At 33.5% G+C, this 57,671-nt stretch carries 54 protein-coding genes (1 of these 54 only partly in view); 18 read left to right on the top strand and 36 right to left on the bottom strand.

Annotation, left to right across the window (positions count from 1 at the left end; all coding sequences use genetic code 11):
* The 4 genes from NCC77_RS11815 to aspA all read right to left on the bottom strand — a co-directional run.
* Nucleotides 1-862 carry the 5' portion of a HAMP domain-containing sensor histidine kinase gene (locus tag NCC77_RS11815; RefSeq protein ID WP_250835740.1) on the bottom strand. The gene continues 521 nt to the left of window position 1, outside the view, so only the first 862 of its 1,383 coding nucleotides appear in the window; the start codon lies at nt 860-862; its stop codon lies beyond the left edge, outside the window.
* A 1-nt stretch (nt 863) separates the two neighbouring features.
* Nucleotides 864-1,538 carry a response regulator transcription factor gene (locus NCC77_RS11810; protein ID WP_250835739.1) on the bottom strand — a complete coding sequence of 225 codons (675 nt, stop codon included), beginning with the start codon at nt 1,536-1,538 and terminating at the stop codon, nt 864-866.
* 164 nt (nt 1,539-1,702) lie between these two features.
* Nucleotides 1,703-2,989, bottom strand: a complete 1,287-nt coding sequence (locus NCC77_RS11805; protein WP_250835738.1) for a BamA/TamA family outer membrane protein — start codon at nt 2,987-2,989, stop codon at nt 1,703-1,705.
* Nucleotides 2,990-3,146: 157 nt separating this feature from the next.
* Nucleotides 3,147-4,556, bottom strand: coding sequence for an aspartate ammonia-lyase (gene aspA, locus NCC77_RS11800; RefSeq protein ID WP_250835737.1), 1,410 nt, complete (start codon nt 4,554-4,556; stop codon nt 3,147-3,149).
* Between the two features lie 157 nt (nt 4,557-4,713).
* Here aspA and NCC77_RS11795 point away from each other — a divergent pair, with 157 nt between their 5' ends.
* Nucleotides 4,714-5,292 carry a pentapeptide repeat-containing protein gene (locus NCC77_RS11795; protein ID WP_250835736.1) on the top strand — a complete coding sequence of 193 codons (579 nt, stop codon included), beginning with the start codon at nt 4,714-4,716 and terminating at the stop codon, nt 5,290-5,292.
* Between the two features lie 22 nt (nt 5,293-5,314).
* Here NCC77_RS11795 and NCC77_RS11790 read toward each other — a convergent pair whose 3' ends face one another.
* The 6 genes from NCC77_RS11790 to glyA all read right to left on the bottom strand — a co-directional run bounded on the left by NCC77_RS11790 (nt 5,315) and on the right by glyA (nt 11,252).
* Entirely contained in the window at nt 5,315-6,721 is a 1,407-nt protein-coding gene (locus tag NCC77_RS11790; RefSeq protein ID WP_250835735.1) for an MFS transporter, read from the bottom strand.
* 39 nt (nt 6,722-6,760) lie between these two features.
* Nucleotides 6,761-7,327 carry a TetR/AcrR family transcriptional regulator gene (locus NCC77_RS11785; RefSeq protein ID WP_250835734.1) on the bottom strand — a complete coding sequence of 189 codons (567 nt, stop codon included), beginning with the start codon at nt 7,325-7,327 and terminating at the stop codon, nt 6,761-6,763.
* 106 nt (nt 7,328-7,433) lie between these two features.
* Nucleotides 7,434-7,931, bottom strand: coding sequence for a GNAT family N-acetyltransferase (locus NCC77_RS11780; RefSeq protein ID WP_250835733.1), 498 nt, complete (start codon nt 7,929-7,931; stop codon nt 7,434-7,436).
* Nucleotides 7,932-7,933: 2 nt separating this feature from the next.
* Complete coding sequence (locus tag NCC77_RS11775) at nt 7,934-8,974, bottom strand: GMP reductase (protein ID WP_250835732.1); 1,041 nt, start codon at nt 8,972-8,974, stop codon at nt 7,934-7,936.
* 272 nt (nt 8,975-9,246) lie between these two features.
* Nucleotides 9,247-9,840, bottom strand: a complete 594-nt coding sequence (locus tag NCC77_RS11770) for a MiaE family protein (protein WP_250835731.1) — start codon at nt 9,838-9,840, stop codon at nt 9,247-9,249.
* A gap of 137 nt (nt 9,841-9,977) precedes the next feature.
* Entirely contained in the window at nt 9,978-11,252 is a 1,275-nt protein-coding gene (gene glyA / locus NCC77_RS11765) for a serine hydroxymethyltransferase (RefSeq protein ID WP_248726427.1), read from the bottom strand.
* A gap of 109 nt (nt 11,253-11,361) precedes the next feature.
* Between glyA and fahA the strand changes: the two genes are divergently transcribed.
* Entirely contained in the window at nt 11,362-12,648 is a 1,287-nt protein-coding gene (fahA, locus tag NCC77_RS11760) for a fumarylacetoacetase (RefSeq protein WP_095927644.1), read from the top strand.
* A 101-nt stretch (nt 12,649-12,749) separates the two neighbouring features.
* Here the strand turns inward: fahA and NCC77_RS11755 are convergent, their stop codons facing one another.
* Together NCC77_RS11755 and NCC77_RS11750 are read right to left on the bottom strand one after the other, a co-directional pair.
* Nucleotides 12,750-13,934 (bottom strand): endonuclease/exonuclease/phosphatase family protein, encoded by a 1,185-nt coding sequence (locus NCC77_RS11755; protein ID WP_250835730.1) that lies wholly within the window; start codon nt 13,932-13,934, stop codon nt 12,750-12,752.
* Nucleotides 13,935-14,147: 213 nt separating this feature from the next.
* Entirely contained in the window at nt 14,148-15,188 is a 1,041-nt protein-coding gene (locus tag NCC77_RS11750) for an agmatine deiminase family protein (protein ID WP_250835729.1), read from the bottom strand.
* Between the two features lie 184 nt (nt 15,189-15,372).
* On the opposite strand from NCC77_RS11750, the gene NCC77_RS11745 reads away from it, so the two are divergent.
* Nucleotides 15,373-16,890 carry a choice-of-anchor I family protein gene (locus NCC77_RS11745; protein ID WP_250835728.1) on the top strand — a complete coding sequence of 506 codons (1,518 nt, stop codon included), beginning with the start codon at nt 15,373-15,375 and terminating at the stop codon, nt 16,888-16,890.
* Nucleotides 16,891-17,092: 202 nt separating this feature from the next.
* Nucleotides 17,093-18,352, top strand: coding sequence for an OmpA family protein (locus NCC77_RS11740; RefSeq protein ID WP_250835727.1), 1,260 nt, complete (start codon nt 17,093-17,095; stop codon nt 18,350-18,352).
* 287 nt (nt 18,353-18,639) lie between these two features.
* Here NCC77_RS11740 and NCC77_RS11735 read toward each other — a convergent pair whose 3' ends face one another.
* From NCC77_RS11735 to clpB, 7 genes are all read right to left on the bottom strand, one after another.
* Nucleotides 18,640-19,530: a carbon-nitrogen hydrolase gene (locus tag NCC77_RS11735; RefSeq protein WP_095927649.1), complete on the bottom strand. Its 891-nt coding sequence runs from the start codon at nt 19,528-19,530 to the stop codon at nt 18,640-18,642.
* 77 nt (nt 19,531-19,607) lie between these two features.
* Entirely contained in the window at nt 19,608-20,081 is a 474-nt protein-coding gene (locus tag NCC77_RS11730; protein ID WP_250835726.1) for a DUF6169 family protein, read from the bottom strand.
* A gap of 319 nt (nt 20,082-20,400) precedes the next feature.
* Nucleotides 20,401-20,811, bottom strand: coding sequence for a hypothetical protein (locus NCC77_RS11725; protein ID WP_250835725.1), 411 nt, complete (start codon nt 20,809-20,811; stop codon nt 20,401-20,403).
* 355 nt (nt 20,812-21,166) lie between these two features.
* Nucleotides 21,167-22,051 (bottom strand): DUF808 domain-containing protein, encoded by an 885-nt coding sequence (locus NCC77_RS11720; RefSeq protein ID WP_250835724.1) that lies wholly within the window; start codon nt 22,049-22,051, stop codon nt 21,167-21,169.
* A gap of 395 nt (nt 22,052-22,446) precedes the next feature.
* Nucleotides 22,447-23,487, bottom strand: coding sequence for a hypothetical protein (locus tag NCC77_RS11715; RefSeq protein ID WP_250835723.1), 1,041 nt, complete (start codon nt 23,485-23,487; stop codon nt 22,447-22,449).
* Between the two features lie 23 nt (nt 23,488-23,510).
* On the bottom strand, nt 23,511-24,002 hold the full coding sequence (locus NCC77_RS11710; RefSeq protein ID WP_250835722.1) for a T9SS type A sorting domain-containing protein: 492 nt from the start codon (nt 24,000-24,002) through the stop codon (nt 23,511-23,513).
* Nucleotides 24,003-24,144: 142 nt separating this feature from the next.
* Nucleotides 24,145-26,742 (bottom strand): ATP-dependent chaperone ClpB, encoded by a 2,598-nt coding sequence (gene clpB, locus NCC77_RS11705; RefSeq protein WP_250835721.1) that lies wholly within the window; start codon nt 26,740-26,742, stop codon nt 24,145-24,147.
* Nucleotides 26,743-26,945: 203 nt separating this feature from the next.
* Here clpB and ytxJ point away from each other — a divergent pair, with 203 nt between their 5' ends.
* Complete coding sequence (gene ytxJ, locus NCC77_RS11700; RefSeq protein ID WP_250835720.1) at nt 26,946-27,335, top strand: bacillithiol system redox-active protein YtxJ; 390 nt, start codon at nt 26,946-26,948, stop codon at nt 27,333-27,335.
* Between the two features lie 144 nt (nt 27,336-27,479).
* Here ytxJ and NCC77_RS11695 read toward each other — a convergent pair whose 3' ends face one another.
* Together NCC77_RS11695 and NCC77_RS11690 are read right to left on the bottom strand one after the other, a co-directional pair.
* Nucleotides 27,480-28,643, bottom strand: coding sequence for a hypothetical protein (locus NCC77_RS11695; RefSeq protein WP_250835719.1), 1,164 nt, complete (start codon nt 28,641-28,643; stop codon nt 27,480-27,482).
* Nucleotides 28,640-29,641, bottom strand: a complete 1,002-nt coding sequence (locus NCC77_RS11690) for a DUF2157 domain-containing protein (RefSeq protein WP_250835718.1) — start codon at nt 29,639-29,641, stop codon at nt 28,640-28,642. The genes NCC77_RS11695 and NCC77_RS11690 overlap by 4 nt, the downstream gene beginning before the upstream one ends.
* Nucleotides 29,642-29,898: 257 nt before the next feature.
* Here NCC77_RS11690 and NCC77_RS11685 point away from each other — a divergent pair, with 257 nt between their 5' ends.
* A complete protein-coding gene (locus NCC77_RS11685) occupies nt 29,899-31,215 on the top strand; it encodes a T9SS type A sorting domain-containing protein (RefSeq protein WP_250835717.1) in 1,317 nt (438 codons plus the stop codon).
* A 74-nt stretch (nt 31,216-31,289) separates the two neighbouring features.
* On the opposite strand, the gene argH is transcribed toward NCC77_RS11685, so the two are convergent.
* The 12 genes from argH to NCC77_RS11625 form a co-directional block, all read right to left on the bottom strand.
* Entirely contained in the window at nt 31,290-32,570 is a 1,281-nt protein-coding gene (gene argH, locus NCC77_RS11680) for an argininosuccinate lyase (protein ID WP_250835716.1), read from the bottom strand.
* 139 nt (nt 32,571-32,709) lie between these two features.
* Complete coding sequence (locus NCC77_RS11675; RefSeq protein WP_250835715.1) at nt 32,710-33,780, bottom strand: M20 family metallo-hydrolase; 1,071 nt, start codon at nt 33,778-33,780, stop codon at nt 32,710-32,712.
* Between the two features lie 276 nt (nt 33,781-34,056).
* Nucleotides 34,057-34,830 (bottom strand): acetylglutamate kinase, encoded by a 774-nt coding sequence (argB, locus tag NCC77_RS11670; protein WP_250835714.1) that lies wholly within the window; start codon nt 34,828-34,830, stop codon nt 34,057-34,059.
* A gap of 102 nt (nt 34,831-34,932) precedes the next feature.
* Complete coding sequence (locus NCC77_RS11665; protein ID WP_250835713.1) at nt 34,933-35,886, bottom strand: N-acetylornithine carbamoyltransferase; 954 nt, start codon at nt 35,884-35,886, stop codon at nt 34,933-34,935.
* A 99-nt stretch (nt 35,887-35,985) separates the two neighbouring features.
* Nucleotides 35,986-36,375: a GxxExxY protein gene (locus NCC77_RS11660; RefSeq protein ID WP_250835712.1), complete on the bottom strand. Its 390-nt coding sequence runs from the start codon at nt 36,373-36,375 to the stop codon at nt 35,986-35,988.
* A gap of 105 nt (nt 36,376-36,480) precedes the next feature.
* Entirely contained in the window at nt 36,481-37,242 is a 762-nt protein-coding gene (gene proB / locus NCC77_RS11655) for a glutamate 5-kinase (protein ID WP_250835711.1), read from the bottom strand.
* A gap of 189 nt (nt 37,243-37,431) precedes the next feature.
* On the bottom strand, nt 37,432-38,625 hold the full coding sequence (locus tag NCC77_RS11650; protein ID WP_250835710.1) for a glutamate-5-semialdehyde dehydrogenase: 1,194 nt from the start codon (nt 38,623-38,625) through the stop codon (nt 37,432-37,434).
* 149 nt (nt 38,626-38,774) lie between these two features.
* Nucleotides 38,775-39,914, bottom strand: coding sequence for an aspartate aminotransferase family protein (locus NCC77_RS11645; protein WP_250835709.1), 1,140 nt, complete (start codon nt 39,912-39,914; stop codon nt 38,775-38,777).
* An 89-nt stretch (nt 39,915-40,003) separates the two neighbouring features.
* Nucleotides 40,004-40,981 carry an N-acetyl-gamma-glutamyl-phosphate reductase gene (gene argC, locus NCC77_RS11640; RefSeq protein WP_250835708.1) on the bottom strand — a complete coding sequence of 326 codons (978 nt, stop codon included), beginning with the start codon at nt 40,979-40,981 and terminating at the stop codon, nt 40,004-40,006.
* Complete coding sequence (locus tag NCC77_RS11635; protein ID WP_250835707.1) at nt 40,974-42,167, bottom strand: argininosuccinate synthase; 1,194 nt, start codon at nt 42,165-42,167, stop codon at nt 40,974-40,976. Before NCC77_RS11635 ends, argC begins: the two co-directional genes overlap by 8 nt.
* 55 nt (nt 42,168-42,222) lie before the next feature.
* Nucleotides 42,223-42,870, bottom strand: coding sequence for a GNAT family N-acetyltransferase (locus tag NCC77_RS11630; RefSeq protein WP_250835706.1), 648 nt, complete (start codon nt 42,868-42,870; stop codon nt 42,223-42,225).
* Nucleotides 42,871-43,341: 471 nt separating this feature from the next.
* The gene (locus NCC77_RS11625) at nt 43,342-45,612 is read right to left on the bottom strand and encodes a M1 family metallopeptidase (protein WP_250835705.1); all 2,271 of its coding nucleotides are present in this window, start codon (nt 45,610-45,612) and stop codon (nt 43,342-43,344) included.
* Nucleotides 45,613-45,797: 185 nt separating this feature from the next.
* Here NCC77_RS11625 and NCC77_RS11620 point away from each other — a divergent pair, with 185 nt between their 5' ends.
* The 3 genes from NCC77_RS11620 to NCC77_RS11610 all read left to right on the top strand — a co-directional run bounded on the left by NCC77_RS11620 (nt 45,798) and on the right by NCC77_RS11610 (nt 47,870).
* On the top strand, nt 45,798-46,649 hold the full coding sequence (locus NCC77_RS11620) for an aldose 1-epimerase family protein (protein WP_250835704.1): 852 nt from the start codon (nt 45,798-45,800) through the stop codon (nt 46,647-46,649).
* An 8-nt stretch (nt 46,650-46,657) separates the two neighbouring features.
* Nucleotides 46,658-47,206 carry a GNAT family N-acetyltransferase gene (locus NCC77_RS11615; protein ID WP_250835703.1) on the top strand — a complete coding sequence of 183 codons (549 nt, stop codon included), beginning with the start codon at nt 46,658-46,660 and terminating at the stop codon, nt 47,204-47,206.
* Between the two features lie 109 nt (nt 47,207-47,315).
* Nucleotides 47,316-47,870, top strand: coding sequence for a DUF3575 domain-containing protein (locus NCC77_RS11610; protein ID WP_250835702.1), 555 nt, complete (start codon nt 47,316-47,318; stop codon nt 47,868-47,870).
* A 3-nt stretch (nt 47,871-47,873) separates the two neighbouring features.
* Here NCC77_RS11610 and NCC77_RS11605 read toward each other — a convergent pair whose 3' ends face one another.
* Nucleotides 47,874-48,098, bottom strand: a complete 225-nt coding sequence (locus tag NCC77_RS11605; protein ID WP_250835701.1) for a VF530 family protein — start codon at nt 48,096-48,098, stop codon at nt 47,874-47,876.
* A gap of 111 nt (nt 48,099-48,209) precedes the next feature.
* Nucleotides 48,210-48,848 (bottom strand): porin family protein, encoded by a 639-nt coding sequence (locus NCC77_RS11600; protein ID WP_250835700.1) that lies wholly within the window; start codon nt 48,846-48,848, stop codon nt 48,210-48,212.
* A gap of 141 nt (nt 48,849-48,989) precedes the next feature.
* Here NCC77_RS11600 and smpB point away from each other — a divergent pair, with 141 nt between their 5' ends.
* From smpB to NCC77_RS11585, 3 genes are all read left to right on the top strand, one after another.
* Entirely contained in the window at nt 48,990-49,445 is a 456-nt protein-coding gene (gene smpB, locus NCC77_RS11595) for an SsrA-binding protein SmpB (RefSeq protein ID WP_095927676.1), read from the top strand.
* Between the two features lie 82 nt (nt 49,446-49,527).
* Nucleotides 49,528-50,166 (top strand): putative periplasmic lipoprotein, encoded by a 639-nt coding sequence (locus NCC77_RS11590; RefSeq protein WP_250835699.1) that lies wholly within the window; start codon nt 49,528-49,530, stop codon nt 50,164-50,166.
* Between the two features lie 85 nt (nt 50,167-50,251).
* A complete protein-coding gene (locus NCC77_RS11585; RefSeq protein WP_250835698.1) occupies nt 50,252-51,301 on the top strand; it encodes a Fic family protein in 1,050 nt (349 codons plus the stop codon).
* A 28-nt stretch (nt 51,302-51,329) separates the two neighbouring features.
* Here the strand turns inward: NCC77_RS11585 and NCC77_RS11580 are convergent, their stop codons facing one another.
* Nucleotides 51,330-51,971 (bottom strand): protein-L-isoaspartate(D-aspartate) O-methyltransferase, encoded by a 642-nt coding sequence (locus NCC77_RS11580; protein ID WP_250835697.1) that lies wholly within the window; start codon nt 51,969-51,971, stop codon nt 51,330-51,332.
* Nucleotides 51,972-52,217: 246 nt separating this feature from the next.
* Here NCC77_RS11580 and NCC77_RS11575 point away from each other — a divergent pair, with 246 nt between their 5' ends.
* The 6 genes from NCC77_RS11575 (at nt 52,218) to NCC77_RS11550 (ending at nt 57,655) form a co-directional block, all read left to right on the top strand.
* Nucleotides 52,218-53,183 (top strand): Gfo/Idh/MocA family protein, encoded by a 966-nt coding sequence (locus NCC77_RS11575; RefSeq protein ID WP_095927680.1) that lies wholly within the window; start codon nt 52,218-52,220, stop codon nt 53,181-53,183.
* A 94-nt stretch (nt 53,184-53,277) separates the two neighbouring features.
* Nucleotides 53,278-54,165, top strand: a complete 888-nt coding sequence (locus NCC77_RS11570) for a 3-hydroxyacyl-CoA dehydrogenase family protein (RefSeq protein WP_095927681.1) — start codon at nt 53,278-53,280, stop codon at nt 54,163-54,165.
* A gap of 15 nt (nt 54,166-54,180) precedes the next feature.
* Nucleotides 54,181-54,675, top strand: a complete 495-nt coding sequence (locus NCC77_RS11565) for a hypothetical protein (protein ID WP_250835696.1) — start codon at nt 54,181-54,183, stop codon at nt 54,673-54,675.
* Between the two features lie 6 nt (nt 54,676-54,681).
* Nucleotides 54,682-55,341: a YggS family pyridoxal phosphate-dependent enzyme gene (locus tag NCC77_RS11560; protein ID WP_250835695.1), complete on the top strand. Its 660-nt coding sequence runs from the start codon at nt 54,682-54,684 to the stop codon at nt 55,339-55,341.
* Between the two features lie 82 nt (nt 55,342-55,423).
* The gene (locus NCC77_RS11555; RefSeq protein WP_250835694.1) at nt 55,424-56,785 is read left to right on the top strand and encodes an exonuclease domain-containing protein; all 1,362 of its coding nucleotides are present in this window, start codon (nt 55,424-55,426) and stop codon (nt 56,783-56,785) included.
* Between the two features lie 30 nt (nt 56,786-56,815).
* Nucleotides 56,816-57,655, top strand: a complete 840-nt coding sequence (locus NCC77_RS11550) for an ion transporter (RefSeq protein ID WP_250835693.1) — start codon at nt 56,816-56,818, stop codon at nt 57,653-57,655.
* The last annotated feature ends 16 nt before the right edge of the window (nt 57,656-57,671 follow it).

Raw genomic sequence — 57,671 nt, 5'->3', positions numbered from 1 at the left:
GCAAGCTTTCCGTTAAGTTTCCTAATCTTGAAGCCTGACTGTAGATGTTTTGCAGCGACTCTATATATTCTTGTTGCTCTCTTTCTTTCAGCAGCATGATTTCTGCTTCGGCAATAATAGTTGTAATTGGCGTTTTTAATTCGTGAGAGGCATTATTAATAAAGTTGGCTTGGATCTCGAAAGACGTTTCCAAACGATCCAGCATGTTATTAAAAGTATTAGTCAAATCTGAAATTTCATCAGAATTTTTAACCTCAGGCAAACGATTATGAAGATTAGAAGCACTAATTCTTTTTACTTCTTTCGTAATCCTTGCCACTGGATCGACAACACGTTTTGCTAAAAATCGCCCTAAAAGAAAAGCCAGAATCACAAAACCGATTCCGCCAAAAAGCATAATTTTAACAATATAAACGGTCGTATCTTTTCCTTTTCGATCTCTCGCACCAACAATTACAATATATTTTTGATTGTTTTCTTGAAAAATCTGTCCCAAATAATATTTGTTATCTCTTTCAAAAGAATCTTTTCCTGTTCTTAAAATATTGGTATAAAAAGAATTTGGAAGATTTAGATTGGTATTGTAATCAAAACTGTTGTGGCTGTTGATTTTCAATACATATTCTTCTTCCTCGATCAATTCTTCAAGACCATTCTTTTTAAGGTTCTTGTAATATTTGATCTTTTCTGGGTCTTTTTGAAAATGAATAGAAGAAACAATTTTTGCTCTATCATCCAGACGCTTCAAAAAATGATATCGATTGTTTTCTCTAAACAAGAAAAACACGATGATACACAATAGCGAAGTACTGAAGGTAGAAAGGGCAACGTAATTAAAAGTAATTTTTTTTCTAATATCCATATTATGGTTTTATAACATACCCCAAACCTTTCATAGTATGAATAAGTTTAGACGAATAAGGCTTATCTATCTTTCTTCTTAAGTATGTAATATAGACATCAACAACGTTGGTATTCATATCAAAATTAATATCCCAAACATTATCCAAAATCTGATCGCGCGATACGATTCTACCTGTGTTTTTAGCCAAATAATATAAAAGTTTGAATTCTTTGGCTGTTAAAATGATGTTTTCTCCATCTCTTTTAACGGTTTTGGCGCGTCCGTTTATTTCTAAATCAGCAATTGTGATGGTATCTATTTTTTCTGTTTCCTGTTGCGATCTTCTGTACAGCGCATTTACTCTGGCATCTAATTCGCCAAATTTAAAAGGCTTAACCAAATAATCGTCGGCACCAGCATTTAATCCTGTTACAATGTTTTCTGAAGTCCCTAAAGCCGTTAAAAGTAAAATTGGCACAAAGTTTTTTGCTGCGCGAAGTCTTCTGCAAATTTCAATTCCATTAACATCCGGAAGCATAACATCCAAAATCACTACATCGAAGGTATAATTATGAATCATCTCCATAGCCGTTTTACCGTCCATTGCAACGCTTACTTCATTATTATTTTCTGCAAATCCTTTTCTTAATATTGATAATAGATTTGGTTCGTCTTCAACTATAAGTAATTTCATCTTAAGAAGTTTGTATATACAACAAAAATAAGAATACAATTTAACATAATTTGGCACATCAATACAAATTATGATTTAATTATGAAGAATCAAAAAAGCAGACACGATAGCCTACTTTTTGATATTATTTCGCACTTAAAGTTTCTGATTCCTAATTTTTGAGATTAAAAAGTCTCTCCAGCATTCAAATAGAATCCTTTAGAATTGTTACCCCAAGCATAATCCAAAATCAGATTTGTTTTGGAAGCTTTATCAATTAAGATTCTCAAACCAACTCCGGCTGCTGGTTGTATTGATTTGAATAATTTTAAATCATTATCAGAATTACTGGCTGTCACAAAATTGGTAAAAACCGTACCGCTTAACAATTGATTGCATGTAATGGGAAACCTAAATTCTGTAGACAAATAAACCAACCCATTTCCTCTAAATAATCCCTGCGTATACCCTTCTCCGCTCCTACTGCGCTGATCCCAGCCAATTGCAGGAAGATTTAAATACGGAACTTTTCCTCTAGTCACAAATTGCCCGTACGTCCAAATAGCTAAAATATAATGCGGATTTTTATGAGAAACAGGAATAAAATGACGGTATTCTGCAAATAGAACATTGCTATAATCCTGATTATTAAATAGAACAGGATTAAATCTATAATTTATGTTGGCAAACCAACCTTTTGACGCATTGACTTGATTATCACGAGAATCGTGAACCAGATTCAGGCTAACTCCATTTAAAAAATATTCAGAATTATCAAATCCGTATTTTTGGCTGTAATTGTAATGATAAGTATATTTTCCGTTTGCAACATCCAATTCCTCATCTTGTATCCTTGAGTACCAGTCAATATTTATACCCCCTCCGACATAGTAATTTTCTTTAACCTCAAAAGAAACCGTTTGATGGAACTTCAAATAATTATAATCCATTGCCTGAGCAAGAGAATCTACACTAAAACCTGGAGGGCGGTCACGTCTTGGCGGAATAATATCGGTTCCTAAACCATAATTAGGCTGCGAAAACAAATACAATCGATAATCTCCACTCAAAAAGATTTTATTATTTTTCAGCAGAATATTGTTTTTAATGTTAACCAGCCACTGATTTTTTACCGTATAAGTAATTCCTACGTTGGCAATTGAATATTTGTCTTTTTCTTCTTTTCCTTTAAAGGTGTACTGAGCCACAGCACCAAAAAAGAAACCTGTTGCAGGCTGTGAACCAATTGCGGGAATTAATAAAAAGAAATTGTTCTTTGTGGGTTTAACAACCAAAGCATCGTCGTCTTTCTTAAAAAGATCAAATAATGTTTTAGGAGGACAGATTGTTGGAGTTTCGATTTCAGGATTTTTAATTTCCTGTTGAGCAGATAAATTAAAAGAAATAAGAAGTAATAATCCTAAGATTTTAGACTTGTATTGACCGGCATTATTTTTTAAAAAAATCACCATTACAAAGTTTTGTTTTAGGAATCGAGATTCAATACTCTTGTAAATATAAGTCTTATTTTCAACATCTTACAAACTAAAACTAATTAATTCAAAAATATTTTAACAAAAAAAGCCGTCAAAAATAAATTTGACGGCTTAGAGATATTATCTCAAAATACTATTTAGTAATAAACTTTGGGTGAATTAAGTTCTCTAGAGAATAAATTTCATCCCATTTTTCTTGAGTGATTAGTTTTCGCTCCAAAACAGCAATTTGATGCACGCTTTTACCTGTTTTTAAGGCTTCTCCAGCAATACTTGCACTTTCTTCGTAACCAATAATCGGATTCAATTGCGTTACGATTCCGATACTATTCATAACCATATTATAGCAATGGTCAACATTTGCAGTGATTCCGTTGATGCATTTATCAATTAAAGTCTGAATCGCATTTGAAAGATAATCTAACGAAGTAAACATCGCAAAAGCAATAACAGGCTCCATTACATTCAATTGCAATTGTCCTGCTTCTGCTGCCATTGTAACCGTTAAATCTTGCCCAATTACATAAAAACAAGTTTGATTTACCACTTCTGGAATTACTGGATTTACTTTTCCTGGCATAATAGACGAACCAGGTTGGCGTGCAGGAAGATTAATCTCATTTAAACCTGTTCTTGGTCCAGAACTCAATAAACGTAAATCATTACAGATTTTAGAAATCTTAACCGCAGAACGCTTTAAGGTTCCCATAATCTGAACGTAAGCTCCTGTATCTACCGTTGCTTCAATCAAATCTGGCGAAAGCGTTAAAGGAATTCCAACCTCATCTGCCAGATATTTTACGCAGATTTCTGGATAACCTTCTGGAGCATTTACTTTTGTTCCAATCGCTGTTGCGCCCATATTAATTTCCAACAATAATTCCTGAGCATTTTTCAAACGTTGAATATCTTCGCCAATTGTTGTCGCATAAGCTTTAAATTCTTGTCCCAAAGTCATAGGAACAGCATCTTGCAATTGCGTTCTTCCCATTTTTAAAACTTCTTTAAACTCCTCGCCTTTTTTAGCAAAAGCAATTTCTAAACCAGCTAAAGTTTTAATAAAGTTTTCCATTTTTAAATACAACGCAATTCTAAAAGCTGATGGATAAGCATCGTTTGTTGACTGAGAACAGTTTACATGATTGTTGGGATGAAGGAAATTGTATTCTCCTTTTTTATGACCTAAATATTCTAGTCCGATATTGGCAATAACTTCGTTTGCATTCATGTTTACAGAAGTTCCCGCGCCACCCTGAATTAAATCACTCACAAATTCCTGATCAAATTTACCCGCAATAACTTGATCGCTTCCATAACAGATTGCTTCGGCAATTTTAGGATCAATTGCGCCACAGTCTTTATTGGCTAAAGCTGCAGCCTTTTTTACATATCCCAAAGCTTTTATAAATAAAGGTTCTTTTGAAATCGGAATTCCTGTGATGTTGAAATTCTCCACAGCTCTAAAAGTCTGGATTCCGTAGTATAAATGATTTGGAATTTCTAATTCTCCTAAAAAATCATGTTCCTTTCTTGTTGGTTCCATATAATAAAAATTGATATGTTTTAACTTAAAAAATAAGTGTAAAGCTACAGCATTTTATGGATTAAAAATGAGAATGGAATCAAAATCATTTATAATTTGTTCCCATTATTTTATCATAAATTATTACCTTTTCACCTTAAAATAATTATCGAAAAGGTTGAAAAAAGAAAGCGAATATTTTCTTGATAAAGAGTACAATACGATTGTTTACGCCAAAGATGACTTAAATTTTAAAGACTTCGAATGCTGTGTTTTTAACAATTGTAACTTTTCTGCCTGCACTTTTTTGGCCGTTACTTTTATCGATTGTGTTTTTAATGATTGCATTTTCAGTGAAGCAAAAATTAATTATGTTGCTTTTAGAACCGTAACATTTAATCGATGTGAAATTAAAGAAGTGAATTTTGCCATGTGCGACAAGCTCATTTTTGAAGTTCGCTTTAATAATTGTATTTTGGATTTCTCTAAATTTTATACTTTAAAATTAAAAGGAACTCCGTTTACCAATTGCAGTTTAATAGCGGTAGATTTCATGGCCGCAGATTTAACCAGCGTAATTTTCGATAATTGCGATTTATACCGTTCTGAATTCAACAAAGCTATCGCCAACAAAGCCGATTTTAAAACAAGTTATAATTATACTATTGATCCGTCTAAAACGAAATTGAAAAAAGCTGTTTTTTCTTTGAATGAATTGAAAGGATTATTATTTACACATGACGTGATTGTCAGTTAATCATAACCCTATTTATTTTTCACTATTCTTTTCTTTTTTTTGGAAGAACCGACTTTGGCAGCAAAAATAAAATCAGCAGTACACTTATTAAACAAAACAAATGAATAAATGTGCCATAGAAAAAAGCGTTATAAAAATGCTTGAAATCTGTATTTCCTTTTACAAAATAATAGAATACACTTCCTGTTAATGTAATTCCCAATGCACCAAACAATTGTTGTACCGTAGAATAAACTCCTGATGCATTTCCAATCAGATTTTGAGGGAGATTTTTCAAGGCAACATTAGCAAATGAAGGTAAAACCAGCGCTACGCCAATACCATGCAGAAACATTATTAAATATCCTCTAAAATCAACTATTGGATAATAAAAAAGAAAAAGCTGCAAAATGATTGCTGAAATGAGAAGCAGCACACCAAAAATCAATACCGATTTACCAAAACGCAGTACTAGTCTAGCTGATAAAAATGACGCCAGAATAAATCCGCTTCCCTGAAATACAATAAAATATCCTGCCTGCATGGGAGAAAGCTGAATCCCTTCTTGTAAAAAAACAGCAAGTAAAAAAAAGTAGGCATCAAGCATTAACATAAAAAGAGCAGACGCTGAAACCGCCATATTGAAATTCCGGTTCTTAAACAGCTCAAGGTTTAATAAAGGTTCTCTTTTACTTGATTTACTTTTTATCTGCCTGAATATAAAAACACAAATAAATACGAGTGATACTGGCAATGTAATTTTAACGAGACCGTTTTGTTCTAAACCAACAGCCATGGAAAAAACCAATAATGCGAGCCCAATACATAATATAAAAGCACTCCAGTAATCCATTTGTAAAGAAGAATAATCTCGGGACGGATTGAGATAACGAATGGCCAGCAAAATCCCTGAAGCACAAATAGGAATATTAATAAGAAATATATACCTCCAGGATTGATCAATTAAAAACGGTTTGAGTTCTACCAGAAAACCACCTAGAAACTGCCCCAGCATAGTGCCAATTCCAATCGCAATTCCATACCAACCCATCGCATAAGTGCGCTCTTTATGATCTTTAAAAAGAACTTGTATATAAGACAAAACCTGAGGAGACATGAATCCTGCGCTTATTCCCTGAAAAAACCTCAAAATAATAAGCTGGTCAGTTGAATCTGCAAAACCACAGCCTGCAGAGCTAATCATAAATAAGAGCATTCCTAAAACAAAAATTCTCTTTCTGCCGAAATAATCTCCAGTCTTACCACCAATTATAAGGAAAGAAGCAAATCCAACCATATACATGGCTACAACTAACTGAATTTTTCCATTACTTGAACCAAGCCCACGTTGAATTGACGGAATAGCAACGTTTACAATAAATATATCTAAAATAGTAAGCAAATGTGCAAGCAGCAATATAAGGAGCGAAATGTATTTTTTATTTTTCATAATATATAGAATAGTCTATCTATTTTTAATTAAAAAAAATCAGAAAAACTGATTTATACTTTTTTTTACGGCTTTAAGATCATTCGTATTTCCGTTGATACCTGCTGAAACAACAGCTCCTTCTATCATTAAAAAAATACTGTTTTGCAGTGCATTTTTTTCTATTAAAAGCGTTTTTACTGTACTGATTTCATCCACTAATCCATTAATATACTCACGCTGGCGCTCTTTATGTGCCAGAACAAACTGTTCTATTTTTTTATCTTCTCTACCTATTTCAGCATTTATTTTTATGAAATGGCATCCGGAAAAATTTGATTCCTCCTGAAGTTTAATACGATAATCAATTAATTTAAGAAGCTTTTTTAACGGCTGCTTCTCGTCTTTCAAATAGTCATCTAGATTGGCAAAATATTCTGTTTCCTGCTGCTCCAAATAATGGTATAATAAATCACTTTTAGATTGATAATGCTTATAGAGCGAACCAATAGCAATATCTGCCTCAGCAATAATCTGGTTAATTCCTGTACTATTAAATCCCTGATGATAAAACAGACGAGACGCTGTATCAAGTATTCGTTCTTTTACACTACTTTTCTGTTTCATTTTTTTTGTCAAAGATAAAATAAAAATATATAGAGTTATCTATTTTATTTCAAAATAAAAAAAATCACAAAAGTTGTGATTTTAAATTTCATTGATTTGGAATTATTTACAGAGCTTTCCCCATAACATAATCCTCCATCAAATATCCATTCCCAATTTCTATATCAACCGTTTCTTTGATATCAAAACCTAGCTTTTTATAGAAATTTAATGCGGTATTAAAGCGATTTACGTTTAATAAAAGCTCTTTTGAATTATTCTCTAAAGCCATTTTTGCAATTTCTTCAAAAACAATTTTACCATAACCTTTTCCTTGCGTTTCTGGCAAAAGGTAAATTTTATGAATTTTGGTAATCGCTTCGCTTTTATAATGATGCTCAATTCCAATAAATCCGATTACAGCATTAGAATCTGAAATCAAATAAAACAACTGTTCTTTATTTTGAATTTGTTTTGAAAGTGCTTCATCAGAATAAATCAAATCCAACATATAATCCAGCTGCTCTTTTGTTAAAATTTCGCCATACGTAATCGGCCAAGTTATGTGCGCTATTTCTTGAATTTTAGCAATATCTTCAACAAATGCTTCGGTAATTTTAATCATATTTATTTTGTAAAAACTTGATTTTCTTGCTCGCTTACGCGGATGAAAGTCGTTCGTTTAGTCAATTCTTTTAATCTTGAAGCTCCTACATAAGTGCAAGTGCTTCTTATTCCGCCTAATATATCTAAAACAGTTTGAATCACGTCTCCTTTAAACGGAACCTGAACTGTTTTTCCTTCGCTTGCTCTGTATTCTGCAACGCCTCCAGAATGTTTATCCATGGCAGTTTTAGAACTCATTCCGTAAAATTGTTTGAATTTTTCGCCCTTTACTTCTATCAGTTCTCCACCACTTTCTGTATGTCCAGCGAGCATTCCGCCCAACATTACAAAATCGGCTCCGGCGCCAAAAGCTTTGGCAACATCGCCTGGAGTTGTGCAACCGCCATCGCTGATAATATGTCCACCTAACCCGTGAGCTGCATCGGCACATTCGATAATAGCCGATAATTGCGGATAACCAACGCCTGTTTTAACGCGAGTTGTACAAACAGAACCAGGACCAATTCCAACTTTTACAATATCAGCACCAGCTAATAAAAGTTCTTCGGTCATTTCGCCAGTAACTACGTTTCCTGCAATAATGATTTTGTCTGGATATTGTTTTCGGGTTTTCTTTAAAAATTGAACAAAATGTTCCGAATAACCATTTGCAACATCAATACAAATAAATTTCAGTAATGGATTTGCAGAAATTATTGCACCTATTTTATCAAAATCCTCTTTTCCTGTTCCTGTGCTTACAGCAATATAATCGTAAAAATCAAGAGTTACGTTCTTTAGAAATGCATTCCATTCTTCTAAAGTGTAATGTTTATGAATGGCCGTAAAGAGTTTTTCTTTTGCTAAAACTTTTGCTATTTCAAAAGTTCCAACCGTATCCATATTGGCAGCCATTATCGGAATTCCCGTCCAACTTGCTGTACTGTGCAAAAATTTGAAATTTTGTTCTAGTGAAACTTCAGATCTGCTCTTGAGCGTTGATCTCTTAGGTCTAAACATTACATCTTTAAATCCTAATTTCAAGTCCATTTCTATTCTCATAGTTCGAGATTTTGGTTACTCTCAAATGTAAGGAATTTTAGATTGTAGACTTTAGATTTTAGATTAACAAAAACTTGAACTTGTGAACAATTACTGACTTGCGTTTGAGAAAGCTCTTTTTAATTCCACAAAGATTCACAAAGATATCACGGAGATTCACAAAGTTTCTAATTGGAGCGCGTTTCGACTTCGCTCAACGTGACAAACGTAAAAACTGAGATCTCAGACTGCGACTGAACACTAAAAAACCTGAACACTGAACACTAAAAAAACTACCCGTGTATCGTCTCTCCTTTTCCGTAATTCGTAATTATAGATTCTTCAAAAGCCAACCATTCTCTCCAACGCTTTTCAACATCTATTCCAGTTCCGTATTTACGTGCGTAGGTAATGAATGTTGTATAATGCCCTGCTTCACTTTCCATTAATTCTCTGTAGAAAACAGCTAATTCTTCATCTTTAATATTCTCAGAAAGCACTTTAAAGCGTTCACAGCTTCTAGCTTCGATCATTGCGGAGAACAATAATCTTTCTACAAGTCCAGAAACACGGCTTCCGTCACCGCTTTTTTTCATGTATTGATATAGTTCGTTTACATAATCATCTTTACGCTCACGTCCTAGTTTTAGTCCTCTTTTGATGATGATATTATGAACTTGTTCAAAATGATCTATTTCTTCTTTGGCTAAAGCCAATAAATCTTTCACTAAATCCTGATGTTCAGAATTATTTGTAATGATCGTAATCGCATTTGTTGCCGCTTTCTGTTCGCACCAAGCGTGATCCGTTAGAATTTCTTCAATGTTTTTCTCAACAATATTTACCCATCTTGGGTCGGTTGGCAATTGTAATCTTAATACGCCCATGTCTTTTAATTTTTTTCAGGTTTATTTTGTTTCAGGTTTCAAGTTTCTTTTCTAAACGAAAAAAAGTTTAAAGTTTCATAATACGTTTATTTACGCATTACAAAACTTTAAACTTGAAACCTTAAACTTTAAACTAATTAATACGCAAAAATTGGTCTTTCGCTCATTAATTCGTTTACTTCTTCAGCAACTTCTTCAATAACGTCTTCGTTTGTATGATCAGTAAGAACTTTATCGATTAAAGCTACGATAGTTTCCATATCTTTTTCAACTAAACCACGAGTTGTGATTGCAGCTGTTCCAACACGAATTCCAGAAGTGATAAATGGAGATTTATCATCAAAAGGAACCATGTTTTTGTTTACTGTAATTTCAGCTTTTACTAATGCGTTTTCAGCTTCTTTACCCGAAATATTTTTATTTCTTAAGTCAATAAGCATCATATGGTTATCTGTTCCGCCAGAGATAATGTTGTAACCTCTTTTTACGAAAGCGTCAGCCATTGCATTTGCATTTTTTTGTAATTGCATTGCATAAGTAAAGAACTCATCTTTAAGAGCTTCACCAAAAGCAACCGCTTTAGCAGCGATAATGTGCATTAAAGGTCCACCTTGATTTCCTGGGAAAACAGCTAGATCTAATAATGAAGACATCATTCTGATTTCTCCTTTTGGAGTTGTTAATCCTTGTGGATTTGGGAAATCTTTCCCCATTAAAATAAGACCTCCACGTGGTCCTCTTAATGTTTTGTGAGTTGTTGTAGAAACAATATGACAATGTGGAATTGGATCGTTTAATAATCCTTTTGCGATAAGACCTGCTGGGTGAGAAATATCAGCAAATAAGATTGCTCCTACGCTGTCAGCAATTTGTCTGAAACGAGCAAAATCCATATCACGAGAATAAGCCGAAGCTCCAGCGATGATTAATTTTGGCTGTTCTTTAGTTGCAATTTCTTGAATTTTATCATAATCTAAACGACCAGTTTCAGCATCTACACCATAGAAAACTGGACGGTATAAACGTCCTGAGAAGTTTACTGGAGAACCATGAGTTAAGTGACCACCATGAGATAAGTCAAAACCTAAAATCGTATCACCAGGATTCAAACAAGCATGATAAACAGCTGTGTTTGCTTGAGAACCTGAGTGAGGCTGTACGTTTGCATATTCAGCGCCAAATAATTCTTTAGCTCTGTCAATAGCAATTTGCTCAATAACGTCAACTACTTCGCAACCGCCGTAGTATCTTTTGCCAGGATAACCTTCAGCATATTTATTAGTTAAAACAGACCCTGCTGCTGCCATTACTTCATCACTTACAAAATTCTCAGAAGCAATAAGCTCTAGTCCGTGAATTTGTCTTTCTTTCTCCTCTTGGATAAGATCAAAAATTTGTTCGTCGCGTTGCATTTTTTTGTTTTTCGTTAATTTCACGCAAAAATACAAAAAAACGTTTGTCAAACTGCTAGATTATGATATATTTGACAAGTAATTTTTCAACAAATAATTAACATTAAACATGCCAATAACTGCCAACGATACCAGTAGAAAATCATGGTTAGAAGTGCCAGAAAATAGCGACTTCCCCATTCAGAATATTCCTTTCGGTGTATTTCTTACTAAAGAAAATGTCGTTACCGTAGGAACGCGAATTGGCGATTACGCCATAGATTTAGGGGCTTTACAGCAATTAAACTATTTTGAAGGAATAGAATTAACCGATGATATGTTTATGCAGGATACGCTAAATGATTTTATTTCTGACGGAAAAAAAACATGGCGTTTAGTTCGAAATCGTATTGCAGATATATTCGACGAGACTAATCCACAATTAAGAGATTCAACAAAACATAGAGATATTGTTATATTTAAAATTGAAGATGTAGAGATGCAACTTCCTGTTTTAATTGGTGATTACACTGACTTTTATTCTAGTAGAGAGCACGCTACAAACGTGGGTAAAATGTTCCGAGATCCAGACAATGCTTTGTTGCCAAACTGGCTTCATATTCCGGTTGGATATCATGGAAGAAGTTCTACCATTGTACCATCTGGAATTCCAGTTCACAGACCGATGGGACAAACTTTGCCAGCTGGACACGACACGCCTGTTTTTGGTGCTTCACGTTTAGTAGATTTTGAATTAGAGACTGCTTTTATTACAACAGATGTAAATGTAATGGGCGAAAATATTTCAACTTATGAAGCTGAAGATTATATTTTCGGAATGGTTTTACTAAATGACTGGAGTGCTCGCGACATTCAGAAATGGGAATATGTGCCACTTGGGCCATTCTTAGCTAAGAACTTTGCGACTTCTATTTCACCTTGGATTGTGACTATGGATGCTTTGGAGCCTTTTAGAACAAAGGGACCTAAACAAGATCCAACACCACTTCCGTATTTGCAGACCAAAGGAAAAAAAGCTTTTGATATTCATTTGGAAGTTTCCTTAAAACCTGAAAATCAAGAAGAAGAAACTATTATTTCAAGATCTAATTTCAAATATTTATACTGGTCAATGAGTCAGCAGTTAGCACATCACACTTCTAATGGATGTCGTGTAAACTCTGGCGACATGATGGGTTCTGGAACAATTTCTGGTCCAACTCCTGATAGTTTTGGTTCTATGCTAGAATTAACTTGGGGAGGAAAAAATCCATTGAAGCTAAAAGACGGAAGCGAACGTAAATTTATTGAAGATAATGACACTGTAATTATTCGTGGATTCTGTGAAAATACGGAAGTAAGAATTGGTTTTGGAGAAGTTTCTAGCCAATTGCTACCTCCTTTCATTAAACAATGAAGAGCAGATAAAACTGAAGAAATATAAAACAAAAAACCTTGGTTATCCCAAGGTTTTTTTATGCTTTATTTAATCTCGTAAATTAAAAGGCAAAGTTTTATTTATTCCAAAACCACCTTTACCCAAACCAAACGATGATCTGAACTTGATTCCCGTTTTTCAACCAATTCCGACATTGGTTCGCCTTTGGCTGGCCAGAATACACCGCTGCTGATAACCCTAAATCCGAGCCTGGATGGCAATACGTAATCAGCTCTCATTCTCCAAAAAGCTGTATGATTAACTCCAAAAGGATTTTCAGGACTAAATTCAGCACCACCTTTACTAGCAGGCGTAAAGTCGCTATTAATTTTCGGACTCTCTACTAAGGATTTTATACCTTCTCTAATAGCATCCCCTTCAACTGGCGAAGCGTTTTGATCACCCATTATAACAAATCGAGAATTAGGAGACAAACCGCCTTTAACGCCTTTATCATCATAAATGTACGAAGCTGAATTATCTGAAATATAATCTCTCCAGAATCGGATTTCATCATGATTTCTTTTTCCATTGCGATCTTCAGCACCGTCAAAAGTAGGAGGAGTTGGATGACTGACTAAAACATGAACCGTTTCATTGCCTATCTGCACAGGAACATCCCAGTGAGATTTTGAAGATAATGGAAATTCTTTCCATGCTTTTTTGCTATACCAATCCGATCCATCTGCTTTTTTGGTAAGCAATGCTCCTGGCATATCTTTCCATTTAAAATGTTGAAAAGTACGAACCGCCGCAACATCAATAGGATATTTAGACAAAAGCATCATCCCATATTGACCAGGATACATGCCAAATGCCCATGCATCATTTCCAAAACTATCCAACTTTCCATCATTGTTCAAATCGTACGGACTTGACTGACCCGTATTTACTGTTGAATAATAGTAGTACGGATAATCAATAGGTGTTGCTCCCCCTTGACTCACTTTCAAGTAATTTTTAATAAACGTCTTTACACCAAGTTCAGGATCTTTAATATAATCAAATTCGTTTAGCAGAATAACGTCTGGCCTAACAGTCTGAATAATTTGAGCGATATTTCTAATTTGAGTATTATGCCCTGAATTAAGCTGATAAATCAATATCTGCTCCGATTTTCCCATTGCGCCTTTGGGAGAATAATTATCAGATTCCATACTCACATTGTAGGTCGCAAATGTAAGTTCTGGTTTTTCCTGCGACTCAGACTGTGAAAAAAGAACTCCGGAAGAAAGCACGGAAAGGATAAAAAATATTTTCTTCATATAAAATAAATCTGCATTTCTGCATTATTGAACATACGAATATAAGAAGGATGTTAGTACACACGGCAAATCCGTCTGTTAAATATACAACAAAAAAAAGCTGCCACTTTTGGTGACAGCTCAAATAATATAAGAAAGTCTCTGTATATCTGATCATTTTATCACAGATTAAAAAGATCAAAAGTGATTTTTTTTAATCTATGGCTACTATTTTTACGCAGGAATCTGCTGACTTAAACAATGCAATGTTCCAAATCCCCAAATAAAATCAATACAACTTATACCGATTACTTCGCGATCAGGGAAACATTCTGCTAATATATTTAAAGCTACGCGATCATTACTATCGTTAAATGTTGGCACTAAAACACAATTATTCAAAATCAAAAAGTTTGCGTAACTTGCTGGTAAACGTAAATCTTCAAAATCTACACGTTTTGGCATTGGTAACGCTACAATTACTGGCGCTTTTCCGTTTTCTAATTTTGCGTTTTGCAAACGTTTCAAATTATCCTGCAAAGGTTTGTAGTTTGAATCGGTTTTATCAGTTTCTACAATAGTGACAATGGTATCTTCATTTACAAATCGGCATAAATCATCAATATGACCGTGTGTATCATCGCCTTCAATTCCGTCTCCTAACCAAATTACATTGGTAACTCCAAGATATTCTTTAAAAACGGCTTCGTAATCTTCTTTGGTAAATCCAGGATTTCTCACCTGAATTGTTGGGTGCATTAGACACTCTTCAGAAGTTAGTAAAGTTCCTTTTCCGTTTACATCAATGGCTCCTCCTTCAACAATTACGGGTTTTCCTTTGTACATCACCTGAGTTAAAGGAACATCAATAAAATCTGCTACTTTACCAGGAACAAATTTATCTAATTGATAATTTTTATATTTCGCCCAACCGTTGAAATTGAAATTCAAAGCTTCTCTTTTAGAACCATTTTTTACAATAATTGGTCCAGAGTCACGCATCCAGCTTCTGTTGGTTTTATGAATGATATAAGAAATGTTTTTAAGATTTACACGAGCTCTTTCAAGCATATCAGCTACTTTTTCTTTTAGCTTTTCATCGGCAACCACTAAAAAGACAGTTTCAAAAGTCGCTACTTTTTTAATAAACTCTACAAAAGCCCATTGAACAGCTTCGTATTTTCCTGGCCAATCGTTACCATTGTGCGGAAAACACAATACAATTCCTTGTTGTTTTTCCCATTCTGCTGGAAATCTTCTATTATCTGTTGACATAAATACGTTCTAATTTAGAAAGTGCAAAGATAAGCATTCGTTAGGATTTTAAAACATCTGAACCAAAATCGTATTTTATTTCACAAAAAATATCCTGCAAAAATTAAGTTAAAGATTAAATAATACATCCTTAATATTTAACAGAGAGGCCAGAATTACTTTTGCAAAAACTAAAAACTAACACATGAAAAATTTATCAATCTCATTTTTAGCAGCTCTTTTTATATTGGCAAGCTGTAACAATGATGAAAATTCGAACAACGAACCAGAAGTTGTTGTAAACGAAAACCCTGGAACTTTTAAAGAAATTGGTTCTATTACAATTGGCGGAGAAGCTGCTGCAGAAATCTCTGCTTATTGCGAGAAAACAAAAAGGCTTTTTACTGTAAACAACAGCGGTGTAAACCAAATTGACGTTATTGATATTGCTGACCCAACAAAACCTCTTAAAGTCGGAAAAATTGATTTAGTTGCTTACGAAGGTGCTGCAAACAGTGTTTCTGTTTTTGACGGAAAATTGGCTGTTGCTTTAGAATCGACTGCTAACAAGCAAGGAAATGGAAAAGTAGTAGTTTTTAATACTTCTGATTACAGTTTAATCAAACAAGTTACAGTTGGTGCATTGCCAGATATGATTACTTTTTCGCCAGATGGAAAATATATCATGACAGCTAACGAAGGCGAGCCAAATACCGATTATTCTCAAGACCCAAACGGAACAATTTCTATTATTGAAACTAGCACTTACAATGTCACGACTTTAGATTTTAGCTCTTTTGCGGGTCAAGCAGAAGCATTAAAAAAAGACGGATTCAGAGTTTCAAAATTTGCAAAGAGTTTCGCTCAAGATATCGAACCAGAATACATTACTATTTCTGACGATTCTAAAACTGCTTGGGTGACGCTACAAGAAAATAATGGCGTTGCAAAAGTAGATTTAACTTCTAAATCTATTACAGCCATTTATCCTTTAGGCTTAAAAGATTATAATACTGCTGAGAATGCAATTGATGTGAGTGATAGCGATAATAAAATCGCCTTTAATCCGTGGAAAGTAAAAGGTCTTTATATGCCAGATGCTATCAGCCATTATACGGTAAATAATATTCCTTATTTTGTTACTGCTAATGAAGGTGATGCAAGAGAATACGCTGCTTACTCTGATGTGAAGCGTATGAAAAACATGACACTTGACGCAACTGCTTTTCCAGATGCTGCTACTTTAAAATTGGATACGAATTTAGGCAGATTAAACCTTGTTACAGACATGGGAGATACTGATGGAGATGGAGATCTGGATCAAATGGTAAGTTTTGGAGGAAGATCATTCTCTATTTGGAATGGAAACACTGGAAAAATCGTTTTTGACAGTAAAAATGATGTGGACAAAAAGACGAATGAAATTGGCACATACGACGATAAAAGAAGTGATGATAAAGGTTCTGAGCCAGAAGCTGTAGTTGTAGCAAAAATGGGAACTCAAAATATTTTATTTGTTGGTTTAGAAAGATCTGATGCGTTTATGGTTTATGATGCTTCAAATCCAACTTCTCCACAGTATTTACAAACTGTAAAAACAGGTGACGCACCAGAAGGTCTATTATTCATTCCGGCTTCAAAAAGTCCTACAAAAAGAAGCTTATTAATAGTAAGCAGTGAAGGAGATGGATCTGTTAAAATTTATCAGCCAGATTTGAAATAATTAATATTTTTTCAAGAGAGCAAAAGGACAAAATGTGAATTTTGTCCTTTTTTTATGCTTTCTATTGTACTTATTTTAACGTATTTACATAATTAAAAGCCAAAAGATGGGAATTATGTAAGGGTATATACAACGCATTCTAAGATTCGACCTCTAATTTTGTTCATGAGTTTAAAATAAAAACAATTTAATTTTTGATATCATGAAAAAGAAATTAGTATCAGCATCCTTATTATTACTATCATTTGCTGCAGGCGCTCAAAATATGGCTACCACTTCTACCAAACCTAACGTAGATCAAGAATACAACAAATGGTCGATCGAACTAAATGGTGGTGTTAATAAACCAACCAGAACAATGACTCCAGGGTATACTACTGAATCATTGAACTTTTTTCACGGAGATTTAGGTGTAAGATATATGTTTAATCCAAAATTTGGTTTAAAATTAGATGTTGGTTACGACCAATTTAAAGAGAAAAAAGACACACCAGACTTTGAAAGCCGTTATGTTAGAGCAAGTTTACAAGGAGTTGTTAACGTTGGACGTGCTTTAAATTTTGAAACTTGGACAAATACAATCGGTCTTTTGGCGCATGGTGGTTTTGGGGTTTCTCAAATTAGTACCGAAACAGGATTTGGAGGACAAGATTACATGGCTCATGGAATTGCCGGTTTAACTGGACAAATTAGATTAAGCGATCGTGTAGCTTTAACAGGAGATCTTACTGGAATTGTAAACGGAAGACAAAACTGGAACTTTGACGGAATGGGCAATACAACAACTGGTTCTTTTGACGGCGTTTTATTGAATGCTTCTGTTGGTTTGACGTTCTACTTAGGAAAAAATCAGAAGCATGCTGACTGGATTGGTGAAGAAGATAGAATTGGTGAATTGGAAAAAAGAGTGGACTTAATCGAAACTGGCCTTATCGATTCAGACAAAGATGGAGTTGCTGATTTATACGATTTAGAACCAAATAGCATTGCAGGAGTTGCTGTTAACACAAAAGGACAATCTATTGATACGAATCAAAATGGTGTACCAGATGAGTTAGAAAGCTATTTAGACAAAACTTACGAAAAGAAAGGCGCTGGAACAGCTACAAACAATACTGTTGAAGAATTAATTAACGGTGGTTATGTAAATGTTTATTTCGATTTCAATTCGTCTAAACCTACAAACGCATCTTTATCAGGCGTAGATTTCTTAGTGAAATACTTGAAAAACAATCCAGGAAAATCAGCTGATATTATTGGTTATGCTGATGAAATTGGAAATTCAAACTACAACACTGAATTATCTAGAAAAAGAGCTGAGGCTGTGAAAAAAGTAGCGGTTAATGCAGGAATTGACGCATCAAGATTGAATGTAATTGCTAACGGAGAAGATACTTCTGTTAACAAAAATTCTAAAGAGGCACGTCAGATCGTGAGAAGAGTTACTTTCCAAGTGAAGTAATACATATAAAGCTAAAAACAAGAAAAGGAGCTGTTTCAAAAAATGAAACAGCTCTTTTTTATTACAAAAATACGATCTTCGGAGAAGCGAAATATTTATAGAAAATAAGAAATGTTTACAATATAAAACTCCAGCGGAGCGACATATTTAGAACATAAGATTTCGCTCCGCTGGAGCTTTTTCCATTTGTACTATTAAAGTTCTATAAATATTTTGCTTCTCCGAAGCTTACAAAAAAAGAGCTGTCTTTTTTGGGACAGCTCTTTTTTTATATAATTTTAATCTAATTATTTATCAATTGCTCTTTTTGTAATATCTCCAAAAGCATCGATTCTTCTGTCTCTGAAGAATGGCCAGTTTTGGCGAACGTTTTCTTGCAAATCCAAATCAACTTCAGCAATTAAAATTTCTTCTTTATCATGAGACGCTTGAGCTAAAATTTCTCCTTGCGGTCCTGCAATGAAAGAAGCTCCCCAGAACTGAATTCCTTCTGTTCCTTCAAGATATTTTTCTAAACCAATTCGGTTAGCTGCTGCTACGAAAACGCCATTTGCTACTGCATGTCCTTTCATAACATTCATCCAAGCACCATATTGGTTTTCTCCGTATTGTTCTTTTTCTTTAGGATGCCATCCAATTGCGGTTGGGTAAAATAAAACCTCAGCACCTTTAAGAGCTGTAATACGAGCTGCTTCTGGATACCATTGATCCCAACAGATTAAAGTTCCAACAGTTCCTTTTTTAGTTTCGATTGCTTGGAAGCCTAAATCACCTGGAGTGAAATAGAATTTTTCATAAAAATGAGGATCGTCTGGAATATGCATTTTACGGTATAAACCAGCTTCTGTTCCATCAGTATCAATGATGTAAGCACTGTTATGATAGATTCCTGCCATTCTTTTCTCAAAGAAAGGAACAATAATTACTACTCCTAATTCTTTTGCCAATTCGCTGAATGCAATAAATGAAGTACTGTAAAGTGGCTCTGCTAATGCAAAATTATCTACATCTTCGCTTTGGCAGAAATAATGACTGCTATATAATTCAGGAAGTAAGATTACCTCAGCACCTTGACTTGCAGCATCTCTTACCCAGCTGATACATTTTTTAAGATTGTTTTCGGCAACATCATTCAGATTTAACTGAATAACCGATATTTTATACTTTCTTTTCGCCATGACATAAAATTTAGAGTGCAAAAATAATACTTTTTAAAGGAATGGCAAAGTGTTGGTAATTGATCCTTACTTTAAGATCATTTGTAACTTGTAAATGCTTCTAATTGCAAATTTACCTCGTCAATAATATTATCCATTTTATAAAAATCCGTTTTAAATATAAAGCTTAAATGATAAATCATTTTTTCATTTGGAATATGATATTGAAAGTTCACTTTTGAAAATTCATCGCTTTTAATGTTATGATACCATTTATCAAATAATTTTTGTCTAAAATCTTGCTTAAAATCTACACTATCACAAACATAATTTAAAATAATATCTGGATTATCTTTAAAATATTCATTTATGATGCTGGTAATTGTAATTTCTATTGATGGATCATTAAAAAATTTTTGATTATTTGCTTCGTAAAAGTCAATGCTATAAAGTTTATTAAAGAAGGCATTTTCAAAATTCATTTTCTGAAAACTGACAAAATATTGCAAACCATGCTTTGTGGTAAAATAAAAAAGAGGGTACAAACCCTCTTCTGAAATATATTGATACATAAAGAAATATTATTTTTTCTTTAATCTTGCTAAAACTTCTTTTCGATGTTGTTCTTTTAAATCAACCATTTTTTTTAGAACAGAAACTGTCTTCTCATTTGGTTTTATGATTATAGTTTTTTCCATAATTGTTTTTGAATTGCATTGCAAATGTAAGAAAAAAACTTGTATTCATTTAATTTAATGGAATTAAAAATTTTACAACCTTTAACAATTCTTACAATTTTATCAATACAAAAAAACCATTTCACATCTGTTTAAAATAAAAACTTCTGCAAAATGGCTTTTCAACCTAAAAAAAATTCAACTAAGTTTGTTGTTATTCAATCACTACTTTTTGAGTAAGAAATTCTGTTTCTGATTTTTTGAATTTGATTTCGAAAGTTCCTTTTACTTTAGATGAAAATTTGTAAACTGTTTTCTTAGGATCCGGCACTTGTTGCGTGCAAACTTCTGATGGGTATTTTGCAATTACTTGAAGACCTTTTTCAGTTCCGATAGTTACTTCCGAGATCTTATCAAATTCAGCACAAGCGTTATCTACTACATACGTTACATCATAGCTTAACTCGTCGTTTACTTTTCCTGTTGCTGGCCCTTTAATTTCGGTTACCAAAGCTGCTTTTGCTGTTGGAGCTGGTGTATTGTTATCATCATCGCTACTACATGAAACAAATCCAATTGATAAAAATAATACTACTAAAACTGATTTTAATCTAAAACTTTTCATATAAAATAATAATTAATTGTTAATTACTATGAAGACGTGAGAAAATTGCTTTGGTTGCTTTCATAAAATGTTAAAAGTTCTCATCAAAACATTAAACTTTTGTAAATCAAAAACTTATTTATTGAAAAAAGATTAAAAAAAACACCATTCTTTCTTATGAAAATAAAAAATTCTAGAATAGTCAAGATCAAAATAATATCCTTTTTCTAGCTTTCACAAGCGGAAAAAGAATAGTCCCGAAGTAATAAAGACGACAAAACTTTTTTCTGAAAATGATTTGGATCAGCTCTTAAAACAAAAAAAAAAACACCAGTGCTAACTGATGTTTTCTTTAATGTATGTTTATTGAATTTTATTAAGCTGTTTTCTTCTTAAAAATCTTTTTGAATAGATTTACAAAAACTAAAACAACAAACCCTAGAGTTAATCCTACCGTAAATTCTTTGATGATAGAAGGGATTTTAATTTCTTCTGACAGATGGTGAAAAAATGGAATGTAATGCACAAATATTCCTCCTGCCACTAAAAGCAATGCAATTGTACCAATTACAGTTAGACCTTTTATAACAAGCGGCAACGCTTTTACTAATAAATTTCCAATAAATCGTGATGGACTTTTTTCGCTTTTGCTATATTTTATAAGCTTATAGCCTGCTTCATCCATACGAACAATAAGTGCTACAATTCCGTACACTCCTATTGTCGCAACTAACGCGATTATCGAAGTTACAATTATCTGCTGTGTCAGCGGTTCTTCTATAACAGTTCCTAATGCTATAATTACTATTTCTACAGATAATATAAAATCGGTTATGATTGCCGATTTTACTTTTCCTTTTTCAATTACTAGAATTTGTTCTTCTGTTAAATCCTCATGGGTAATTCCTTCTGATTCATCGTGCTTGTGCGGAAAGGCAAATTCGTAAATTTTTTCGGCTCCTTCGTAAGCTAAAAACAATCCTCCAAGCACCAAAATTATTATAATTGCAATTGGTAAAAAAGCACTTAGTAAAAATGCAATTGGAAGAATAATGATTTTATTCAATAAAGAACCTTTGCTAATTGCCCATAAAACCGGTAATTCTCTTGAAGATGCAAATCCAGAAGCTTTTTCGGCATTTACTGCCAAATCATCTCCTAGAATTCCAGCCGTTTTTTTTGCAGCAACTTTACTCATTACTGCAACATCATCCATAATTGCTGCGATATCATCTAATAGAACAAAAAAACCTGAAGCCATTTTTTAAATTTATTTTTAGTGATGCGAATCTAGACATTTTGCCTTAATCTTCCCAATAATATTGCATCAAAATTCGTCTTTTTATTCGTAATTTTCTGTAATCTGCTTCTAGTTGCATTGCCCTAGTAAAACCCATAGAATGATGAAAACTATAATAGTTCCGAAACAACCTCCGCCTAATTTTTTAGCACCATATCCTGCCAATAACCCTCTAAAAATATTGTTCATGATCTTTAAATTTTAATTAATAATTTGCTGATTTTTATTTATTTAAAATTCATTCTTTTTTGAGAATATCTTGTTATATGAATTAGATGAAAAGTTTCAAAATTTCGGGCAAAAAAAAGCATCAGCTAAAAAACTGATGCTTTATTACGATTACTTTTTTTTTAAAATTAATCGGTAGAAACATTGTAACCTCTGTTTATCAAAGTTGCTTTATCAAGAATTCCTTGCCCTGTAGGAGGAGCTGGAGGATTTTGACCTTGCAACTGAACATAGCTTTTTGCATTAGGAGAAAAGTTAAGAAGTCGCTGTAAAATTAAATTAACTTGTGAACTAGAAAGCGCGTTTTTATTAAAATTAAGTGATAAATTTTCATCTGTAATCTTTGTTAACAATGGCAAGTCAATGGAAGTAAGAATTGAATTATTTTGAAAATAAAGCCCTTTGCTTGATGTCAAAATAGGAAATGAAATCGATGTTAAAGATGGATTATTTAAAATTCCAGTGTCGTATGAATGCAATATTTTCAACGCAGGAAATGCAACAGAAGCTAATACTTCATTGTTCCCAACATCTAAATCATTATATACTTCAATAAGATTACTTAAATTAAAGTTTACTAATTTTAAATTATTTTGAATCTTTAAGTTTACCAGCTTTTTTATTGCACTTAAGTCTATAGTTGTAAGATTTGTTGTACTGGTAATGTAGATATTTTCTGTATAAGGGCCAAATTCGGCGGTTATTTGTGCCGCTGCCTGTGCATCTGTAATATCTCCTGTTATTATAATGCTCGTTTTTCCTTGACTTTGACTACTTCCCGCGTACAAAGCATAAGGCACACTTAAAAGCTGACTTGTTCCGCTAATTGTATAATTGGTTCCTCCCTCTGGATCAATTTCTGTTTTAATAAAATGAGTGCCTGCACCCCAATTTATTCCTGCAAAAGTTCCTGTAACTGGTGTTCCTCCACCAATTACTATTGTTGCTAATCCGTTAGGATTTGTTGTGGTAGTTTGAGTTTCGACATAAGATGCTGTTCCTGTTTCAGAGCCGAATAAAACACTTGTTCTGATCCCAATTAAGGTATTGGAGAGCAATGTTCCATCTGTTTTACGAATCACAGATTGATAATTCATTTTCTGTGGTGCTTGCGCAAATAAAATGGTAAAAGAACTTAATAATAAAAACGCTAGAGTAATTTTTCTCATATATTTTTCTGCTGTTTAAAATTTTATTTTTTAATGATTTTAAAAGTTTTGATTGCTTTCGAATTGTTATTTACTGAAAGAAAATAAACTCCTTGCGCCAATCCATGCATAGGTACTTTCGTTTCTGAAGAAGTTATATTAGAAGCTTTTGATAGTATTCGCCCGTTAATATCAAATAAATTATAAGACAAGTCTTCAAATTTATTGTTTACAACTATAAGATTTAGTTCATCAATAACAGGATTCGGAAAGGCTGTCATGACTAAACTAATTTCATCGAATTTGTCATTACTTAGAGTAGCTATTTCGTAAGGTTGCTGAATGCCTTGTTGTGCAGAACCTCCGCTTCCTTTCAATTGTATATCTGCAATTTGCCCAACCGAATAACTTGCTGCTCCGCCAGAGCCAGTGCCTTTGCCTCCAGTAACAACAATGCTTTCTTGTGCGTACGAATTAGTTACAAATGAAATACTGGCAAGAAATAAAATTAGAATTGCCCTTTGGTTTCTTTTCATATATTTGATTTAATAGTTGCGAATCAAATATATACTATTTCTTACATAGAATAAAAGCCTAAAAGGATTAAAACCAATTAAATATTAACAAAAAAAGCACCAGTTAAAAACTGATGCTTTTTTAAGATTAACATTAAAAAAATTAATTAGCGGTCTGGTTTCTAAAAACCAATTGGCCATCGAAAGCATCTAACAAAATGATGCTGTCTGTTGTTATGTTTCCTGCCAGAATTTCTTTTGACAGTTGATTTAAAACTTCTCGCTGAACGACACGTTTTACAGGTCTTGCTCCAAAATGAGGATCGTAACCTTTATCTGCCAAATAAGCAATTGCTTCTGGTGTTGCATCCATTGTAATACCTTGCAATGCCAGCATTTTTGTAACGCTTTTTAACTGCAGCCCTACAATTCTTGAAATATTCTCTACCGTAAGTGGCGTAAACATTACAATTTCGTCAATACGGTTGATAAACTCAGGACGGACAGTTTGCTTCAATAATCCTAAAACTTCGTTTTTCGCAGCTTCTGTTGCTGCTTCTACTCCACCTTTTAGATTTTCAAATTTCTCCTGAATAATATTACTTCCCATATTTGAGGTCATAATAATAATTGTATTTCTAAAATCAGCCAAACGTCCTTTGTTATCCGTCAATCGACCTTCGTCTAAAACCTGTAATAAGATATTAAACGTATCTGGATGTGCTTTTTCGATCTCATCTAACAGCACTACAGAATATGGTTTTCTACGAACAGCTTCTGTCAACTGACCTCCTTCATCATACCCTACATATCCTGGAGGCGCACCAACTAAACGACTCACGCTGTGACGTTCTTGGTATTCGCTCATATCGATACGAGTCATCGCATTTTCATCATCAAAAAGATATTCTGCTAAAGCTTTTGCCAATTCGGTTTTACCAACTCCAGTTGTTCCTAAGAATAAGAATGATCCAACAGGCTTCTTCATATCCTGTAAACCGGCACGGCTTCGACGAACAGCATCACTCACAGCTTCTATCGCTTCTTCCTGCCCTACTACACGTTTGTGCAATTCGTCTTCTAAATGCAATAGTTTTTCTCTTTCTGTCTGAAGCATTTTGGTTACTGGAATTCCAGTCCATTTTGCTACAACTTCTGCAATGTCTTCTCTGGTAACTTCTTCTTTAATTAAAGAATTTCCAGCTTGAAATTCCTGCAATTGTTTTTGCAAAGTTTCCTGACGTTCCTGCGCTTCTTTTATTTTTCCGTAACGTATCTCAGCTACTTTTCCGTAATCACCATCACGTTCTGCACGTTCTGCTTCGTATTTAAAGTCTTCTATTTCATGTTTTACAGCCTGAATTCCGTCAACGATATCTTTTTCCTGTTTCCATTTCGCATAGATTTCGTTTCGTTCTTCTTTCAGGTTGGCCAATTCCATACCCAAAATTTTCAGCTTGCTTTCTTCTTTTTCACGTTTAATAGCTTCAATCTCAATTTCTAACTGCATGATTTTACGATCCAAAACATCCAATTCTTCAGGTTTTGAATTGATCTCCATACGCAATTTAGAAGCCGCTTCGTCCATTAAGTCAATCGCTTTATCTGGTAAGAAACGATTGGTAATGTAACGTTGTGAAAGTTCAACTGCTGCAATAATTGCCTCATCTTTAATTTGAACTTTATGATGCGTTTCATATTTTTCTTTAATTCCACGAAGAATCGAAACCGCACTTTCTGTATCTGGTTCATCAATAAGAACTTTTTGGAAACGTCTTTCAAGTGCTTTATCCTTTTCGAAATATTTTTGATATTCATCCAAAGTCGTAGCACCAATTGCTCTCAATTCTCCACGAGCCAAAGCTGGTTTCAAGATGTTCGCTGCATCCATTGCGCCCTCACCTCCACCTGCTCCTACAAGCGTATGAATTTCATCAATAAACAAAACAATATCTCCGTCTGCAGCTGTAACTTCTTTCACAACCGATTTTAAACGTTCTTCAAATTCTCCTTTATACTTCGCTCCGGCAATCAAAGCTCCCATATCAAGAGAGAAAACGATTTTATCTTTTAAGTTTTCTGGAACGTCCCCGTCCACAATTCTATGCGCTAAACCTTCTGCAATAGCAGTTTTACCAACTCCAGGTTCACCAATAAGCATTGGGTTATTTTTGGTTCTACGAGTTAGAATCTGCAATACACGACGAATTTCTTCATCACGTCCAATAACTGGATCTAATTTTCCTGTACGGGCTAATTCGTTTAAGTTTTTAGCGAATTTATTTAGCGAATTATAGGTTTCTTCTGCCGAAGCCGAAGTTACTCTTTCGCCTTTTCTTAGTTCCTCAATAGCAGCTTTCAAACCTTTTCCTGTAACTCCCTGATCTTTTAAAATCTGAGAGACTTTGCTTTTTGAGTCAAAAATGGCTAAAATTAGATGCTCGATCGAAACATATTCGTCGTTCATTTTTTGTGCAATGATTTCTGCTTCATTCAAAGCTTTGTTTGCGTCTCTAGAAAGCATAACATCTCCTCCAGAAACTTTTGGAAAACTCTGAATTGTGCTATCTAAAATTTGTAAAAACAACGGCACATTTACATTCAATTTTTTCAAAATAAATGGCGCTACGTTTTCGTCAACTTCAAAAATAGCTTTAAAAATGTGTTCATTTTCAATTTGTTGCTGACCATTTCGTTGCGCTAATTGTTGCGACAACTGAATGGCTTCCTGCGATTTGATTGTAAATTTATTTATATTCATATCTTTTGATTTGATTGATTTAACTGTTTAAAATATATAGGATTAAAGTTACGATTTATTGAGGCAAATAGTTCGATCAAATAATTTAACTTTGTATTCGAATAGACAAATTATATTCCACAGTAAAAAAAACAGACAAAAAGACAGTTTAAATTAGTTTTTAACGCTTTTAACACGTCAAAAAGTCATAAAACAAGCCAACTATGAGTTTTTTTAATTCAATCTTCGGAAGTTCAGAGAACTCAGAAGCAGCAAAAAGTAAAGTAAATTGGACAGAATTAACAGATATGCTTCAATTAATGGAAATCGAAGCGATCTCAAATGAAAAACCAGTTGTCATTTTTAAGCATAGCACAAGATGCAGCATCAGCCGAATGGCTTTAAAACAATTTGAAAGAGAATATGATCTTGAAGGTGTTGTTGACGCTTATTTTTTAGACTTAATAGCACACAGAGACATTTCAAATGAAATTGCAAGTAAATTTGGAGTTTATCATGAATCTCCTCAATTGATATTAATCAAAAACGGAAAAGCAGTTTACGATGTTTCGCACAGTGATATTGATGCAGAAGCATTGAAAAGTAAGATCTAAGTTATGAGTTAATTACTTAAACTAAAAAAATTAAAAGCCTGAAATTATTTGTATAATTTCAGGCTTTATTTTTTTACGTCAACTCTAAATTTTAATTCAAATTAGCGCTCAACTCATAATATAACTCATAATTCATAATTAAACTTAAAAACTTCCGTCTGACCCTCCACCGCTGAAACCTCCTCCTCCAAATTCCATTGGAGAAGCTGTCTTAACTTCTGGTTTCATTCCGAAAGTTGAAGCTACAACTAAAGCTTCTGCATTTAATAAACTATCTGAATGGTTTATTCTATCTGGTTTAAAAGTCAGACCGCTTTCTTTTTCTTTTAATTTTCTAATTGAAAAATATGCTATTGCAAATAAAACTACACCGCCAAGCGTAAGTGCTACTTCGATTGGTAAAACCGAATGGTAAAATCGAATGGTATAAATTGAAAATGCAATTGCCAAAAAGCTCAACCAAAGCATTATTCGGCCTTTTGTTTTTAAAGCTTGCACCAAATAAACAATCGGCACAATAAAAGTAAACCCATAAAAGAAAAATGCAAACGGAATATCTGTTCTAGGTTTTACTTCTGTTCCTAAAAGTTCAGCAGAAAGTTCTCTTACAACCAAATAATTACAAGAAAGATAAAACAAAACCAAGCAAAAACTATTTGCCAATAATAATCCGTTGTAATAATAACTTTTGCTGAGATGATTCATCCTCTTTTTTGTCAAAAAATAAAACAATCCTGCAAAAATCATTGCTCCAAATGGCAAAATAGCTTTTCCAATATCTCCAAATTTAAACATTCCGAAAAACAAAAAGGCGGTTGCCGAAATGCAAAATACAAGCATTGATAATACATGCAGATATCTCAAAAACATAAAAAGCGCTCCAACTGCTACAAAAAAAGCAATTACTATTTCATGACCTTCAGTTGTTATTGCTACTGCTGCGCCCAAACATAAAAGAGCATTTAATATAAAAGCATCATCTAAGCCATGATTATGATAATTTTGATTTGCAAGCAATTCTACTCCTGCAAATCCAACTATAGTAAAAATATAGCAGCAGATTTGAAAAAATACATTTTCTGCGCTTAATCCAAATAAAGAAATTGCTCCACAAATTGAACCATACAACAAGCAACCAAGCAAAAAGAAGCCTATTCTAACCAGAATATTACTCTGACCTTTTAAAACGGGCAGTTCTTTTTCTATAAATTTCTTCTGTTCTTTACTAATAAAACCTCCTTTGTACAAAGAATCTGCTTCATCAACCAAAATTTCATTATCTAATAATTGTTTGCTATATACTATCATTCTGCTATCTCTTTATGAAATTTTTTAATCAATTTAATGAACATTACAATCGAACCAACAAAATAAGCTGGCAGTAAGAAAACTAACAATTCCCAAATATCAGAGAAATCAACGTTTTCAAAAATTCTGAACAAAACAATATTTCCACCGATATAAGCATAAACAATCATAAATACATATAGTGACATTGCTTTATATTGGTAGCTCACTTTATAAAAATAATAGGTAGAACCAGCTAAAACTAAAGCAAATATTACCCATGTTAATGTGCCATAACCTGTTAAATTACTAATTGCGGCGATACTTATAATATGCAATGCAAAAGTGAGAAAAACTAAACTAAAATGAATTTTAAGTGAAATTCGACTACTGTAGATCGTCCATAAAATAAGTAAAACTCCCAACATTACTGCTGAATAGCTCAAACTTTGGCTCGCATACAAATTATTGCTGTCATTAAATATATCTTGTGGCGTAACCGAAAGTCCCACATAAGCCGCCAGACCCGTAATTGCAATCGTTAAAACACTTCTATTATCAAAATAATAAGCACAAAAGAAACTTACAACAGTGGGAACCAAAGTCGCTAATCCGTAATGTTCTCCAAAAGGTTTATATTGAAACTGAAGATATCCGATAAAAATACAAGTCAAGATATTGCCCGCCAAAACCAGATATTCTAAAACAGGATGCTCAAAAGTTGTTTCTGTTTTCTGAAAACCTTTAGAATGCTTGAAACAATAAAAAAAGCAGACTGCAATCACAATTAAAAGCAACGATAGAATAGCGATGTGTCCTATAGTATCAATATTTTCATAAATCAAAACTCCAATTCCTGAAGTAAATAATAATACTGATAAATAAAGGAATAACTTTAATTCTGCATTTAACGAAAAGATATTTAGGCTTCGATAGGTTTTCACTTCTTCTAACTGGTTTTGTGTGATTAAACCTTTCTCGAAAAGATGAAGAACAGACTGATCTTTGAATTTTTCCATTGGTACGTTTTAAACTGGTACATCAAATATATGTATTTAGCATGAATTTTCTCCTTTTACTTTAAAACCTTTCCTGTTTTCTAAAACATCTCTACAGATCGTATTACAATTAAATAGTGTAAAAACAACACTTATAAATCTATAAATCAAAACTTTAAAACATAAATATTTGAAAAATTAATTTGAAATTCTTTTAATTCTTTTACATTTGTGCAATCGATTACATTGACTATTAAACCACAAAAAACCACACTTAAATGAAAACGAAACTTATTGCATTGGCCTTACTTCTGCCTTGCTCCTTTCTGTTTGCACAAAACTATTTTATGAGTGCGCCAGAAGGATTTGGAGCTTCTGCCACTGGCGGAGGAAGTGCAACTCCTGTAACAGTAACTACTTTAACCGATTTAACAGCAAAATTAAAGCTGACTACTCCACAGGTTATTTTAGTTTCAGGAACTATAAATTGTTCCTACACCAGCCTCCTAGTAAATGACAAAACCATTATTGGTCTTCCTGGTGCTAGATTAGTCAATCTGGATCAAACTGCTACGGGTTCTGGAATTTTAAGTTTAAAACCGGGATCAAATAATATTATCATTAGAAATCTAATTTTTGAAGGACCTGGTGCGTATGATGTAGACGGACGTGACAATCTTACCTCAGAAGCTACTAATCTTTGGGTAGATCATTGCGAATTTCAAGACGGAATGGACGGGAATTTTGATAATAAAGGCGCTGCTGATAATATAACGGTTTCTTGGTGTAAATTTATTTATTTGAAAGCACCGAAAGCTGGAGGCTCTGGCGGAGCAGATGATCACCGTTTTTCTGATTTAGTTGGTTCTTCTAAAACTGATGCTCCCTCTGACGGACATTATAGCATCACTTTTAAAAACTGTTATTGGGCTGAAGGTTGTAAAGAAAGAATGCCTAGAGCAAGAAATGCCGAACTTCATATTTTAAACTGTTACTACAATACATCCGTTTCGGGTTCACTTGCAATTGGTTTAGGCGGTGGAAGCAACAACACAACTTGCTATGTAGAAGGTACTGATTTTGCCAAAATTGGAACAGCTTTTAAAAACTATGTGAGCACAGATGGCGGAACAATTGGAGTTGCTTTTACTGATTGTCTGAATGCGCCAGCAAATTCAGGAACTACAGCATCAAAACCTTCTTACACCTATAGTGTTTTGCCAATTGCAAATGTTGCTGGATTTATTTCAAACGCTTCTTGCGGAGCTGGAGCAACGCTTCAAGTTACTGCTCAAGGCGCTTTATCTACGAGCTGCAACAATTTGGGCCTAAATGATAATGTAAACAATCTAGATTTAAAATATTATCCGTCAGTTATCAATCGTCTTTTGAATATTGATTTTTCAAGTTCAGATAATGGTTTGGCACAAGTTGATCTTTTTTCTTCTAATGGCGCAAAAGTATATTCAAATTCCAAAAATGTTTCTCCTGATGAAAAACTAGAATTGAATGTTGGAAATCTTGCTAAAGGAATTTATGTATGCAAAGTTCAAATCGAAAACCGAAGCAAAACTTTTAAACTGGTAAAAAACTAAATTTACACCATAAAAAAAGGTCATTGAAAAATCAATGACCTTTTTACATTTTATATCTTACTTTTCACACTCACTTAAAAAGCAGCTTTCATTTTATCTTTAATCGCATCAAGACATAAATTATTAATACTGCCTTCGTGTGTATGTTTAGTTTCTTTTGGAGATTTGTATGTTCCTGATTCCAATTGTTCTGCAACAGCTTTATAAGCATCTCTAAACGGCATTCCTTCCACCACCATTTCGTTTAAAGTATCTACAGTAAACAAATAATCGTATTTTATATCTTCTAAAATATGATCTTTTACTGTAATATCTTTTATTGAAAATATTGCAATATCCAAACAAGATTTTAAAGTTTGAATCGCTGGAAATAAACCTTCTTTTAAAAGCTGCAAATCTCTGTGATAACCGCTTGGAAGATTATTGGTAATTAAAGTGATTTCGTATGGAAGTGCCTGAATCTTATTGCATTTTCCTCTGATCAATTCGAAAACATCTGGATTCTTTTTATGAGGCATAATACTAGAACCCGTTGTAAGATGTGCCGGAAGACCAATAAAATCAAAGTTTTGGCTCATATATAAACAAACGTCCATCGCAAATTTTGACAACGTTCCTGCAACGCTTGTCATAGCAAAAGCAACCGTTTTTTCTGCTTTTCCACGGCTCATTTGTGCTGCAACTGCATTGTACTTTAAGGTTTCAAAACCTAATTCTTTTGTTGTAAATGTTCTGTTGATTGGAAATGAACTTCCATAACCTGCAGCAGAACCCAACGGATTCTGATCTACAATTTTAGAAGCTGCGTTCAACATCGTAATATCATCAATTAAACTTTCCGCGTAAGCAGAAAACCACATTCCGAATGACGATGGCATCGCGATTTGTAAATGCGTATATCCTGGCAATAAAACATTTTGATGTTTTTCTGCCGATTCCATCAATAAATCAAACAAAGTTTTTACTTGTTCTTTTATTGCTTTTAATTCGTCTTTTAAATACAAATGAACGTCTACTAAAACCTGATCATTACGAGAACGCGCGGTGTGGATTTTCTTTCCTGCATCGCCTAGTTTTACGGTTAGAAGATATTCAATTTTAGAATGTACGTCTTCAAAACTGTCTTCGATTTCGAAATTTCCAACTACAATATCAGCAATGATTTCGTTTACGGCATCAACTAAAGAAGTTGTTTCTTCTTGCGTTAATAAACCAATCTGTCCCAGCATTTTGGCGTGAGCAATTGAACCTAAAGCATCGTATTTTGCTAAAACCAAATCCAGTTCACGGTCATTTCCTACTGTGAATTGTTCGATTTGTTTATCTGTTGGTATTCCTTTTTCCCAAAGTTTCATAGGTCATGTTTTTTTTCGCCACGAATTCACGAATTATTTTTTCAAATCTTTGCGATTATTTTTTTCGAATTAATTCGAATTAATATCTGATTTAGATAGTAAAAAATTAATTCGTGAATTCGTGGCGGTTTTTCTTTTCTTATAATTTAAAGAAATCAGTTAGTATCTTGATATACAAGTCGACTCCTTCTTCAATTTCATTTACAAAAATAAATTCGTCAGCTGAATGCGAACGCAACGTTTCTCCTGGCCCTAGTTTTAAAGACTGACAGCTTAAAACCGATTGATCTGAAAGTGTTGGCGAACCATAAGTTGTTCTTCTTAATGCAATTCCAGCTTGAACCAAACCGTGTGCAACTGGAATAGATGAAGCGTTTAAGTGCATTGATCGTGGCGTTACCTCGGCATTTACATTGGCTTTTACGACTTCTAAGATTTCTGCATTTGTATAGCGGTCTGTTACACGAATATCTACAACCAAATCACATTCTGATGGTACAACATTATGTTGTTTCCCTGCGTTAATTTGTGTTACAGTCATTTTTACTGGACCTAAAACGTCTGAGATTTTATCGAATTTATAGTTTTTAAACCATTCCATTACAGGAATTGATTTGTATAAAGCATTATCGTCGTTTTGATGCGCGGCGTGGCTTGCGGTTCCTTTTACTTTTACGTCTAAAACTAATAAACCTTTTTCTGCAACAGCTAGTTGCATTAAAGTTGGTTCTCCAACAATTGCGCAATCTAATTCTGGCAAGCTTTTTAAAACGCTGTTTAATCCATTTTTTCCGCTGCTTTCTTCTTCGGCGGAAGCCACAATTACAATATTGTGTGATAGGCTTTGATTTTCGTAAAAATGAACAAAAGTCGCTAATAATGATACTAGACATCCACCTGCATCATTACTTCCTAAACCGAATAGTTTTCCGTCTTTTTCGATTGCTTTAAACGGATCGTTGGTATACGCTTGATTTGGTCTTACAGTATCGTGATGTGAGTTAAGTAAAAGTGTTGGTTTGTTTTCGTCGAAATATTTGTTGAAAGCCCACACATTATTGTTTTCTCTCTTGAAAGGAATTTCATTCTGATTGAACCAATTTTCGATTAAAAGTGCCGTCTGATCTTCTTCACTTGAAAATGAAGGGGTTTCGATTAAGCTTTTTAATAAACTAATTGCTTCCTGGGTAAGCGTATCTATATTTTTCATTTTTGTTAGGTTCTGAGATGCTAAGATTCTGAGATTCTAAGTTTTTTTTAAGCAATGACTTTACTAAATCTTAGCCAGAAAATTAATTGGCGCAAATTTCTAAAATTAAATCCTAAAAGTACTGTGCCGCTTCGTTTTTTTGCCACTATTTGCACATCTTTTCACAAATTATCTTTTTGTTACAGGATTTAAAATCAAAATAAACTTTTTCATGTACGTCTAGAATTATTTTCTCTTTTAACAGAAAAAATTAGAGTCAATTTGTGGCAACATTTTTTATAATGTAATCGTTGTATGCGGAATATCTGAATTTTGAAGCATTTTGTGATGTCCGATTTTGATTTTCTGTACACCTCTTGACAAACTATTAAAACAGTTATCCAGTTTAGGAATCATTCCAGAATGGATTACTTTTTCTTCTTTTAGCTTATTGTATAATGCTTCATTGATTTCAGTAATTACAGACGAATCGTCTTCTGAGTCCTGCAAAACGCCTTGTTTTTCAAAACAATAGGTCAGCGTAACATCAAAAACTTCTGATAATGCAATTGATAATTCGCTCGCAATCGTATCAGCATTTGTGTTTAACAATTGTCCGTTTTTGTCGTGTGTAATCGCGCAGAAAACAGGAACAACTCCAGCTTCTAATAAAGTAGCTAATAATTTAGTGTTCACTTGTTTTACATCACCTACAAATCCGTAATCAATCGTTGGGTGATTTCTTTTTGTTGATTGAATTAAATTGCCATCAGCTCCTGAAAAACCAATTGCGTTATTGTGTTTTGCCTGTAATTGCGCCACAATATGTTTATTGATTTGTCCGGCATAAATCATGACCACAACGTCCAGCATTGGAGCATCTGTAATTCGGCGGCCATCAATCATTTGCGGAACTAAACCAATACTCTGCGCCATCTTTGTAGCCGATTTTCCACCGCCGTGAACTAAAACTTTATAGCCTTCAATTTTAGAGAAATCGGTTAAGAATTGTTCTAATTCTGCTGGATTGTCGATGATGTTTCCACCTATTTTTATTACTGATACGTTCATTATTTTTAAGGTTCAGAGAGACAAAGTGACAAAGTTTCAAAGTTTTTTTAGCAAGGTTGCAGCCTCTGTCACTTTGTAACTTTGTTTCTTAGTCACTTAAATTTACATTTTCTTCAAAATCTTTTGTAAAACTAATTGTGCTGAATACGTTCTGTTATTAGCTTGTTCGATTACGATTGAATTTTCTCCGTCTAAAACTTCGTCACTTACAATTACGTTACGACGAACAGGAAGACAGTGCATAAATTTTCCGTTGTTTGTTAGAGCCATTTTTTCGGCTGTAACGGTCCAATTTGGATCGCTGTTGGTCACTTTTCCGTAATCGTTGAAATTACTCCAGTTTTTTACGTAAACGAAATCTGCATTTTCAAACGCTTTATTTTGATCGTATTCGATTTTACAGTCTTTTGTGATTTCTGGACTTAATTCGTAACCTTCTGGATGTGTGATTACAAAGTCCATGTCTTTTTGCATTTGCATCATTTCTACGAATGAATTCGCAACCGCCTGAGGCAACGCTTTTGGATGCGGCGCCCAAGAAAGAACCACCTTTGGTTTTTCTTTGTGTCTAGGTTTGAATTCTTCCATTGTAATCGCATCTGCTAATGACTGCAAAGGATGACGAATAGCACTTTCCATGTTTACAATTGGTACGGTAGCATATTTCAAAAATCCTGAAATTACGGTTTCCTGATAATCTTTTTCTTTATCAACCAAACCTGCAAAAGCACGAATAGCAATAACATCGCAATATTGTGAAACTACTTCTGCCGCTTCTTTAATATGTTCTGAAGCACCAGAATTCATTACAGCTCCATCTTCAAATTCTAATGTCCATCCTTCGTTGGTAAAGTTCATTACCATTACGTTCATTCCTAAGTTTAAAGCCGCTTTTTGTGTACTCAAACGCGTTCTTAAACTTGGGTTGAAGAATAACATTCCAAGAGTTTTATTCTTTCCTAAACTTTGATTTTTAAGTGGATTCTTTTTGATTTTAATCGCACTTTTTACCCATTTTGATAACGAGTTGATGTCTTTTATTGAGATATAGTTCATTTGTTTTACCTTTGTTTTTGTTTTTATTTTGTAATGTCTAAAATTAGACACGGATTATACTGATTCGCTATCGCGAAGACGCGGATTGAGACGGATTTTTTATATCCTTACTTTTTTGATATTCTCAAAAATTTTTCTTCTAAACTCTGGTTTTGTTCCAAAATTTAAAAGTAAACCTACCTCACAATCCGTACCACGTAAATAGTTTAAAATTTGATTTTCAAATTCTGCTACTATACAATCTGCTGCTTTTAATTCTAAAATAATTAAATCTTCCACTACCAAATCTGCATAATACTCGCCTACTTTTATTCCTTTATAATATACGATGATTTTCTTCTGTGCTTCAACGTTAAGCCCTTTATTCTTTAATTCTAAATACAATGAATTTTGATAAACTCTTTCTAAAAATCCATATCCCAACTCATTATAAACTTCATAAAAAGTTTTAATAATAACTTCAGTCAACTCTTGGTGCAATAATTTCATAAAATAAATTTGAATGAAATATACTACATAAAATTTAAAACTAAATATAAAATCCGTTTTAATCAGCGTCTTCGCTATAGCGAATCCGTTTCATCCGCGTTCTATTTATACAATCTTAGTAAAAGGAATCTCATCCTTCAATGCTTTTAAAATAAAATTATCATTCAATCCATTGACAATCCAGGTTTCGATATTCGCTGCTTTTGCGATTCCTGCTGCTTCTATTTTAGATTGCATTCCTCCTGTTCCATGTGATGATTTTGATTCGCCGATTTCTTTTTCTAGCGACTTCAAATCATTAACCAATTTTATTGTTTCTGGAATTTCATCGTGAATAGAATCTTTCGTATAAATTCCGTTTGTATTGGTCGCAATTATCAAAATATCAACATTTAAAAGAACCGCTGTTAAAGCTGCTAATTTGTCATTATCTCCAAACCGAATCTCATCTGTGGCAACGGTGTCATTTTCATTGATAATCGGAATGTAATTGTTTTTAACTAATACATTAATGGTATTTACAATATTCTTTTTGGTCTGTTCTTTCTCGAAATCAGAATAAGAAAGTAAACACTGCGAGGTATTTAATCCTAAATCCTTAAAATTTTCATTGTAAATCCGCATTAAATGAGGCTGTCCAATAGAAGCCAAAGCCTGTTTTACAAAAACATCCTTGTCTTGATTATCCAGCTTTACAAACTGCTTTGCCGCCGCAATTGCTCCAGAACTCACTATGATAAATTCATATTCATCGTTTAAAGCTGCAATCTGTATTCCAAGGTCTTCAATCTTTCCCCGCGAAATATGATTGGTTTCTTTGGTTAAAGTATTACTTCCTATTTTTAATAAAATCCGTTTCTTACTCATTGTTGTTGTTTTGCTGCGATTTTTTAACCGCAAAGTGCGCAAGGTTTTTTTATTGTGTGTGTTTACAAAACGCTAAGTTCGCAAAGCTTCATCTATAGTTAAATTTCAATAAATAAATTCCAAATTCAAATAATCTGAAATCAAAAATCGTTAATCATCAATCTAAAATCTGAACTCTAAAATCTACAATTATCGTATTTGTCCTTCTCCGTACACGTACCACTTATTGGTTACAAGATGCTGTAAACCAATTGGGCCTCTTTGGTGCAATTTATCAGTACTTATAGCTAATTCTCCGCCAAGACCAAATTGTCCTCCGTCTGTAAAACGGGTTGAGGCATTTTGGTATACTGCAGCGGCATCTACTGCTTCCATAAATTGTTGTGCCGCATCATTATCTCTTGTAATAATTGCTGCAGAATGTCCTCCACAATATTTATTAATCATATCAATTGCATGATCCTGAGAATCGATTGTTCCAATGACAATTTTGTAATCTAGAAATTCTTCATACCAAATATCTTCGTTTTGAAGCGTTTTGGTATTTTCGAAATTTGCTAAAGATTTATCGACAATAATTTCCACTTTTGCTTCTATTAAAGCCTCAATCAGCATTGCTGTGAAGCCTTCAAAATTAGGAAGTTTCGAATCTATTAAAACTTTATCCAAAGCATTACAAGCTGAAATTTTAGCTGTTTTGGCATTTAAAATTACTTTTAAAGCCAAATCTTTATCTGCTTTTTCATGAACGTAAACAAAATTATTTCCTCGTCCGCTTACAATTACAGGACACGTTGCATGTGCTTTTACAAACTCAATTAGTTTTTCGCCGCCTCTTGGAACTATTAAATCAACTTTTTGAGTTGGTTTTTCTAAGAAAGCCTGAGTTTCTGTTCTGTTGTAATTCAGATACTCCACCCAGTCTTTTGAAACTCCATTTTCTTCTAAAGCTTTGTGCCAAAGACTTACGATTTTCAAATTTGATTTTAAAGACTCTTTTCCTCCTTTTAATAAAATCTTATTTCCGGATTTAAAAGCAATTCCGCCTGCTTCGATTGTTACATCTGGGCGGGATTCGTAAATAATTAAAATCGTTCCGAAAGCAGCGGTTTTATTGATAACTTTTATTCCATTATCATGAGTAAAATGAAAACGCTCAACGCCAACGGGATCCTCTTGAGAAGCTAATTGGTTTAATGATAAAATCATTTCGTCAACTTTTTTATCATCTACTTTTAAGCGTTCTTCCATCGCTAAATCTGAGCCGTTGTAATCAGCAAGATCTTCTTGATTGGTCAAGATAATCTGATTCCGCTCCTGCTCGACCAGCTTTGCCATAGACCGCAAAACCGCATTGCGTTTTTCAATTGATAATGGATTCATAATTTCTAGTTGGTTGGTTGTTTTTCGGTTGTTTCTTTTTATCGAAACTTATTGATACCTAACAGGTTTTTGAAACCTGTTAGGATATTATACTTTGTGTTTCTAAACCTGACGGGCTTTAAAAACCCGTCAGGTTTAGGTAATGAGAATTAGTTTTTTAATTCTTCTAAACTTTCTTTTAAAGCTTTTACAAACGTATCAATATCAGCTTTTTTCACAGTAAGCGGCGGTAAAATTCTTAATAGATTTTTATTGTTGGCACTTCCTGTAAAAATGTGTTTTTCGATGATTAATTTCTTTCTTAAAGCTGCTACATCAAAATCAAACTCCACTCCAAGCATCAATCCTTTTCCTTTTACTTGTTTGATTCCGTCAACTTCTTTGATTGTCTCTAAGAAATATTCATAAACTTCGTTTACATTTTTCTGTAAATCTAGTTTTTCAATTACATCTAAAACCGCAATTCCCGCTGCACAGGACAAATGGCTTCCGCCGAAAGTCGTTCCTAATAATCCAAAACTTGCTTCGAATTTTGGAGAAATTAAAATCGCTCCAACAGGAAAACCGTTCCCCATTCCTTTTGCTACCGAAATAATATCAGCGTTGATTCCGTGGTGTTGAAAAGCAAAGAATTTCCCGCTTCTTCCGTATCCTGATTGTACTTCGTCTAAAATCAAAACAACATCGTGTTTTTTACATGATTTTTCTAATGCTTGAAAAAACTCAGTTGTTCCTTGGTCTAAACCTCCAACTCCTTGAATTCCTTCAATAATTACAGCTGTAACATCGCCTTTAGCCAATTCAGCTTCAACTAATTCGATTTGGTTTAAAGGCAAAAACGTAACTTCTTGTTGGGCATTTAATGGCGCAACTATTTTCTTATTATCAGTAACAGCAACGGCTGCAGAAGTTCTTCCGTGGAAAGAATTATCAAAAGCCACAACTCTTGATTTTCCATTGTGGAAAGAAGCTAATTTTAAAGCATTTTCATTGGCTTCGGCACCAGAACTGCATAAAAACAATTCATAATCTTCAAGACCAGAAAGCTTTCCTAATTTCTGTGCCAATTCAACCTGTAAAGGATTCTGAATCGCATTTGAATAAAACCCTAAATGGTCTAATTGATTCTTCAATTTTGCTACATAATCCGGCTGTGTGTGTCCGATAGAAATCACACCATGTCCGCTGTATAAATCTAAATATTCTACTCCTTTGTCGTCTGTAATTGTACAATCAATTGCTTTTACAGGAGTTATGTCGTATAATGGGTAAACGTTGAATAAGTTCATGTGTTTTTTGTTTAAAGTTTCAGGTTTCAGGTTTCAAGTTACGCTAGAGAACGTGAAACTTGAAACTTAAAACCTGAAACAAATTTTTTCTAAAATCCGCTTGGTTTCAAATGTAAACCTGTGCTTTCTTCTAATCCGAACATTAAATTCATGTTTTGAATTGCTTGTCCTGAAGCACCTTTGGTTAAGTTATCTATAATCGATGTTATGAGAACCCGGTTTCCTTTTTTCAATAAACTAATGATACATTTATTCGTTTGCACCACTTGTTTCATGTTGATGTTTGTTGTGGTAATGGTTACAAAAGGCTCGTTTTTATAAAACTCTTCGTATTTGGCAACCAATTGCTCCAAACTATCATCACATAATGTATATAAAGTTGCAAAAATTCCTCTTGGAAAATCGCCTCTGTTCGGAATAAAAAGCAATTCGCTATCAAAATCGTCTTGTAATTGAACTAAACTTTCTGAAATCTCGCCTAAATGCTGGTGTTCAAAAGCTTTATAATGCGACATATTATTGTTTCTCCAACTGAAATGAGAAGTTTCTGAAAGACTTACTCCTGCACCTGTGCTTCCGGTTGTCGCATTAATATGAACATCATTATTCAATAAATTATGTTCTGCTAAAGGCAATAAAGCCAATTGAATAGCCGTTGCGAAACAACCTGGATTTGCGATATAATTTGCTTTTTTGATTTCGGCTTTATTGATTTCAGGCAATCCGTAAACGAAATCTTTTCCTTCGAAATGAGCATCTTTATTCAATCTGAAATCATTTCCTAAATCGATGATTTTAGTATGACTTGCAAACTGATTTTCTTTCAAAAATGAAATCGATTTTCCGTGACCTAAACACAAGAAAACAACGTTCACATTTGGATTTATTTCAGCTGTGAAATTCATTTCGATATCTCCCATCAAATCGTGGTGCGCTACAGAAAGCGGTTTCCCAGCGTTTGTTGTACTGTAAACAAAATCAATGTTTACTTTTGGGTGATACATTAAAATTCTGATGAGTTCTCCGGCTGTGTAGCCCGAACCACCAATAATTCCTACATTAATCATGATCTAATTTGTTTACAGATGAGAATATGTTTTGTGCATTTCCAAGAATCTTGATAAATCCTTTTGCATCATCAGATGTCCATGCATTGTTCATTTCTCCGTATTGACCAAAACCTGTGTTCATCAAATCGTTTTCAGATTCGATTCCGTCAAGTGAGAAATGATATTGTTTTAAAGAAACAGTTACCGTTCCATTTACTGTTTTTTGCGTGTCTTGCAAGAAAGTTTCAATGTTTCTCATCACTGGATCTAAGAACTGACCTTCGTGAAATAACATTCCGTACCAGTTTCCTAATTGTTCTTTCCAGTATTGCTGCCATTTTCCAAGCGTATGTTTCTCTAATAAATGGTGCGCTTTGATGATAATTAACGGAGCAGCAGCTTCAAAACCAACTCTTCCTTTAATTCCGATAATTGTATCTCCTACGTGAATATCTCTACCAATTGCATAAGCACTTGCCAGCTTTTCTAGAGCCACAATATTATTTGAAGGTTTATCTGTTTTTCCGTTTAAACCAACTAATTCTCCTTGTTCAAAATGAAGAGTCACTTTCTCTTCTCCTTCTTTTTGCAATTGCGAAGGATAAGCTTCGCTTGGCAATGGCTGACTTGAAGTTAAAGTTTCTTTCCCTCCAACGCTTGTTCCCCAAAGTCCTTTATTGATAGAATACTGTGCTTTTTCCCAAGAATAGTGAACTCCGTTTTGAGCTAGATAATCCACTTCTTCTTGTCTTGACAATTTTAAATCTCTAATTGGTGTAATGATTTCAATTTCTGGAGCAATAGTTTGGAAAATCAAATCGAAACGAATTTGGTCGTTTCCTGCACCAGTACTTCCGTGAGCAATTGCAGTTGCTCCTACTTTTTTCGCATATTTTATAGCTTCAATTGCTTGAAAAATACGCTCTGCACTTACTGATAATGGATATGTATTATTTTTTAATACATTTCCGAAAATCAGGTATTTTATAGCTTTATCGTAATATTTGTCTAAAATCGTTAAGTTGGCGTGCTGTGCACTTCCTAACTCATAAGCTCTTTTTTCAATAGCTGATAATTCTTCTGCACTAAATCCTCCTGTATCAACAAGAACGGTATGAACTTCATAACCTTTTTCGTTTTTTAAATATTTCAAACAATACGAGGTATCTAATCCTCCGCTATAAGCTAATACTACTTTTTTCATTTTTTATAATTTAGGCTAATACTTTCGTATATAGCAGTTTGAGATTTCTTTTTAATTAAATTTTGAATAAAAAAACAAATGATAATAATTTGTTTAAGAACAAAGCCTGTTTGATTTTTTTAAGTCTTCTTAAAACAGCCTCGTTAAAAGGATGTCTCGGCTGTGTTTTTTGTTTTTCTTTAGGGTCGTATAACATTCCCGTACAAAGACACATTTTGTTTTCTTTGCTTTGTAAAATTGGGAAGTTAGTACAGGTTTTACAGCCCGCCCAAAAACTTGGATCGGTAGTCAATTCTGAGAAAGGAACTGGTTTATAACCAAGTTCAGAGTTAATTTTCATAACCGCCAAACCAGTTGTGATTCCAAATATCTTAGCATCTGGAAACCTTTTCAAAGAATAATCAAAAACTTTGGATTTTATTTTTTTGGCCAAACCATGACTTCTATAATCTGGATGTACAATTAATCCTGAATGAGCGACAAATTTTCCGTGCTGCCAGCTTTCTATGTAACAAAAACCTGCAAACTTTCCATCAGCCAAAGCAATCATTGCATCACCGTTTGCCATTTTTTTCTGAATGTACTCAGGAGTCCTTTTAGCAATCCCCGTACCTCTTAATAAGGCAGACGATTCTATCGTATCGCAGATTTCCTGCGCATACTTAAAGTGTTCTTCTTGAGTTACAACAATAGAGATCTTCATTTCAATTATTGAAGTTAGAGTTAAAAATTAAAGCATATTGATTCGCTTGAAATCCAGAATTGAATCCAATAAAATTAAGCATAAAAGAAGTAACTTCCTCAAAACCAAAACATTGATTAAGAAAATTTACAAAATAATAAATACTTTTAGGATGCGTTTGTCCAATGGACAAATTATGTGATTTCAAAATGAAAAATGGATATGAATAAATATACGGCTATAAAACTCAGTTAACACTATAGAGATAGTGTCCGTACTTCGGGAGAAGTATTCGGTGAGTTTGTCCGTGACAAAGAAGTTATATGTAAACTTATTTTATTCATCGGTGCAAAAGTACATTATTTTTTTATTTACAAAACAAAAAATTAAAATTCTAACATTTTTTTTAGGTTTTGTTAATATATTCAAAAATAAAAACCCGGTAATTATTTCTAATTACCGGGTTTTAAACAGGTTATACCTATATGATTTTTACTTCTTAGTAAATTGCATTATTTGTCCGTTATCTAAAATTGTCATGTCAAACGCATTTTTAGCTTCATTAAATTTAAATTTTAATCCCGCTCTTTTCGATTCAAATGTGTCTTTTTCATTTGGAACAGGATCTAAAGAAAAATTAGGATAATTTGGAAGCTCAGCTGTTAAAACACTATTTCTATCAACCAAATTAATAGTTAGAGGAGATTTAGCTGTAACATAAGTACCTAAATACCCATCTATTATAAGCGCTTTCTCTACTATACCTTTTCCTGCAGTCCAAACATTATTAGATTCGTTATAATCTGGAAAAGCATGATCTGGATCAAGAGTTATAGTTTCAATTTCTTCTGTTGAATTATGTTTGAAAGACCAGCTGTTATTGCGCTGCCAGATTTCTACCGGAAGATTAACTCTTGTCACTTTTCCACTTTTTGTTTTTACATCCAAAACAATTGGCATCGGCATTTTTTCAAAATTCTCAACTGTTATAATCACTCCTTTCGAAGGATCGTTTTTCACATATTTAATTGAGTTGATTCCTTGATCGAATCTCCAATTGTTTACATACCAGCTTCTCCAGAACCAGCTTAAATCTTCACCAGCCACATTTTCCATCGATCTAAAGAAATCATCTGGCTGTGGATGTTTGTAAGCCCAACGCTCAATATAAGTTCTAAAAGCAGCATCAAAACGCTCTTTTCCTAAAACCTGTTCTCTTAAAAGAACCAGACCTGCACTTGGTTTAAAATAACACAACATACCAATATTCTTTTCTTTCATGTTATCAGGAGAACTCATGATAGTTTCTAAATCAGGACGCGTGAAAGATTCTGCTTCTTGATGCAAATCTGTTGGCTGTTCTTTGTACTCTCCATTATTGAATGCAGCAGTGCTTAACGAATTGATAAAAGTATTAAATCCTTCATCCATCCAAGCAAATAATCTTTCATTAGAACCAACAATCATTGGGAACCAAATATGTCCAAATTCGTGATCTGTAACTCCCCATAAATCTGCTCCTTTAGATTTCCATCCGCAAAAAACAATTCCGGGATATTCCATTCCTCCTTCATTACCTGCAACGTTTGTAGCTGCTGGATAAGGATATTCGAACCATTGCTTAGAATAATGTTCGATTGAAGCTTTCACATATTCTGTAGAACGTCCATAAGCACCTTGCCCATCACTTTCAACTGGATAAGCAGACAATGCTAATGATTTTTTACCGCTTGGAAGGTTAATTTTAGCTCCATCTAAAATAAAAGCTGGAGAAGATGCCCAAGAAAAATCACGTGCATTTTTGATTTTATAATGCCATGTTTTTTCAGTTCCTGAGTTATTATTTGCTGTTGCATTAACTTCATCAGCAGTACGGATCATGACTGTTTTATCACTGTTTGAAGCGTCTTTATATCTTTTTAATTGCTCAGCAGAAAATACTTCCTGACCGTTTAGCAATTCTCCAGAAGCTACAACATAGTGATTTCCTGGAACTGTAAGTTTCACATCAAAATCTCCATATTCTAAGTAGAACTCAGATGCTCCTAAATACGGTGCAGTATTCCAACCACGAACATCATCATACACACACATACGTGGATACCACTGTGCAATCGTGAAGATTTTTCCGTTTTTTGTTTCCAAAACTCCCATTCTATCAGACCCCTCGAAAGGCGCGATGAAAGAAAATTCGATTTTAACTTTTACAGAACCTCCTTTTGCAGCTAATTCTTGTGGAAGGAAAATCTGCATTCTTGTATCTGTAATTATATATTTAGCAACTGTTTCTGTTTTAGTTTTTCCACCAGTAATTACTTTTACAGATTTAATTTTATTTCCACCATCAAAAACCTGTCCTTGAGCACCATTACGGCTTCCTGTTAAGGGCACAACAGCATTTCCTCTAGAGTCATCTTTAAATAAATTCTGATCCAAATTCAGCCAAAGAAAACCTAATTTATCAGGGCTATTATTTGTATAAGTAATCTCATCTGTCCCTACAATCTCATTTGTAGTTGCATTCAGTTTTGCTGTGATTTGATAATCGGCTCTGTTTTGCCAGTACTCTACTCCTGGCTGCCCACTAGCTGCGCGGGTTGAAGTACCGTTTTTGGTGTAAAAATGAGGTCCAAAGGCATCATGATAATTGTAATTGTTTACTGGATTTGCTGCTGTAGCTGGCGGAGTTTGCTGCGCCCAAACTGAAGAAATCCCAAAAAATAAAGCCGCGGTTAAAATGGCTTTTGCAGATTGCTTTTTCATATTTTTTAGCTGTTTATGTAGCAAATTAATGAAAAAAAAAGCTATTTACAGAGAAACTTCAAAACATAAATTCAATTTTAGCAAAATTTTATCAATAAAATAATTTAGGTCTTTTTCTTAAAAAACTAAATTTTATAAAATATATTTACATCTCTATAAAAAATATTCATTTTATATTCAACATTGTGACTACAACTATTTCAAATTCAATATTAAAAGCTTCCATCAAACATGCTGGAGCTGAATTATTTTCATTAAAAGACAATCAAGAAAACGAATATATCTGGGAAGGCAATCCCGATTTTTGGGGCAAACACTCTCCTGTACTTTTTCCAATTGTAGGAACTTTAAAAAACAACACCTATACGATCAATGAAAAAGATTACCATCTGCCACGCCATGGTTTTGCTCGTGACATGGACTTTGAATTGATTGAAAAAACGGAAAGCAAGGCCGTTTTCTCTCTTCAATCTTCTGAAGAAACATTACAGAAATATCCCTTTGAGTTTGAATTACAGCTTATTTATACGCTTAATGAAAACGCATTAGAACTTGAATATAAAGTAATTAATAAAGGAAAAGAAAAAATGCCTTTTTCTATTGGAGCACACCCAGCAATTGCTCTTCCTAATCATTTTGAAGATTATGCCCTTCAATTTGAAAAAGAAGAAAGTTTAAAATACTACCTTCTTGAAAACGATTTGATTTCGTCTAAAACTAAAATTTTAGAAACAAAAGATAATTTAGTTCCTTTAAATTATGAGCTATTTAGTAACGATGCTCTAATCTTTAAAACATTAGAATCAAAATCTTTAACAATTCTTAAAGATTTAAAACCTTATATAAAAGTTGATTATAAAGATTTTCCAAGTTTAGGAATCTGGACAAAAGAAGACGCACATTTTATCTGTATTGAACCGTGGCTTGGATATTCTGACACTGATGAAAACACAGGTGATTTATACCAAAAAGAAGGGATTTTGACATTGGAAGCAAACAAAGATTTCAGTGCAAAATTTAGTATAACAACATTATAATAAAGAAAATGTTAGATTTTAACTTTACTCCTTTTCCTGTAATAGAAACAGAACGCATACTTCTAGATAGGCTTAATAACAAAGACTTACAAGAAGTATTTGAACTACGTTCTAATCCTGAAATCATGAAATTTATTCCAAGACCTTTAGCAAAAAATCATGAAGATGCTTTGGAGCACATCAAAATAATCAATGATAAAATTGAAGATAATACTGGAATAAACTGGAGTATAAGACTAAAAGGCAATCCTAAGCTGCTTGGAATTATTGGTTTTTACAGATTGCAGCCTGAAAATTACCGAGCAGAAATAGGCTATATGCTTTCACCTGATTATCATGGAAAAGGAATCATTCCAGAGGCTGTAAACCGACTAATTAAATTTGGTTTTGAAGATTTAAAACTTCACTCAATAGAAGCTGTAATTGATCCAGAAAATCATGCCTCAGAAAAAGTATTGCAAAAATGTGGATTTGTTAAAGAAGCACATTTAAAAGAATCAGAATTTTGGGAAGGAAAATTTCTTGACAAGGTAATTTATTCATTATTAGAAAAGTAGATTTTTATTCTTGTTAAAATAATCTTATAGGCAATTGTTCTCTAGCATTATACGTTATATTTGCGCTCGAAATCAGCAAAAAAAGCTGTTTTGAATCCAAAACATTTTTATGAAAAAAATACCCGCCCTACTTGTTCTTTTATTTTGTATGCAATTACAAAGTCAGACATTTGTAAAATTTAACGGAGCAACTGCTTTGTTTTTAGTTCCTAATATTGGAATAGAAACTAGCATTGGAGAGAAAACCACATTTAGTGCCGATGTAATGGCTTCTTTCTGGGAATCGTTTAACGGCCATAATCCGATGAAATTTATTACTGTTACTCCAGAAGTACGTTACCATTTTAAAGAAAAATATAACGGTTTTTACATAGGAGGACATATTGGAGCTGACAAATACGAATTGCAAAAATGGAATTATTGGGACAGTAACCGTTATGAGGATGGTTTTGGCTACAGACTTGGTGCTACTGTGGGTTACAATCTAAAACTAAATGATAAATTTTTACTTGACTTTTTTGTAGGCGGTGGATGGCATCAAGGTTTTTATCACGGATATTATAATGACGGAACTCCAGGAAGATATGAAAAAGCTCCTAATTGGAACAAAAGTGGCGAATGGCTTCCATACCGTGGAGGTGTTATGATCTCTTATAAACTATAAGAATCAGCTGAGCTTAGGAAGCGTTTTCACATAAAGCTCTTCTACTTTTTTACGAGCCCAATCTGTTTTTCTCAAGAATGTAAGACTCGATTTTACACTCGGATTTGAATTAAAGCATTTTACTGGAATTAATTCTCCTAAAGTATCAAAACCGTAATAATTAACTAAAGTTTCGACAATTTTTTGAAGCGTGATTCCGTGAAGAGGATCTTTAGATTGATTTTGCATTTTGTATTTTTTAGATAATAAATAAAAAAGACCGTACTAGGAAAAGTACGGTCTTTTCTTTTTTGCAAAATTACTAAAATAGAATTTTACGATAATCAAATAAAGAATAAATTAGAATATGAATTTAAATCCGACAGAAACAGGAGAAGTCAAATTTGGGTTACCTCCTGCTAAAGCTGTATTATAAAAAGGATCTACATTGGCAACATGTGCTAAACCAAAATTGGTAACTGTAGTTTTGTCTCCAGTCTTAGGATCAAGTGTTGTTGATGTAAAGTTTGCCAAATCATAAGAAAACTCCACAGAGAAATTTTTGGTCACGAAATAATCAAATCCGCCTGATAAAGACAATCCAACTTGATTTACTTTTAACTCACTTTCTTTTTCTTTACCAGTAATAATAGGCACTGCCAATTGTCCGAAGAAATAAAGTGAACCAGCAACATTCCAGTATTTTCTAACTAAAGGCTGCGCTACAAATAGATTTGTTTTAGCTGCAGTTCCAGCATCAGAATCTGCTTTAATATTAATAAAACCAACTCCTGCACCTACTGCAACAGATGGTGTTACAAATGTTCCAACAATTGGCAGCACAGATAATGTAGTATTTTTATCATCTGCCGTTTTAGTTTGTTGATAACCGAATTGAGAGGTTGCAAACCATGCTCCTTTTAATCCTTGAGTTGAATCCTGGGCTTTAGCGGTTAAACCCATAATTACAACACCCACTAGCGTTACAATTTTTTTCATTATTAAATTTGTTTTTGAAATTATGAGACAAACTTAAAAGGAAGCGTTTTTGCTCTAGATGATTAAAATCATAGATTAAAAAAAAACTTTAATTATCTTAGCCCTCATGAAATTTTTCAATTTTGTCTTACATTTGCAGCTATGATAAAATCAGTCAATATATTAAACAAAAGAGCCCGATTCGATTACGAAATAATCGATACGTACACTGCTGGAATTGTTTTGGCAGGAACAGAAATTAAATCTATACGTTTAGGGAAAGCAAACATTACCGAAAGTTTTTGTGAATTCAGTGGTATGGAACTTTTTGCCATTAATACTTATATTGAAGAATATTCTTTTGGAAATCAATTCAATCATAAATCTAGAAGTGAGCGAAAATTACTTTTAAACAAAAAGGAGTTAAAAACGCTACATAAAAGTGTTCAGGCAAAAGGACTTACTATTATCCCTTTGAAATTGTTTACAAATGAAAAAGGTTTAGCCAAGTTACAGATCGGCCTTTGTAAAGGAAAGAAAAACTACGACAAACGTGAATCTCTAAAAGAGCAAGACACTAAACGAGATTTAGACCGTATTAAAAAAGCTTACAACTAGTAAGCTTTTTTATTTTTACACAAAACACTTATAATTAACATTTTATAGTTATTTTTACTTATAACCAATTTAACTGTAAAATATGAAAAAGTACTTAGTTTTGTTTTTCGCTATTGCAGCGTTTTCAAGTTGTAGCAGTAATACTTCTATTGTAAACAGCTGGAGAGATCCTGATGTAACGATTGCTCAGGAACAATTTAAAAAAGTTTTGGTTGTCGCTTTGGTCAAAGATGAGGCTTCGAGACGAATTACAGAAAACAGAATTGCGGCAAGCAATCCAGTATTTAAAACGTCGTATCAATACTTAAATGCAACTTCACAATTATCACAAGAACAAAAACTAAAGGTTTTACAAGACGAAAATTTTGACGGAGTAATCAGTATGCGATTAGTCAGCAAAGAAAAAGAAGTTAATTACGTTCCTGGCACTTATACAGGAATGTATTATGGAGGTTTTGACGGGATGTATACAGGAATGTACGGTTATGGATTTGGAAACTGGTACGGAATGTATTCTCCAAATTTTTACGATCCTGGATATTACCAAGAAACCACATCTTATATGGTAGAAACCAATGTGTTTTCACTAAAACAAAACAAATTAATCTGGACAGGAACTACAGAATCGCAATATGTTACCGATTTAGGACAAACCGTTGATGCGATAATGCAAGCTGTTGTAAAAGAAATGAGAAAAGACGGATCACTTCCTCCAAAATAAAATATCGAAGCAGTATTTTTTGAAAAACTGCTTTTCTTTTACTTAAAAAATTGACTAATTTTGTCAAGACTAAATATTTCATAAAATGAAATCACTTTTAAAAAACGCTAGAGAACAGAAAGGTTTAAAAACTCGTGAATTAGCTCATCTTGCTAATATTGATCAAGCTTTGATCAGCAAATTTGAATCTGGAACTCGAAGACCAACGAAAGAGCAAGTAAGCAAATTATCTCAACTTTTAGAGATTGATTATGAAACTTTAATGGTTGCTTGGCTTAAAGAGAAAATTCTTTATGAAATTGGGGATGATGATCTTGCTTTAAAGGCGTTAAAAGTTGCCGAAGACGAAATCAAATACAATAAAACGGTTTCGAATCTTAAGTTATCTACTTCGTTAGAGAAAATTCTAGAAGAGATTGATGCTTTAAAAGAAAAATTAGATTCTTATAGACAGTACGACAGTTTTAAGATCAAACAAGCTCTCGAATTAGAATATACTTTTGAAAGTAATAGGATTGAGGGAAACACAATGACTCTTCGTGAAACAGATATGGTTATCAATGAAGGCTTGACAATTTCTGGCAAAAGCATGCGCGAACATCTTGAAGCCATTAATCATCAGGAAGCTATTGGTTTTATAAAAGAGTTAATGAGCAAAAATAATTCATTAAACGAACGTGATCTTTTATCGATTCACAACTTAATCTTACGAGGAATAATTCCAGAAGATGCTGGACGTTATAGAAAAGTTCAGGTCATGATTCAAGGAAGCAGTCACATGCCTCCTCAATCTTTAATGGTTCCACAAGAGATGGAAGAATATTTTAATTGGTATGAAATTAATAAAAATAAATTACACCCTATTATTCTTGCTGCTGAAATGCATGAAAGATTAGTTACAATTCATCCATTTATTGACGGAAACGGCAGAACTTCAAGATTAATTATGAATTTAATACTAATGCAAAAAGGTTATCCTATTGCTAACATTAAAGGTGATTATGACACTCGAATGCAATATTATCAGTCTTTAGAAATTGCTCAAACCAAAAAAGACAAAGAAGATTTTTTTCTGTTTATAGCTCAAAAAGAAAAAGAAAGCCTGGAAAGATATATTTCAATTCTTACACAATAAAAAAGCCCAGCTAAAACTGGGCTTCGTATTAATTTTTATCTTCTAATAAAGGAACAAATCTAAACTCTCCAAACTCATGTTTTTCAAATTGAGTTTCATTCTTTCTGATTAATAAAGTCATAATCTGAACATCTTCTCCTAACGGAATAACAAGCCTTCCTCCTATTTTCAACTGAGCCATTAAAGGCTGCGGAATAAAAGGCGCACCTGCTGTAACTATAATACTATCAAACGGAGCAAAATTGGGCAATCCTTTATAACCATCTCCAAAAGAAACATGCTTTGGACGAATGTTTAACTTTGGAAATAAATTAGAAGTTGTTTTAAACAATTCACTTTGTCTTTCAACGGTAAATACTTTAGCGCCTAGCATAAATAAAACGGCAGTCTGATAACCAGAACCAGTTCCTATTTCCAAAACTTTATGATCTTTCTTAACTTCAAGCAATTGCGACTGAAAAGCCACCGTATAAGGCTGAGAAATCGTTTGCCCCGCGCCAATAGGAAATGCCTTGTCTTGATAAGCGAAATCTTCAAAACTTGAATTTAAAAAAAGGTGTCTTGGGATTTTTTTAATGGCATCCAAAACCGCTCTATCAGTAATTCCTTTTTGTTCTAAAGTCGTTACTAATTGATTGCGAAGTCCTTGATGTTTGGCAGTGTCTTTCAAAATGGGTAGGTTTTATTTTCGCAAAAATAAGAAACAAAACAGGATTTCAAATATTGATTTTTAAATATTAAATTAATAAAGCTAAAAGTTGAAATATGAATTGCGAAATATAAACCGTAAAACGTAAAACATCGACCCTTAAATATTGAAAGCCATAACTCATATTTACATTTCACATTTCACAATTCGATAAATTCATTTTCAGGTTAAACAAATAAATTATATTTTTGTTTAAAATACATTCTCATGTTAAAAGTAGGAGTTTTAGGTGCTGGTCATCTTGGTAAAATACATTTACGCTTATTACAACAATCTGACAAATACGAATTAGTTGGATTTTACGACGAAAATCAAGAAAATGCCGAAAGAATCTCTAAAGAGTTTGGCTATAAAAACTTCAGCACAATTGCAAAACTTATTCACGCTGTCGACGTGATTGACATTGTAACTCCAACACTTTCACACTATAAATGTGCAAAAGTTGCCATCAAATCAGGAAAACATATCTTTATTGAAAAACCAATCGCTAATACCGTTGAAGAAGCGGAAGAAATTATTGCTTTGGCTAAAGAGTACAACGTAAAAGGGCAAGTTGGTCACGTAGAGCGTTTTAATCCCGCTTTTATCGCTACAAAAAACATGATCGAAAACCCGATGTTTATTGAAACGCATCGTTTGGCCGAATTTAATCCGCGTGGTACAGACGTTCCTGTGGTATTAGACTTAATGATTCATGATATTGACGCTATTTTAAGTGTAGTAAATTCAAAAGTAAAAGATATTCACGCCAGTGGCGTATCTGTAATTAGCGATACTCCAGATATTGCCAATGCCAGAATTGAATTCGAAAATGGTTGTGTAGCGAACTTAACAGCAAGCAGAATCTCATTAAAAAACATGCGTAAGTCACGTTTCTTCCAAAAAGATGCTTACATTTCTGTTGACTTTTTAGAAAAGAAATGCGAAGTAGTACGTATGAAAGATGCGCCAGAAGTTCCTGGAGATTTTGACATGATTCTTCAAAACGCTGAAGGTGTAAAAAAACAAATCTATTTCACCAATCCAGATGTGGAGCAAAACAATGCAATTCTGGACGAATTAGAATCTTTTGCAAATGCAATTAATACAGATACTACGCCAGTTGTAACATTGGAGCAAGCTACAGATGCTTTGCGTGTGGCTTATCAAATTATTGATTGTTTCGATAAATAATTTAAAGAATTTTAAAAATAAAATTAGCCACGAAATTCGCGATCAAACTGTGAATTCGTGGCTAAATCGTAAAATATAATATACTAAAGGCAATATGAAAACAATAGCTGTAATTGGAGCAGGAACAATGGGTAACGGAATTGCACATACTTTTGCGCAAAGCGGATTTACTGTAAAATTAATCGATGTTTCTGAAAAATCATTAGATAAAGGAATGGCAACCATTGCTGCCAACCTAGATCGTATGCTTTCTAAAGGAACAATTACTCAAGAAGATGTTGCTAAAACTATCACCAATATTATTACTTACACAGATATAAAAGACGGTGTTGTTGGTGTGGATTTAGTTGTTGAAGCAGCAACAGAAAACGTTGAATTAAAACTAAATATCTTCAAACAATTAAACGAATATTGCTCGCACAATACCATTTTAGCAACCAATACTTCTTCTATTTCAATTACACAAATTGGAGCTGTTGTAGCACATCCTGAACGCGTTATCGGAATGCACTTTATGAATCCTGTGCCGATTATGAAATTAGTCGAAATCATCCGCGGATACAATACAAGCGATGAAGTAACTAAAATCATCATGACTTTATCTGAAAAATTAGGTAAAGTTCCTGTTGAAGTAAACGATTATCCAGGTTTCGTAGCAAACAGAATTTTAATGCCAATGCTAAACGAAGCAATAGAAACGTTATACAATAAAGTCGCCGGAGTTTACGAAATTGACACCGTAATGAAATTAGGAATGGGACATCCAATGGGACCACTTCAATTAGCTGATTTCATAGGTCTTGACGTTTGTCTAGCAATCTTAAATGTAATGTATGACGGATTCAAAAATCCAAAATATGCTCCCTGCCCATTATTAGTAAACATGGTAAGAGCTGGTAAACTTGGAGTAAAATCTGGAGAAGGTTTTTACGATTACAGCGAAAGTAAAAAAGCAGAGAAAATCTCGAAGCAATTTTTGTAAAACCTGATTTGCTCAATGAAAAAAATAATCTTTCTAGTCATTCTAATAATTTTTAGTTTAATTACTCTTTATTATTACAAACCAGTGACTATTGATTATTTATTTGGAATAACTAGAACTTTAAAGCAAGAAAATGGATATCAACTGGATATCAACAACAAAAGGTATGACAATTGTGTCTTTAAAAGTACCGAGAGTTTTGATAAAAAGCGAAAACACAATTTTTTAATTTTATATTTAAGAGATTTAAATATAAAATCAGACTTTAAAATAATCGTTGTAAATCTTGATGATAAAATAGTAGGCTATTTTTGTGGTTCTGATAAGTGTTATGACAAAGTGTTTGGCACTCTTTTTCAAAGTGATATGGGTTCTTTCTATACTCCTTTAGAGGATGATGCAAAAGGGCCTGGATTCGATACTAAATTAAAAATGGAAAGTAAAAAGATCGATTTTTACATTCCATCAGAAAGAAATGAAAGCTTACATATTCAGCTTTCAAAAAAATAAATAATAATGTCAATAGCATCAAACTTACGTACAATCAAAGCAACTTTACCTGAACAGGTAACTCTTGTCGCCGTTTCTAAAACAAAACCTGTTTCAGACTTATTACAAGCTTACGAAGCAGGCCAACGCATTTTTGGAGAAAACAAAATTCAGGAAATGACCGAGAAATGGGAACAAATGCCAAAAGACATTCAATGGCATATGATAGGTCATGTTCAGTCCAATAAAGTCAAGTTTATGGCTCCGTACGTGACTTTGATTCATGGTGTTGACAGTTTAAAATTATTACAGGAAATCAATAAACAAGCTTTAAAAAATAAAAGAATTATAGATTGCCTTCTTCAAATTTATATTGCAGAAGAAGAATCTAAATTTGGTTTGGATGAAAACGAATTAAATGAACTTTTAACTTCTCCAGAGTTTAAAGAGTTAAAAAATATTCGTATCTTAGGTTTAATGGGAATGGCAACTTTCACAGACAATCAAAACCAAATAAAAAAAGAATTTACCCATTTAAAATCCATTTTTGATTCGATAAAAGATCTAAAAACTGAAAACTGCAGTTTGAACACGATATCGATGGGAATGTCTGGAGATTATCAATTGGCAATAGAATGCGGAAGCACAATGGTTCGCATTGGAAGCAGCATTTTTGGAGGCAGATAATTTCAAAACCAAGACTGTAAGTGTGCAGCAATACGCCTACACAGCAAACTGAATACTAAAAACTGAACACTGATTACTGAATTTGTACGCAATACTAGACATAGAAACTACAGGAGGACAATTTAATGAAGAGGGAATTACTGAAATCGCCATCTATAAATTTGATGGGCATGAAGTAGTAGACCAATTCATCAGCCTTGTCAATCCTGAAATTCCGATTCAGCCCTTTGTAGTAAAACTGACTGGAATCAATAATGCAATGTTGCGTTCTGCTCCAAAGTTTTATGAAATCGCCAAACGCATTATCGAAATTACTTCAGACTCTGTAATTGTGGCTCACAATGCTTCTTTTGATTATAGAATTCTTAGAACAGAATTTCGCCGTTTAGGCTACGATTTCGAAGCCAGAACACTTTGTACAGTTGAATTAGCCAAAAAACTAATTCCAGAACAACCTTCATACAGTTTAGGGAAACTAGTGCGTGCGCTCGGAATTCCTATGGCAGACAGACATCGTGCAAGCGGAGACGCTATGGCAACGACAAAGCTGTTCAAAATGCTTTTGGAAAAAGACACCGAGAAAACAATTGTAAAAGATTTTATAAAACTCGAAGTCGAAAAAGGAATTTCTCCAAAACTCTTAGATATTTTAAATCAAATGCCAGCCAAAACAGGCGTTTATTATATTTATAACGAAGGAGGAACTTTGATTTATATTGGCAAAAGTCAAAATATCAAAAAAAGAGTCAATCAGCATTTTACTGGAGTTACAACCAAAAGCAAAAGAATTCAGGCTGAAGTCTTTACCATAACTTACGATGAAACTGGAAGCGAATTAATCGCCCTTTTAAAAGAAAGTCAGGAAGTAAAAATAAATCGTCCGAGATACAATCGTTCGCAAAAGAAAACTGTTTTTCCTTTCGCCTTGTATGCCGAAAAAGATGAAAACGGATACATCAATTTAAAACTTGAAAAAGCAGACGGACGTAAAAAAGAAATAACCTCTTTTGCTTCTTTGCAAGAAGGTAAAAATGCACTTTTTAGGTTTACAGCAAAATATCATTTGTGCCAAAAACTAACCGGTTTATATCAAACCAAAAAAGAGTGTTTTCAATATAAAATCAAAGAATGCGACGGCGCTTGCATTGGCGAAGTTACACCAGAAGTTTACAATTTAAGAGTACAGCAGTTTATCTCAGAAAACAGTTTCGATAATAAAAGCATGATCTTAATAGACAGAGGCCGAAATGTAAACGAAAGAAGTGCTATTTTAATAGAAAACGGAACCTATCAAGGTTATGCTTATTACGATTTGAATCATCAAATCACCAATATTGATATCCTGAAAAACATTCTGATTCCAATGCAGCATAATCGTGATGTGAAAAATATCATTCAGAATTACATCCGAAAAAGCAAATCACTAAAAATACTTCATTTTTAACAAAATAAAACTTTCATTATCTTTAATGATATGAAAAATAAAAAATCACAATACGAAATCTTCAGGGAAAAAGTCAAAATTATTCTATATGGTACCAATACCATTTTAGGACGAATGTTCGATTTAGTATTGCTGGGTTTAATCCTACTGAGCGTTCTACTAATAATGCTTGATACTGTTGAAGGAGTCAGCTCTAAATATCATGAACAATTATTGATATGCGAATGGATAATTACAGTTTTTTTCACCATCGAATATATACTGAGAATTATTTCTATTCAAAAACCCGTTAAATACGTTTTCAGCTTTTACGGAATCATCGATTTGCTTGCCGTATTACCCATGTATTTATCGATTTTTTTTCCTGGTGCGAGTATTTTATCCATTGTAAGAGCACTGCGTTTTCTTCGATTGTTCAAGATTTTGCATATTCCGCAAATTAATCATCAATCTTTACAATTAAAAGAAGCTATAGAAGCCAGCAAAGAAAAAATTCTAGTTTTCATTTACTTTGTCTTAATCAGCACCGTTATAATCGGTACAGTCATGTATTTGGTTGAAGGCAGAGAATCAGGATTTACAAGTATCCCGATGGGAATTTATTGGACAATTGTTACTTTAACAACCGTTGGTTATGGCGACATTTCTCCTCAAACTCCTTTAGGACAATTTATTGCAGCATTTGTAATGATTTTAGGTTACGGAATAATTGCTGTTCCAACCGGAATTGTTACAGCCGAATTTGCAAAAAGCAGCCTAAGAAACAATTCAGTAAGCGGAAAAAAAACATGCCGAAAATGTCAGTCGCAAGTTCATTTTGACAATGCAAAATATTGTTACGAATGCGGAACAGAATTGCCAAATAATTAATTTTAGAAGCTAATCC

Source organism: Flavobacterium tyrosinilyticum (assembly GCF_023656565.1).
Taxonomy (GTDB): domain Bacteria; phylum Bacteroidota; class Bacteroidia; order Flavobacteriales; family Flavobacteriaceae; genus Flavobacterium; species Flavobacterium tyrosinilyticum.
This window is presented reverse-complemented; position numbering and strand designations above follow the sequence as displayed.

Coding starts and splice junctions, on each gene's coding strand:
- NCC77_RS11720 (WP_250835724.1), bottom strand. CDS start 22,051: ATGGCTTCAGGTTTTTTTGTTCTATTAGATGATATCGCAGCAATTATG.
- NCC77_RS11730 (WP_250835726.1), bottom strand. CDS start 20,081: ATGTATCAATATATTTCAGAAGAGGGTTTGTACCCTCTTTTTTATTTT.
- clpB (WP_250835721.1), bottom strand. CDS start 26,742: ATGAATATAAATAAATTTACAATCAAATCGCAGGAAGCCATTCAGTTG.
- NCC77_RS11775 (WP_250835732.1), bottom strand. CDS start 8,974: ATGAGAATAGAAATGGACTTGAAATTAGGATTTAAAGATGTAATGTTT.
- NCC77_RS11790 (WP_250835735.1), bottom strand. CDS start 6,721: ATGAAAAATAAAAAATACATTTCGCTCCTTATATTGCTGCTTGCACAT.
- NCC77_RS11690 (WP_250835718.1), bottom strand. CDS start 29,641: ATGGAAAAATTCAAAGATCAGTCTGTTCTTCATCTTTTCGAGAAAGGT.
- NCC77_RS11600 (WP_250835700.1), bottom strand. CDS start 48,848: ATGAAAAAAATTGTAACGCTAGTGGGTGTTGTAATTATGGGTTTAACC.
- NCC77_RS11715 (WP_250835723.1), bottom strand. CDS start 23,487: ATGAGAAAAATTACTCTAGCGTTTTTATTATTAAGTTCTTTTACCATT.
- NCC77_RS11570 (WP_095927681.1), top strand. CDS start 53,278: ATGAAAACAATAGCTGTAATTGGAGCAGGAACAATGGGTAACGGAATT.
- NCC77_RS11650 (WP_250835710.1), bottom strand. CDS start 38,625: ATGAATCCATTATCAATTGAAAAACGCAATGCGGTTTTGCGGTCTATG.
- NCC77_RS11585 (WP_250835698.1), top strand. CDS start 50,252: ATGAAATCACTTTTAAAAAACGCTAGAGAACAGAAAGGTTTAAAAACT.
- NCC77_RS11750 (WP_250835729.1), bottom strand. CDS start 15,188: ATGTCAACAGATAATAGAAGATTTCCAGCAGAATGGGAAAAACAACAA.
- NCC77_RS11610 (WP_250835702.1), top strand. CDS start 47,316: ATGAAAAAAATACCCGCCCTACTTGTTCTTTTATTTTGTATGCAATTA.
- NCC77_RS11665 (WP_250835713.1), bottom strand. CDS start 35,886: ATGAACTATATCTCAATAAAAGACATCAACTCGTTATCAAAATGGGTA.
- NCC77_RS11805 (WP_250835738.1), bottom strand. CDS start 2,989: ATGGTGATTTTTTTAAAAAATAATGCCGGTCAATACAAGTCTAAAATC.
- NCC77_RS11565 (WP_250835696.1), top strand. CDS start 54,181: ATGAAAAAAATAATCTTTCTAGTCATTCTAATAATTTTTAGTTTAATT.
- smpB (WP_095927676.1), top strand. CDS start 48,990: ATGATAAAATCAGTCAATATATTAAACAAAAGAGCCCGATTCGATTAC.
- NCC77_RS11590 (WP_250835699.1), top strand. CDS start 49,528: ATGAAAAAGTACTTAGTTTTGTTTTTCGCTATTGCAGCGTTTTCAAGT.
- NCC77_RS11725 (WP_250835725.1), bottom strand. CDS start 20,811: ATGAAAAGTTTTAGATTAAAATCAGTTTTAGTAGTATTATTTTTATCA.
- NCC77_RS11635 (WP_250835707.1), bottom strand. CDS start 42,167: ATGAAAAAAGTAGTATTAGCTTATAGCGGAGGATTAGATACCTCGTAT.
- NCC77_RS11785 (WP_250835734.1), bottom strand. CDS start 7,327: ATGAAACAGAAAAGTAGTGTAAAAGAACGAATACTTGATACAGCGTCT.
- NCC77_RS11755 (WP_250835730.1), bottom strand. CDS start 13,934: ATGAAGAAAATATTTTTTATCCTTTCCGTGCTTTCTTCCGGAGTTCTT.
- NCC77_RS11625 (WP_250835705.1), bottom strand. CDS start 45,612: ATGAAAAAGCAATCTGCAAAAGCCATTTTAACCGCGGCTTTATTTTTT.
- aspA (WP_250835737.1), bottom strand. CDS start 4,556: ATGGAACCAACAAGAAAGGAACATGATTTTTTAGGAGAATTAGAAATT.
- NCC77_RS11560 (WP_250835695.1), top strand. CDS start 54,682: ATGTCAATAGCATCAAACTTACGTACAATCAAAGCAACTTTACCTGAA.
- NCC77_RS11695 (WP_250835719.1), bottom strand. CDS start 28,643: ATGATAGTATATAGCAAACAATTATTAGATAATGAAATTTTGGTTGAT.
- NCC77_RS11615 (WP_250835703.1), top strand. CDS start 46,658: ATGTTAGATTTTAACTTTACTCCTTTTCCTGTAATAGAAACAGAACGC.
- NCC77_RS11710 (WP_250835722.1), bottom strand. CDS start 24,002: ATGAAAAGAAACCAAAGGGCAATTCTAATTTTATTTCTTGCCAGTATT.
- NCC77_RS11605 (WP_250835701.1), bottom strand. CDS start 48,098: ATGCAAAATCAATCTAAAGATCCTCTTCACGGAATCACGCTTCAAAAA.
- proB (WP_250835711.1), bottom strand. CDS start 37,242: ATGAGTAAGAAACGGATTTTATTAAAAATAGGAAGTAATACTTTAACC.
- NCC77_RS11780 (WP_250835733.1), bottom strand. CDS start 7,931: ATGATTAAAATTACCGAAGCATTTGTTGAAGATATTGCTAAAATTCAA.
- NCC77_RS11770 (WP_250835731.1), bottom strand. CDS start 9,840: ATGGGCGTATTAAGATTACAATTGCCAACCGACCCAAGATGGGTAAAT.
- NCC77_RS11550 (WP_250835693.1), top strand. CDS start 56,816: ATGAAAAATAAAAAATCACAATACGAAATCTTCAGGGAAAAAGTCAAA.
- argB (WP_250835714.1), bottom strand. CDS start 34,830: ATGAACGTATCAGTAATAAAAATAGGTGGAAACATCATCGACAATCCA.
- NCC77_RS11685 (WP_250835717.1), top strand. CDS start 29,899: ATGAAAACGAAACTTATTGCATTGGCCTTACTTCTGCCTTGCTCCTTT.
- NCC77_RS11745 (WP_250835728.1), top strand. CDS start 15,373: ATGAAAAATTTATCAATCTCATTTTTAGCAGCTCTTTTTATATTGGCA.
- NCC77_RS11645 (WP_250835709.1), bottom strand. CDS start 39,914: ATGAACTTATTCAACGTTTACCCATTATACGACATAACTCCTGTAAAA.
- argC (WP_250835708.1), bottom strand. CDS start 40,981: ATGATTAATGTAGGAATTATTGGTGGTTCGGGCTACACAGCCGGAGAA.
- NCC77_RS11630 (WP_250835706.1), bottom strand. CDS start 42,870: ATGAAGATCTCTATTGTTGTAACTCAAGAAGAACACTTTAAGTATGCG.
- fahA (WP_095927644.1), top strand. CDS start 11,362: ATGCCAATAACTGCCAACGATACCAGTAGAAAATCATGGTTAGAAGTG.
- NCC77_RS11810 (WP_250835739.1), bottom strand. CDS start 1,538: ATGAAATTACTTATAGTTGAAGACGAACCAAATCTATTATCAATATTA.
- argH (WP_250835716.1), bottom strand. CDS start 32,570: ATGAAACTTTGGGAAAAAGGAATACCAACAGATAAACAAATCGAACAA.
- NCC77_RS11735 (WP_095927649.1), bottom strand. CDS start 19,530: ATGGCGAAAAGAAAGTATAAAATATCGGTTATTCAGTTAAATCTGAAT.
- NCC77_RS11675 (WP_250835715.1), bottom strand. CDS start 33,780: ATGAAAAATATAGATACGCTTACCCAGGAAGCAATTAGTTTATTAAAA.
- NCC77_RS11660 (WP_250835712.1), bottom strand. CDS start 36,375: ATGAAATTATTGCACCAAGAGTTGACTGAAGTTATTATTAAAACTTTT.
- NCC77_RS11575 (WP_095927680.1), top strand. CDS start 52,218: ATGTTAAAAGTAGGAGTTTTAGGTGCTGGTCATCTTGGTAAAATACAT.
- glyA (WP_248726427.1), bottom strand. CDS start 11,252: ATGCAACGCGACGAACAAATTTTTGATCTTATCCAAGAGGAGAAAGAA.
- ytxJ (WP_250835720.1), top strand. CDS start 26,946: ATGAGTTTTTTTAATTCAATCTTCGGAAGTTCAGAGAACTCAGAAGCA.
- NCC77_RS11740 (WP_250835727.1), top strand. CDS start 17,093: ATGAAAAAGAAATTAGTATCAGCATCCTTATTATTACTATCATTTGCT.